The following is a 41,802-nucleotide window of genomic DNA, read 5'->3' on the forward strand; positions in this document are numbered from 1 at the left end:
GCTCTAGTGCAAATGGCACTAAAGGACCACCCACTTGACCCTGTTCATCAAGTAATTGAATACCACTGATGGCTTGCAGTGCTGCATCCACTATGCTCGGGTGTAAGTGATAGGTTGCCAAGCTGCTTTCACACTCAGCTGGTAAATGCAACTTAGCCAGCGCCTCTTTAGGGGCACTATAAATAACATCTGTTGCACGTAATGATGGTCCAAATTGAACACCACATAACTGATAAACTTCATAACACTGTTTATTATCAATTACTGCGTGCGAACACCTGGATTTAATAGCAGCAATATCCAACGTTTCTAGTTGGCTCGGTTGCACACGTCTTATATTTCCCTGACAGTATAAAGTCTGTTCATCATGGCTATGCACTGTCAAAGATAATTCTGATGCCGCCGATTCCGTAACCTTTATTTCAATAGCTAATCCATCTGCGCCCACAACCATTGGCATCAGCCAAACGAGATTGGTCATTGCTAATTGATGCATAGCATCAGCACGTTGCTCCCACACCAAACTGGCAGATGCTCTCAACATTTCTAGATATGCTGCTGCAGGTAAGATTAAGTGACCATTAACCTGATGATCTTTGATGAAAAATTCTGAACTTATAAATGTTGTTCCGAATTTTACCGATGCTGATAGATCTGAGATGTTATGCTGCACCATGGGGTGTAAGCCAAAAGCACCTTGTCTTGCATTGTCTTTTCGCGGCACCCAATGAGATTCAGGTGCAAATGGATAACCAGGTAGACTTATCCTATGCGGTCGCCTGTGGACGTCGTAAAGATTTAGCCAATCAACAGAAACCCCTTGCACCCATGCTTCAACGAGCTGGTGAAATTTGCCTTGCGTCATCCAATTACGTAGCACGCTATTCAACTCTGCTTCTTCAAACAACGAACTCAAAGACTGGGTAACTCCTCCATCGCTCATATATATATGCGCATGGTTGGCCCCGCTAGCTAAATTTGTCAGGCTTTGTAACAACTCATCCCTATTACTCACAAGTAAACCTGCTCTAACTGGCATAGGCTCTCTACCAACTTGCAATGTATAAGCGATACTGGAGAGCGAGATAGTCTTATTGCTAGGCAACTTGATCCACGCAAGTAGCTGTGAAGCGCGTTGCTGCAGGCGTGTTACATCACGAGCAGAGAGCAACACACAGTAGTTAGAAAATTCGACCTCATCACATGGAACAGGTAGACACTCTTCTATGATCAGATGAGCATTGGCTCCACCAGCACCAAAAGATGATAACCCAGCGCGTCTTGGTACTTCAACATGGCGACCGTTTTGGTACATAGTTGGCCGCGTCCAATCGCTTAATTGCTTTTGCACAACAAAAGGACTGTTAACAAAATCAATTTTCGGGTTTTCATGTTCAGCATGTAGTGTTGGCACCAGCTTTTTATGTTTAAGCTGCAACAGCACTTTAGTGATGCCTGCAATGCCGGCCGCACTTTCACTATGTCCAATATTTGATTTGATAGACCCTATCGCACAATAACCAGTATTTTTTGTATCATGTTTGAAAGCTTTAGTAAGTGCTTTTACTTCAATCGGATCGCCCAACAAGGTACCTGTACCATGTGCTTCAAGATAACTAACTGTTTCAGCATTAATTCCAGAGCGACGCAATGCATCATTGATGAGTCGCTGCTGGGCATTTGGATTGGGCACCGTATAGCCGTGAGTGTGCCCACCACTATTTATAGCACTGGCTTTTATCACGCCATAAACATGATCTCGATCTTCCAGCGCTTGCGCTAAGGGCTTTAATAACATAACCCCTACACCTTCAGCATCAACAAAACCGTCCGCCCCGGCTCCAAAAGCTTTACAATTGGGACCATCACTCAGCATCGTCATCGCCGATAACCCGATATAATGGATAGGATCTAGCACTAAATTAACGCCACCTACAATTGCACAATCGCAATCTCCATTACGGATACTAGATATTGCAAAATGTGTGGCCGTCAAAGAAGAGGAGCAAGCGGTATCAAACGCCACGCTAGGGCCAAAAAGATTCATGCAGTATGACACTCGGTTTGGGACTGAAGAATAATCTGCCCCCGTCGGGTACGTACTATTTGTTATCCCGACGAATACGCCGACATTTCTTTGCGGGCTAAGATTATTTGGGGTATATCCTGCGTCTTCTATACAATGATACGCCTCTTGTAAAAACAGCCTGCCTTGTGGATCCATTGCCTGTGCATCTCTAGGAGATATTTTGAAAAACAGACTATCAAACTGATCAACATCATCGACAAACCCACCCCATTTGCTATAAATGGAACCATGCTTGCCCCTTTCTTCACTATAGTATTCCTGCCAACTCCAGCGTGATGAAGGGATCTTATCAATACAGTTTTTACCTTCGCATAGGTTATCCCAAAGTTGTTGAATATTGCTCGCCTTAGGATAGCGTCCAGCCAAGCCTATAACCGCAATATCCTGACTGTCATTCGTCAAAATTGGCGCTTGTTGGATTGTGGTAACTGGATTATCAAGCGGTTTTTGTCTAGATTGCATATCTTCAGAGAAAGGCTGACTAACAATGGTATCTGCAAACTCAGATTGTAAATATTCTGCAAGTTGAGCTATCGTTTGATACTCAAAAAATAATGTACTACTTACCTCTTGACCCAACTTCTCAGTTAGAAGGTTCGTGAGTTTTACCACTAGAATTGAATCAATACCGTATTTATCGAAGGTTTCCTGACTATCGAGTTTACTGATTGGAATACGCAATGCCGTGCTAATCACTTGCTTAATTAATGTTTCCGCAGCCGGTTGATACGAAACGTCTTCCTTCTCTTGTATTTCATGAGTACGCATCACTTGTTCCTGATGAACAGTTATTTGCTGTACGTTGCTGGTTTTCGACAACGCCATCGCCCCCTGAGGTGCGTTTTGCTTTACAACACCGTTGCTATAAGCAACAAAAACTTCCTGCCCAAGCTCTTCCACACCAACATTAAGGTGTTCACAACGCTCAAAACCTTCACTTTTGAGCGTTGCTAGCCAAGTTGCTACGTCAAGCAATGGAGAACCAGGTTGCCTCAAATCACCATCTTTAAATGCCCACCAACCATCAAGTAAGCCGAATGTTAAGTGCGCAAAAAGTTTGTTACTTATTGATTCATTGAGAATAAATAAGCCTTGATTTTTCATTGTGCCTTTGATGTTTTGAAGCGATTCACGAACCCTCGAGGTTGCATGTATGACGTTGGTCGCGATCACAATATCATATTGACCTATATCAATATCTTGTTGCGTCAAAGTGCGTTCTATATCTAAGGGCTGACATTTTAAGAAAGGATATAAATCACTCAGCTGTGTGTTTGCTTGGTTAACCAGAGCTGGTGAGATATCCGTAAACAAATACTCAGCGATATTAAGTTGATAAGACTGTAACGCTTTTAAAACACGTCGACTTGTAGCGCCAGTACCTGCCCCGACCTCCAAAATTCGCAGTTGTAAATTTTCACACCCTTTAAGCTTTTGTTGGATTTGACGTTCTACTACTGAAGTGACGAGGTCATTAAAGTAATCACTGAGCAGATTATTTTGGTAAAGGCCTGCGACCAATACATCGCTTCCTCCAGGGAACAGCACTTCTGTGCCTAGTTTTCTACCTTTTAATACTGATACTAAGTCTGAAAACACAGCATTTAACGCATTCACTTGTGCTTTGAAATGCGGTATTTGTCGCCATTGTTCGCTTTGCAACTGCCAATCAATATGTTCAGGTGACGTATCTTGCTCTACTAAATAGTAAGTGTTGCCCCCCGGCTCAGTGCTTTGTACATAGCCATTTTGCTCAAGTAACGCAAGCATATGAGCCAACCACTGAGCATGTATACTAGCTATCTTCTGCGACTCTATAAGTGATTCGACCGAACACACATCAGCATCAGCAAATAACACTTGGCTTAACAACGAAAAAACCTGCTGATAGATGGCTGAGTCTATATCTTTTTGTATTTTAGTATCTTGCTCATCAACTGTTTGTTTCAGCATATTGAACCTATCATGGGCCAGTTGGCGAATATCGCTCAACCAAAGGCACATTTCAATAGGCCCATCACAGCTGTGGTAAAGGTACTTGTCAGTAACAGCACCATCACCAAATACTTGCGCAATACTGTCATTGAGTTTAATCGCTGCCAACTGTACCAATGGCATTGCCAAACACTGTTCTAATGCTTGCACACCTTGAGATGCAGAAATAACTCCAACACCTGACATAGCCAAGCGATTTCTTGACTCATTGGTGATTGCATTAGCCACGCCAATTCTATCCCATACTCCCCAGTTAAGTACTTTGACAGGAAAATCAACGACAGAATTAAGATATTTGGCAAACTCATCTTGGAAGATGCCACCAGCAGAGTAACTAGCAGTCCCGGATTCACAAGCAAACGACGCCAAAGAGGAAAAAAGCAGCATAAAATCCAGAGAAAGGTCTGAAAACGCCAATGCAGCATTTAAACTTACATCAAACTTCGGTGATAAAGCAGTTAAGAACTGAGCTTCATTCATAGTAGCAATACTACTATCTAACTCACCAATTGCAGATTGAATCACGCCATTGATACGCCCGAAACGACAGTGAATGTCTTTACTTACCCGTTTTAACTCTCCCAAATCAGTCGCATCGCATTGGTAATAAAAAAGTTTACTTCCTAAATTAGCAAACTCATCGCTATCTTTGCTCAGTACATCTTGCTGTTGTGAACGGCCTAACCAAATCACTTGCGCTTGATATGTTGCATGCAAATGTTTCGTTACCACCCTACCTATGCCACCGCTGCCACCGATTAAGAGATAAACCCCATTTTTTTTAAATTCTGTTGTTTGAGGTAACCCTTGGTATTTAACTGGCATATGTGTGGCTACCTGCACTAGCTGCTTCTGATACCAGTTGCCTTCTCTGTACGCGAATTCCCCCGCGGGTAATTCAGACTCGGATTGTAAAACTAAACTCAACTGCCCTTTATCTTCCAGATCCACTCCCGTGACATGCCAGTGGGGACATTCTTTTGCAACCACATTTACCAATCCATGCAACATAGCCTGTCCAGGCTCACTGGCAGACAAGTCATGTACTTGATAAGCATTTTGCGTCACTAAGGTAATGGTGAGTTTGTTTGAAGTATTCAGACTTTGCAGTGCTTTAGTCAGACTAAAAAGATAAACTAATGACTGTTTTGCCTTTGATTGGCTTTTCAAATCAAAAGCCTGTTGCGTTTTTTTAGATGCAAACACAACCAAAATATGTTCAATCTCTCCAGCCTTTAATAACGCTTCTTGTAGCTGCTGAATACCATGGTGCAAATGTATTGGCAAGATCGTCGCTTGAGGTAATAACTCTGAGATCGCCTGTTGTGGTTGTTCACTCAAAACAACCACTTTGCAATCCGCAGCAAGTAATGTCGTCTGTGGTGAAGAAGTCAATGTTTTCCAGCGACCAGTAAGGGTTGTGATACCACCACCCAAAGGTGTCTTGTGGTGGTTTGCGTGTTGGTGCGCTCTTGCACAGACGCCGATTAGTTTTGCGCAAATATTACCATGCTCATCAGATAACATCAGATCAAACTTCAAAACTCCCAAGTCGCTACTCTTGGCTTGCTTTGCCCACACTAACACCTTGTTTGGGCATTGGCTGAGTTGTTCAAAACAATCTATTGCGTATAACAATGCACCTTGGCTTTGCGTGGCCTCTTCATTTAGTAAAAGCTGACAAGTTTGTAAAGCACCATCTAATAAGGTTGGGTGTATTGCATATTCTGTCGCGTCACCCTCAAATCGACTATCGAGTTGCAATTGTGCTATAAGCTCTCCCTGACCCAAATCGATTCTCTGCACACATTGAAATGCTTTACCATACTCCACCCCAGATGCAGAAAAACTCTCATAAAACTGAGATATATTAACGGACTCCAGCTGACAACGTTCCAAAACTGCATTTCGATCTAAATACTCAGATTTATTGCTTAATAATTGTAAGGAACCACAGCAATATTCAACATCTTCGCCCGCTTGGTCTGAATGTGTTTTAAAAGACCAACTGTCATTTGATTTATGTGACAAACTAATACACACATTTTGGATACCATGCTTGATTTGCAAAGGACGTTGCCAATAGAGGTTGCTCAGCCGCACCCCACATACAGCGTTGGTTGCATATTTTAGTGACGCGATAGCCATTTCAATATGAACTGCACCGGGCAGAGTCGCAATACCACCAATGCGATGCTCCTCGAGAAGCACATCTTGTACACTCATTGGGGTAACGAATGCTTGCTCTGCCAGACGGGAAATATTATGAACTAATAACGGATGAGCCTGATGACTATTTCGATATTCATTATTTATACTCGTCGAAGGTAGGTCATCAAGCCAGTAACTATTGTGTTCAAACGGATAAACAGGCAGTCTTACTCTTATCTTTGCAGTGTTAGATACGTGTTCTGACACTGGAGTAGCACCTGCACAATAAAGTTGTGCCAACTCTATTAATAAACTGTTTCGTGCCACTTCATTCATTGTTTGAGATAATTTAGATAAAGTATCTAGATAGCGACTATCTGCCGTTTCTTGATGTTCACTCCCCCAATGCACTCCCTCTATTTGCTCACTTTGAGAGGTAATTGTATTAAACAGAGCAGACATATCTTGCTGCATATGTACAATGACTGCACAACGATACTTAAAGTGATGACGCCCTGCAATTAATGTATGAGCAATCGATGGTAAGTCGTTTTCGATATCCGATTTTTCATTAAAAAAGTTAGCCATATCTTGTAGCTTATGTCGCAATGCCATAGCTGACTTAGCACTAAAAAGAAGTAGCTGAGGTGTCGAGGTTCGCTCTTTTATACCCTGTTGAACAGGTGCCTCACCAAGTACCATATGCACGTTTGTACCTGTCATTCCAAACGCGCTAACTGCACCGAGTCGACGCCCTTTAAGACGCCATGGCTGTGCAGTCGTTGGCACAAAAAATGGGCTTGATTGCCAATCAACATAGTCGTTTAATTGCCTTAAATGGGTAGCTGGAGGGATAGTTCCCATCTTAATGGACTGTGCCAAAGCCACTAAACTGACCAAACCCGATGCCGCCAAGCTATGACCAAAATTAACCTTAGTTGAAGATAAACCACAGCCGCCAATATGACCTGCAACATTCTGGAAAGCCCCATGTAACGAATTTATTTCTATAGAATCGCCAAGTCGAGTTCCAGTCCCGTGTGTAACGATGTGACCAATTTGTTGTGCATCAATATTGAATTCTTTATAGACTTTCGTTAGCAATGCTGACTGCGCTTGCTCACTCGGTGCAGTAATACCATTGGTCTTACCATCGTTATTAACTTTACTCCCTTCTATCAACGCATAAATTGGTTGACCATCACTTAAAGCCTCGCTTAAACGCTTGAGCACCAAAACAACCACGGCTTCACCTAGTACTACACCATCAGCCGCACTATCAAAGGCTTTACATTTTCCGTCTATCGCCAATGCCCCGGCATTACTCATGATCATAAATGAACGTGGTGTAATATTGAGGTTTGCAGCACCTACCAATGCCACATCGCACTCATGTGCGCGTAAACTTTGGCAGGCCTGGTGGGCTGCCATTAAGCCCGATGAGCAAGTCGTGTTGAGGGTAAAAACAGGCCCTTGGAAATTCAGGAAATATGCAATCCGTGAAGCGAGCATGGCATCTGAGTTAAACACCTGTTTATACTGCTGTTTCGCCAATGCATCATAATCACCTGGCTCAGCACCAATAAAGACACCAACATTGGGTGTAATGCCAATAGCCGCATCTTCAAGTGCATGCCAAGCGCTCTCTAATAGCAATCTTGCACGAGGATCGAGCGTCGCGGCTTCCAAAGGTGATATCTCAAAAAATAAAGGGTCAAACTGTTCAATGTTGTCTAATTGTGCATGCCATTGACACAAACTTTTTGATGGGTCTAAATGGATGTCTCCATAGTGAACCTGCCAATCAAACCGAGATGAGGGTACTTCAGTGACCGTATCAGAGCCAGCACATAATAGCGCCCACATTTTATCTATATCATTTGCCTGGGGTAGACGGACACTCGCACCACAAATAGCAATCGACTCTTTTTCAACTTGTTTTTCTTTGTGCTCTGAATGTACTTCATCATTCACAGAGATGGTTACATTGTGTTCGCTTTGCAAGAACTTTTCTAGAGCCTTTAAACTACCAAATTGATAAAAGACAGTCGGGAGTATTTGCAGTGTGAACCGCTCGTTGAGCTGCTCACAAAGCAGCGTAAATTTGAGTGAATCAAAGCCTATTTCTGCTAAGTTACGATGTACATCAATACTGCCAGCATCTATAGAAATTAACTGGCTTACCATCTCCTTGAGTATTTGTAATAGGCTATTGCCTTTGTGAACAGATGGTGCGGTCGGTGCAAGTACATTTACTACCTGAGTATCTTGGCTTTGATAATCCCCAACCCAATAGTGTGTTTTGGTAAACGGGTAACTCGGTAAGTCAGTCAGAAACTCGAAACTATCGTTAGCCACTAATTTGACCCATGGCACATCGACACCATTCACCCAATAGCAGCCCAATAACTCTAGCGTCTTATCTTGACACAAAGTAAATAACTCATCTTCATCCGCTTCGCGAAGAGACGTTAAACTTTCCAAGGGTATGCTGCCTTTATCATGGCTAAGCAGAACTTCGCTCGCTAAGGACTCACCAAGTAGATAACTTTGTAATGTATTGAGCAGCACCTCACGACTATTGCATATAACAGCTATCCGGTAAGTCATTGCGTTCCTGCCAATGCGCAACGTATCTGATAATGCTTTTAAGTCTAATGTTTTGGTGGTGCTAATATAATTAGCCAAATTTGAGATGCTTTTTTGTAGCTCGTCATGAGTTCTAGCACTGATTGGGAAAACCTGAACCTCTTCATTGCGATGCAAACTGCCGGAGTGTACCTGATTCGCAAGGTATTCCTCTAAGATCAGATGAGCATTTGAACCACCATCACCAAAAGAACTAATTGCAGCCCTTCTAGGGTAAGTTACTTCTTGACCATTATGTTGCAATGTTACCCGATGCCAAGGCACGGTTTCAGTTTGTAAGTAAAATGGCGAGTTAGCCAAGTCTATTCGCGCATTAAGTTTTTCAGATAGAAGCGTTTTAACCAATGTACCGTGTTTTATCTGCAACAATATTTTAGCGAGTTGTGACATACCAGAGGCCGCTTCTGCATGTCCGATACTCGCCTTAACGGAACCAATAGCACAAAATTTATGGTCTTTCGTAAAAGTGCTGAATGCTTTTTTTAGTGCCGTTATTTCTATCGGATCTCCCAGTGCAGAGCCATTACTGGCACACTCTACATAATTGATAGTACGAGGGTCCACATCTGCACGCTGGATATTATCTGCTATAAGCTTTGCTTGTACATTCACATTTGGCACCGCAAAGCCGTTGCTGCGACCTCCATGGTTAGTACTGGTTGCTTTGATCACCGCTAAAATAGCATCTCTGTCACGCTCTGCATCACGTAATGGCTTTAATAATACAGCTCCAACCCCCTCTGCGGGTATATAACCGTCACCATCACTAAAACTTCTACTCCATTCGTGACTTGCAAGCGCTCCAGCCCGGCTCAAACCAATATATTTATTGCGTTCAAGAGATAAGTTAACCGCGCCTGCAATAGCTAAGCTACAATCCCCATTCCGTAACGCATTACAGGCAAAATCCACAGCCGACAATGCTGACGAACACATAGTATCTACCGCAACGCTTGGCCCTTGTAGATCAAAAAAGTAAGACACTCTATTTGCGATAACACTGTGTGTTGCAAGAGAAGTAACCGCCGACAACTCTGGTAACGTATTCACCTGTTGATATGGCAGGGTCATTGAGCCAACATAGGTGCCGATTTTATGATTGTATCTGTGTTTTAAAATACTTGCGGAATGTCCCGTTTGTTCCATAAGCAAGCAGACTGTTTCTAAAAACAGTCTTTCTTGAGGGTCCATGACCAATGCTTGGGCGGCGGTTACATCAAAAAATTCGGCATCAAATAAGGTAACATCACCAAGAAACCCACCCCACTTACAATAAGATTTAAGCGGATTGCTTTTAGTGTCATCAAACCATGCTTGAGCATCCCACCTTTGTGAGGGAATCATGCCAATGGCATCATGACCACGTTCTAGATTGTGCCAAAATTCCGAGATGGTTGGTGCATCAGGGAAACGCCCAGACAGGCCAATAATAGCGATATCAGAATCACGATAAGATGACAACACGGAGGCAGTTTGCTGCGTATCAAAAATGGGAGAATCAGGCTCATATTCACGGTCATCATCTACTGTTGTTATTACATTATGTTGCAGATGTTTAGCCAAGTCCTTTAGATTTTGATGTTCGAAAAACAAAGTTTTTGAGAGCGTACCAAAATGACCTTCCAGCTTATCGGTCATTGCCATGGCCATCACAGAATCAATGCCTTGCTTTTCAAACGGCTTATCGATATTGATGCTTTCAATGGGCTCTTTGGTTTCTTCAGCTAATACTCGTTTGAGTATCATTAAAACCTTAGAAAACTGTGCTTTATCCGTTTGATTTGAAGATACATGAGAGGTTTTAGTATTACTTCCAAAAGATGCTAAGAATTGTGTCGTGTCACCATACACAGGTAATGCTTGTTTAATATCATGCGTTAAGCAAAAATTAATTACATCCAGCGCCATATTAGTTGGCAGAGGCACTATCCCTGCCTTGAGGTTCATGGCCTTTAGTGCCGTCTGAGACACCTTCATACCGCCTTCTGCCCAAATTGGCCAGTTTATCGACAAAGACTTGCCTCTACGGTGCTGGTGTTCACATAAACTACTTCGGTACTGAATATATGAATCAACAAAGCCGTTTGCGCAGGCATAATCCAATTGGCCAGCATTACCAGAAACAGACGCTAAAGAAGAAAAGGCAATGAAAAAATCCAATGTTACGTCGCTGGTTGCTAGATCTAAATTGACAACTCCTGCCACCTTAGGCTTTAAGACCCGTTCTATATCCTGAATGCTTTTATTAATGAGCAAGCTATCTTGAACACACCCAGCCGCATGCATCACACCTTTTAATGGTCTAGAAAATTTACTGATATCACGTATCAAGTCTTCCACTTTAGTAAGGTTTGAAAGGTCGATTTGGTAATACTGAGTTCTACCTGTAGCGTCTAAATGCCCTAAGTCATCAAGTAGTGCTGGAGACATTTCCCGCTGGCCTAATAAAACAACTTGGCTGCTTTTCGTACTTTGCAAGATGCTTCTACACAGTATTTTACCTATTCCTCCAAGACCGCCAGAGATAATATAGGAGCTGTTTTCTTGCCATGTTATATTCGATAGTTGATCTTGTGAGGGGGTATGAATAGCATGTTCAATGCCATGCCATTTTTGAACCTGACATTGCTCTGCGTTATACTTAGTATAGTAATTTTCAATGCTATGTTTAGCGTTAGACAATATATCAGACATAAAAGCCAGACATGCCTGTTCACTAGATTGTAGATCATTAAATTCTATGACCTGCCCTTTAATATTCGGATGTTCTATTTGCAACGATTTAAATAAAGATGATAAACCAAATAACGTGTTCAAACCTGTAAATTCAATACCCAATACCTGTACCAAACATTGCTCGTCTTGTTGCACAGCTAACGCTATTTCTTTTAGTTCACTGGTCAAAAAGCTAACCACATCAATAAAATAGCTATCAACAGAAGACTTTTCTGATACATAAGCGCGAACTTGTGCCTGTGGGTGAGTTAAGTTTTTCCCCAGTTTTTCCAAATTTAATATTGGCGCATACTTCTCCAACTCGTGCTGCGCGCCAAATATAAAAATAAAGTGTTTGGAATAATTCTGTTCATTTGAATATCCAGTAACTGTATTAATAACTTCCCAGTTGGGCTTGGATAAAAATAGCTTATTATTATTATGCATCTACTTCCATATCCCCTTTGTACCACTGATGCTCTTTTTTATCTGGTTGTTTATATTCGGATTGCTTATTAGTTGGTATCTTTGATGTCAATCCCTTAATTGCAATACACACCTTACCAAATGAGTTACATAAATCTATATCTAACTGCTGTAAACCCATCCTAGTACCATTATTTTTATTATATCGAATATAAGCCCACATCTGTTTTTGACACTTCTCATACACGGTTATCCGCTCAGCTGAATATGGTAATGCTAATTTCATTTCTTCACTACGCATATTTCCTATTGTAGGTAAAACTAGTGCGACACTCGCCTGAATAGCTGCATCCAAAATACCTGGGTGTATAGAATACACTTTTAGTTGTTCGGAGACTTCCTCTGCTAAAGTCAGTTTTGCCAACACACTGTCAGAACTGTGTGGTAACGTATAATATTCAGAGATACAACGGTGAGATTGTCCGTAGTGAATATTACCTTGCTCAAAAATGTCATACAGTGTTTGGCCTTGATGTAGCTGTAATGTTTGCTGTGACAATAACTGTTCGAGATCAATAAATGGACGACTTAATACGTCAGTTGTTAGTAGACCCTTCACACAGGCAGATACATCCTTTTCACCATTTAAGTTATGTTGACCTATCTGGAACTCATAACTGTTTTTATTAGCCACAGGTGTAATGGTGATATTTACTTTAAGCGGTTCGTCAATTACAACTGGGATACGCCAAGTTACATTAGTAATGCTAATTACCAACGCATCTTCACTAATGGGCAAAGATTGTTTAAATGCAGCAAAAGCCATTTCTAAATGAGCTGTTGCAGGCAAAATTTTATGACCGCCAACTTGGTGATCTGCGATAAAGTGTTCACTGCCACTATAATCGCTACAAAACACTTGGCAACCAAATTTTGACTCGTTTCGTTGCAACATAGGGTGATCTAAGTGTTTGGTCACTTGGCTGCTTTTGTTGCTATTAGACGCTACCAATTTGGTCACAGCTAAACGCTTATCATTTGCAAAAGTGTAGCCTGGTAAATGAACTCGACCGGGTATGGCAGAAGAATACAAACGTAGCCAATTAATGCACTCTCCTCGTACCCAAGCATTTGCTATAGCCTGCGCATTCTCGTAATCAATACCCCTTTCAGATAATGCAGCACAGGTGTCATCACATACATCACAAATAATGCCAATAGCATCATCACTGCCAACATTTATAAAACGCTCTAATTTAGCCAACAGCACCTTGACATCACTTGCGATTAGCGCAAGTCTTGCAGGTAAATGCTCCCTACCTGTTTGCAACGTATAACAAACTCTTGCAAAAAGACTAGGCGTCTCAAACTTATTTTGGTTTTTCTGTAAAAACAGCTTTAGTTGCAGGGCTTGTAAACGCAATTCTGTCATCGTCTGTGCTGACAATACTATAGGCCCATTCGCTTGAGTTAAGTCAACCCCAATGTCTTTAGCTTGTTCAACAACTAGGTGTACATTGGTGCCACTAAAACCAAAAGAACTGATGGCGGCCAACCTACTTTGTTCATCATTGAGTGGCCATTTTTGCACCCTATCGTTAACATAAACAGGGCTGCTTTTGAAATCAATATGTTGATTTTCAACATTAAAGTTGGCACTTGCCGGGATCAACTTGTGTTGTAATGCCAAAGATACTTTAATCAAACTAAGTACCCCTGACGCGGCCGAAGTATGGCCTAGGTTAGCCTTTAAAGAACCGACAGCACAAAATTGTTTACGCTGAGTAAATTGCATATACGCATCAGTTAAAGCGTGTATTTCTACCGGGTCCCCAAGCTTAGTTCCTGTTCCATGTGCTTCTATATACTGAATATTGTCAGCCTTAATATGGGCTGACCTGTATACTTCTTGGATTAACGCGCTCTGAGCCAGAAAACTTGGGGTCGTAATAGCAGATGCCCTACCATCATGGTTTGTACCACTAGCTCTGATAACGCTATAAATGTCATCTTTGTCCTTTAATGCATCTTGTAAGCGCTTTAATATCACTATACCAGCACCATCGCCCACTAAAATACCATCAGCAGCGTTATCAAACGGTCTGCAAGCGCCACTTTTTGATAACATATTTGCTCTTTGCATCGATACGAATGCACTAGGGTGAGTATAGATGGTGATCCCGCCCGCCAATGCTAAGTCAATCTGACCTTGAATCAATTTGTTGTATGCCATATCCACAGCAACAAGAGATGACGAACAAGCTGTGTTTACCACTAATGCCGGCCCAGAAAAATCAAAGAAGTGCGCTACTCTACCAGCTAAAACACTGGTTTCTGTTCCTAACATTGAATGATGGGACATATCAGCTGCACTGGGTGTACTTCCCATCGAACCAATAAAAGTCCCTACTCTTTTACCCCTCAACTGTTCTGCAGCATAACCACTATCTTCAATGGCAAGATAGCACTGTTCAAGCATAATTCTTTGCGCCGCATCCATCGCCTCTGCTTCACGGATAGATATATTAAAAAAAGCAGCATCAAATTGTTCCAAATTTTGCATCGCACCATAGTTCAATGGCCCCAAATCTGGACAATATTGCTGAAAAAACTCCAGCCATTGAACATCTTTAACGACATCAGTTTTTACTGTTTGCGTCTGAACCGTTTGCCACAGTTCATCTAAATCTTTAACGCCACCAGCACAACACGCCATCCCGATAATGGCTACCCCTGATGTAGCCTCACCTGTTGCAAGCGAAGCAAAAGTAGGCCCCATATGCTCAACTTGTTCTGGAGTTTGCGCCGTTGCACTTGCGCTCTGTTGTGACTGCGTTTGGCTCTTTTGCGGCGCGATACCTTGAGATTGCATATAATTGGCTAATGACAAAATACAATCACATTCAAAGATAATACTTGTCGGTAAATGACTATCACAGCGTTGATTTATAGCTTCAATGAGTTCAATCGCATTAATTGAAGTGAGTCCAAATGATTGAAAAGAACTATTTCTGTCAAACTCACCATGAGATAAACCGAATACTTCCGCAAATAACGACTCTAGATACGTTATGATATCAGCCAAAGTTTTCTCTGCAGTGTTCAAAATATTGCTTGGTTGTGTCAGTACATGAGCTAGATCTTCGTCTATATCGGGGGTCGAGAATGCAATGCTCTGTGTTGTGTGTTCAGCTACGTACGCAGCAACTTTTGCAATACAGTCAAACTCAAACATAATGCTAGTTGGCAATGATAGAGAGAATTTTTGGTTGATACCCTCAGTGACTTGTACTGCATTGATAGAATCAATACCCATTTCAATAAATTGGCTATCAGCCGACAAATCTTCTTGATTCAGATACAGAACCTGCTGGAATACATCAACGACAGCTTGTATTACATTTTCATGCGTAGCATGATCAATGTCTGTTGGGGCAGAATCAGGTTCAATTTGTTGAGCATCAAAATAATGCCTTAAATATCCGCTGGTTAATTTTTTTAAATCGGCCTTAAACACTACATAGCAACCACCTTCGTTCGCCAATGCATGATAAAATGCCGCCAACCCTTCTTGAGAATGCAAGCTACTAAGTCCTAGTTGCTGAGCAACTGATGCAACAGAGGCCTCTAAATGCAAATTGCCAGACAACCAGTGTGGCCACGCTATTGCTATCGAATGACCAACATTCGTCTGAGTGCGCCTATGAGTAATATAATTGTCAGCAAATGCGTTGGCTAGCGCATAATCAGCCTGCCCTGCATTACCAAAATATCCAGAAATTGAAGTAAACACAGCGAAGAAAGCCAACTGGCTATGGCGAGTTGATAAATCCAAGTTGATTGTACCGTCAATCTTAGCTCGCAATACTTCATCTACTTGAGACCACTGTTTACCGATAAATGCACCGTCATTGGTCAACCCAGCACTATGGATAACACCAGATAGAACGCCAAATTTAGACTCAATTGATTGAATGAGTCGCTCAACTTGGTTCGCATCTGCAACATCACAAGATTCATATTGAATGCGGTCACCATAGTGTGCATAGGGCTTTAATTTTGCCAAGCGCTGAGTATCCAAAGGAGCACGACCGACCAAGATAACCACCGCTCGTTGGGTGGTTGTCAAAATCTCTTTGGCAAATGTTTGGCCAATCCCTCCCAAACCACCTGTAATAAGATAGACTCCTGCGTCTGCCCAGCTTTGCTGACGTCCTTTCTCTAGTGAAAAATACAAGTTATCTATCAACGTACTTTGTTTTAGTATGCGTGTTGCGAGAGGCTGCTCAGGAGCATAATGCAGTTCTTTACAATCCAAGTGGTTTTGGCCGCTCTCTAATGCATTCAGCAAATCTAGATGGCTATTTGCATTGCCAACATAAATTGTCTGGCAATCAATATTTGTACTTTCAATACTTATAGTCTTTAACATTGCTGCATAACAAGCATGTACAGCAAGTTCGTGTCTACGAGTTAAGATAAGTTTAATGTTTAAGCCACGACCATGTTGCTTGATTCTCTTTTGCAGAATTCGCAATGTTTTTTCAATTGCAGTCTTCGCCAGATGAGCACTTTCAAAGTCAAAATGATCTAGTATCAAATATTCTTCTACTAAATGTGAAGTAGCAGATAACTCACTTGCATACTGAGCCAACTCAGGTGCCAACAATACCAGTACTGGTTGTGTTAACGAGCGAGATGCTTGCACGCTTAGAGTCTCGAGTTGAGGCTGGTATAGTGCTAATTCACCCACATATGAGCGCTTGCTTTGCTTAGCAAATACTGGCTGTGATTTAGGGTAAGGAGGCTCCCCTAGTGTATGCATCTGTGCCACAGCATCTGCATATGACATGCTCTGTTTTAGTGCACGTATATTGCTTTCTTGTCTTTGAGCGAAAGACATGTGGGTATTTTTCTCAATTTTAATAAGGCAATATGAGATCCAACCTTGTTCCAATGAAATGCTCTGATTTGCATAGTTGCGCAGCGTACTTTGGGCAACCTCTTGCAAGTCTGCAATGTTGTCTTCTAACTGTGGATCATATAAAAAATTGGCTATCTCTTGCGACACATCTATGTTTTCAACTACAGCAAGCCCTGCTTCGGCCAACACATCAGCCCAAGTTTGTAACGTCGGAATGGTCACCTCAACATTTGGATCTCTAATTTCACCTCTCAAATGTGAAATATAATCCATTAGCACCAATCGCCCACCCTCGTGAAGTGCATTTGCAATGTTGTCAAACACGCCTTGTTTATTTCGAATATGAAACGTAACTTCAATACCAAATACTAAATCATATTTATTTGGAAAAGGGTCCGACGAGCTATCTCTGTGATAGATGTTCGCTTGTTCACTCAAACCTTGGCGGTTGATCCTTTCGTTTCCTAATTGTGCTTGCGATCCTGTGATCGTATAACCACTCACCTTCAGATTTGGATACAGTGCAGCAAGTTGGATCACATCAGTACCATGGCCACAGCCAATGTCCAGCACATGATTTAGCTGTGAAAAATTTTCTTTAAAGAACAATACTTGACGTAACTCACGCTGCTTCACCAGTACCATATCACGCTCAGCTTGCTCCATTGGTAAACCAAGGAAGAAACTGGTCATTGAAAACCCTTTACGGCGTTCAAAAAATGGCGCAAATGTGAGGTATTCTTCTCTAAACTCTGTGCTGGAAGGCTCCGCGCCTAGTGAATAAAATTCAGTCGCTTTATTAGTGTACTTCTTTGCTACTGTTTGCGTGGGTTTTACCTCTTCTACAACACTATTTTTCAACATATTTTGCTGCTCTGTTCGGATATCCAGATCCATATTTCGTTTTTCAAACACATAGGTAGGAAGTTGCATTTTTGCGGGCTTTATAGGGCCATAAATACTTTGCCAGTTAAATGCGTTACCCGCCAACCACTGATTGACTACATCGACTGGATGCGTCTCATAATAGTGCTGTAAATCTGCAAATATTTGTTCTTTTGTTAGCGATGCGTTGTTCGCCGAAGCAGTCTCGCCATGCCCCACGTTGATGTATAGCTCCAGTTGCTGCGCCAAATCATCTAGGCTGCGAACAATAAATGCTGCACGGTGCGCAAACTGAGCTCGGCCTGTTTGCAGGGTATAAGCTATGGACAATAGTGCGGTATCCACATGCTGAACACTCGTGTGTCTGAGTTCATTGACATGTGATAGCAACCTTTCAGCATAGAGCTTTAACTGAGGGACCTTTTTCGCTGAAATAGGAATGATGACTTTATTATTCATAGTATTGTCCGGCAAACTGACTCCCCGGTTTTGTTTCTTTGTATAGTCTTTAACAACTAGGTGTACATTTGTGCCGCTGTGACCAAAGGAGTTAATAGCTGCCATCCTTTGTCCATCATTTGCTTGCCAGTGTTGATGATGTTCACTAATGTAAAAAGCAGAACCCGCAAGCTCGATTGCTGGGTTAAGCTTCGAGAAGTGATTCAAACTAGGTAAACTCTGATGCTTTAAGGCCAACAGCACCTTGATAAGTCCCGTGACACCAGACGCCGAAGATGTATGACCAATGTCGGGTTTAATACTCCCCAACGCACAAAATGCAGACTTACCAGTAAACTCACTGAATGCACGTTTCAATGCTTTGATTTCTACAGGATCCCCTAATGGAGTCCCTGTACCGTGAGCTTCAACATAACTAATGTGCTCAGGGTTAATCGCAAACTTTTTATAAGTATCAGTAATTAAAGATTGCTGCGCTCTACCATTTGGGGCAGTAATACCATTGCTAGTCCCATCTTGGTTAATACCTGAAGCAGCCAGTACGGCATGAATAATATCTCCATCTCGTTCTGCATCCATCAACCTTTTTAACACAACAACCGCAACTGCTTCTGATAGCACAGTACCATCTGCATGATGATCGAAGGTTCTACATTTTCCCGAGGGACTGAGCATACCAATTTGCGCTAGCATGCTAAGCCCACTGCTTGATAACTGAGCAAACGCCCCCGCAGCCAACACCATATCGGAGTCTTTACTGCGCAAACTCTCAGCACCAAGATGAATTGCAACAGCAGAAGACGAACAACCTGTGTTTACCACCAATGCCGGACCGTTTGTGTCTAGGAAATAAGCCATTCTCGATGCAACTATTGCATCCGAAGAACCAGTGAAAGACTCGCTGGCAAACCCAGCTGGTTCCGCTCCTACGAAAATACCCAGCTTATGCTGCTTAAGTTGCGTCGGGTCATAACCTGCATCTTCAAGAGCTTTCCAGCTTTGCTGCATCAATAACCTTTGATTAGGGCTCATCGCCGCAGCTTCGCGGGGTGTAATATTAAAAAACAGTGGATCAAACTCTTGAATACTCTCTAAAAAACCAGCTGTAATATCACTTTGTTCAAAGGTCTCGTTTCCCGTCATTCGTTGCGCAAACGAAGAGAGCGAATTCAAACAATTGGCTTTAGTTTGTATGTTTCTCCACAGAGACTCTACATCTTCAGCACCAGGAAAGCATCCTGACATACCTATAATCGCGATCTCGTTCAATGCGTCTGGCAAGATAGAATGCTCAGTGGCAAAAGTAATGTCAGGTTGTACACCATCCGTACCCTTAATATGCTGTTGGATTAAACCAACACTGGGAGCAAACTGTCGTTCAATAAATTCGGTCAGTTGGCTGGCAGTCGCATAATCAAAAAGATCCGTAGGATTCAAGGCGATATCCAATGCTTGATTAATATTTTCCGTAACACTTACGCCTAAAATCGAATCTAGGCCAAACTCGCTAAATGGGCGATGCATATCAAATCTTTCTGGCTCGATATCTAAAGCCTGTGTTACTTGCTCGACCACAACCGCTAGTAGTGCCCGACCATCTTTTTGTTCACGGCTAACTTCGACAGGGTCACCATCAACTACAGCGTCATAAGCGATTGATGGCGAGTGCTTAATGTCTTCATTACTGGTCAAATATAGCCCATTACTATGAGCGCAGATTACTTGCTGGCCCATGCTATCTTGTTGTACACCGAGCAATTTAATATCTCTAAAATGGGTCTGACTTAACACATTTTGCCAATGCGAGAATGACAAGGCAGGGCTTCCCTCAAGCCGCATATCTACATCATCAAATCGCCACCAACCTTCTGTTAGACCGAATGTCATGTGAGATAAGATACTGGCATCATTGATTTCGTTGAGTAACAATATACCACCAGATTTCAACAGCGCCTGACTGTTAAACAGCGTATTACGTATGTCTTTCGTAGCATGTAACACATTGCTTGCTATGACAATATCATAGCTTCCTGTTTCAATTCCTTGTACGCTTGGGTCTCGTTCAATATCAAGTATGCGAGTCTTTACATAAGGATAATTCGCCACATATTTGCGCTTCGCATGATCAAGAAACACTTTTGAAATATCCGTAAAGTCGTAAAGTTCGACATTAAAACCATGCTTGGCCAGCTCATGTAGCACCGCAGATGTCGTGCCACCTGTACCAGCACCTATTTCCAAGATCCTGAAACCCGCTTGCTTACCCTCTGATACCGACTCTGATAATTTAAACTCAATTGCTTTTACTACGGCAGTACTCAATAACTGGTTGTAGAATCGAGCACTCGGACTATCTTGGTAAACACGCTCGAGCATAGCTATATCTGATTTAGGAAACAGCACTTGTTGCGCACTTATCTGGCCCTTAAGTATCCCAGCAAGATGATGCACTGCAGTATCTAGAAGGTCGACTTGCTCAGCTAATACTGGATGGTCTCGCCATTGTGCCGTTTTGCTTTGCCACAAAACAACAGACTCATCAATGGACATAACAACATTTTCTGTCTTAGTCGATTGCTGCAATATATTATTACTGGCTTTCCACCATTTAGAAAGCCCATTTGACAGTGCTTCAAACTCTGTTAACTCGTTAATATGCGAAGCTAAAATTTGTATCAACACTGCTTCTATGTCAGCTAATAAGATAGGTAATTCATCAGCACGTGCCATTTTTTCCATCTTTAAAGATGGTAATTGGGCATACCAAGAAGGTGAGGTTACAAATTGCTGCTGCGCACTATGAAGTGTGTGTGATATTTGTATCGGTAACCCAAAGTGGGCTTGTTCATCGTTTAAACCATAATATGCCATCTGATAGAGATGGCTGGATAGTAAATATTCAATGGCTTGTATTGCTTGCTCAGGCTGCACGGCTTGCATTCCCTCACGTGCTAGCCAGTTACGTAGCCCTAAGGATTGCTCTGATTTATAGAACAACTCATTATACCAGTAGCCAAGATGCATAACCTTTGTTGGCACTTGCCATTGCTGAGCCACATAATTTGCGAACTGATCAATAAAATTACACCCTGTCGCATACCCAGCTTGACCGTGAGCTCGAATAAACGCACTAATTGATGAGATAAACAATACAAAATCAAGCTGTGCATGCTTGAAAATATTCACAATATGGACGCTGGTATCTTGTTTCGCTTTAAGTGTATTTTCAAAGTCCTCGCGCGATAAACTTTGTATGCTTCTACTGTGTAACTGCATCGCACAGTGCACAATGCCGTTAACAGCACCACACTGCTGAGTTATCGCTTCATGTGCCTGCTGCAAAGCGACTGGATCTGCCGCATCCACAGATAAATAAAAAGGTTTTGGCCCAAAGTTGGCAATGCTATCTTGTTTTTGCTGTATGCTTTCATTTAATGCTCGACGTCCCAGCCAAATGGTTCGTGCGTTGTATTCGCGCGCAAGGTATAAGCTCAAATCATACCCAACAGTGCCAGCCCCCCCAACAAGCAAATAGACACCATTTCTTATAAATCGACTGCTACTTATCGGATCTGGCATTACATTGATATGTCGGCGCTCAAACCATTGGTTTGCACGACGTGACAAATAGCTTTCAGGGCGACTTTTAACCGTCGGTATTTCATCATCAAACTGCGTACCGTCATCCAAATCAATAAATTTCACGCACCAATTTGGGTTTTCTTTAACCGCTGTACCTAACAGGCCATAGAGACCTGCTATCTGAGGAACTGCGATTTCATTTTCCAAAACAGCTTGCGCTTGCACAGTTAAAACAATCCAATTAACGCTATTTCTATCCAAGTCACATCGCAACAAAGCTTGGACCAACTTGAGCAAACTTGTTGTTAACGGGTTTTGTGCGTATTCGTTGTATGAGTATGTTTCAGATGAGTCTGTGGATTTGGTAATATCCAATATAATATTTTCAACAACAACATGCTCTGCCAAAGTATTAGCTAACCAATCTACCTCTGAGTGTGGTGTAACATGTACGGGACTTGTCCCATTAATATGGCATAACAATCCATGTTCAATCGACCAACTTAAACGTAAAGATCGGCCAGATTGCTGGTGACTATCTAATGTCGATATAGGTATCCATACTGGTGCCGAAGTGACGATCTCTTTGGTTGTATTAATATCGCTTGCGGCTTTATTTAGAGCACGGAATGATAACCCAGCCAGACTAACCTGCAGACAGCCCTTATCATCAAACAATTCAATATTGACTTTCTGTGAACCACCCGACTCTCCAACAGGTACAATGGTAGCTATCATCCGTTCAGTGCATGCGCCGTAAACCGTCAAATCTTGTAATGAAAAAGCTAAATTCATTGCTGTAGGAGCAGTTGATTTGTGGTGTAACAAAAACGCACATGCTTGCGTCGCGGCATCTAAAATAAACGGATGTAAGGTATATAAATGATGAGAAGCTACAACTTCTTTAGGCACTTGCAACTTTGCCACAGCACCACACTCGCCCACAGCAATAGAATTTAAACATTGAAAACTGCTGCCATACTCGACACCTTGCACCTTCAATTGTTCGTAAAAGTCAGCTAAGTTTTCTACCAAAAAGTTTGTTGGAGCACTGACGTCCTCAAAGCTCTTTTGCTGAGGAACAGTCGCCGACACATGCAAAATTACTTCGCCTTTGCAATGCACTTGCTCATTTTGCTGATCATCGAGCGTACTAATCACAAATTGCACCACACCATTTTGTTTTGTGCTGATGTGAGTATGCGTGCAAACATCGTGTGAATTCACTTGCAATGGTGCTAACCACACAATATTGCGCAAAGTGATCGTGTGCTCTGAAATTGGTAATGATTGACACACAGCCTGATATGCCATTTCTAAATAAGCCATACCGGGTAAAATCCGCCGCCCTTGGATCAAATGGTCACGTAACTCAAGCTCATTTCCTGTAAACAAAGTTCTAAAGCACTGTTTGCCCAATGTAGACACATTTTGCTGCAGTAACGGGTGCAAAGAATTAAGCTTCGTCACTTGAGTATGCTCTTTAGCTTGATACTTAGTAGTGTGTGCAATAAAATAGGATTCTTTGGCAAAGCAATAAGTTGGTAACTTAAAGCGAGTAAAGATAGTGTTTAAGTAAAGTGTTTGCCAAGGTATATGTACACCTTCAATCCATGCCTTAGCTGACGCTAAAGCTAACTCACGTTCGATCACACCATTTACAACTGACTGTGGCCATAAATCGAAAGATTGCGCTTGGGCATTGCTATTTAATAGGCTATGACCATAAAACAGACCAGCAGATGACAAACCGTTATTGTTATGCGTATTTAGGTAATGCTCGAGTATTGTTTTAAGTTGCACGATAGACTCCACCACCACAGCCAATCGAAACTCTAACGCTTCCTTATCTAACTGGCTGCTAAGTGCAATTGAGCGCAACTGACCATCACAATACATGTCTTCTTTACTTGATATTTCATCCAACCAAACTCGTACTTGGCGCTTTAACGCTGCTTCATCCTTTGCTGATATCAAAATGACTACAGGAAAAGCTTTGCTGACCTTTTCCTTAATAGGCGGAAGTACCTCATTTATGTACTCTTCAACTACCACATGGGCATTTGCCCCCCCGGCACCAAATGAAGAAATACCTGAACGCCTTTGTGGCAAAGCCTCATCATTATGCCAAGGTTCAAGGTGTTGCTGCACGCTAAATGGTGAGCTCGCGAAATCAATATCTGGATTAAGTTGTGAGGAGTGCAAAGAGGGAACTAACTGCTTGTGTCGTAATTGCAATAACACTTTTGTCAAAGATGCGATTCCTGCTGCACTTTCTAAATGCCCAATATTGGACTTCACAGCACCGATTGCACAATGGCTATGTTCAGCGCTGCTAAACGCTTTTTGTAGCCCAGAAATCTCTATCGGGTCCCCCAAAGAAGTACCCGTACCATGAGCCTCAATGTAAGAAATAGTTTGTGGTTCAACCCCTGCGTTTGCAAGAGCATTACGTATTACATTCGCTTGAGCATTAGGGTTTGGTACCGTAAATCCATTGGCTCGGCCACCATGATTCAACGCCGTACCTTTAATAATACCATACACATGTCGACCTTCAGCTTGGGCCATGCTAAGTGGAACCAATACAACCGCTCCAACACCCTCACCCGGTATATATCCTTCGCCACCTTTTCCAAAGCTCTTACAATACCCTTGCTGCGAAATAAACTGCCCTTGGCTGAGCAATAAGTACTTGTTGGGGTGCAACAAGGTGTTTACCCCCCCAATAATAGCCATTTCAATTTCTTTATTTTTAATAGCGTTACATGCCAAATGCAGTGCACTAAGAGAAGACGAACACATGGTATCAATAGCCATGCTAGGGCCATCTAAGTTGAAAAAGTGTGACACCCTGTTGGCAATTGAAGCAGGGCTGCCAGGTAAGGCTACACTACCAACTTCTGCAAGCTCACCAAACATCTGGTACTCTAGGTACATGGTGCCAACATATACACCGGTATTATTACTAATGGTTTGTCGAGTATAACCAGCATCTTCTACAGCATGATATGCTGTCTGTAAAAATAGCCTTTCTTGTGGTTCAAGAAACTTGGCTTCACGCGGTGAAATATTAAAAAATAGCGGGTCAAACTCATAAACCCCTGACATAAATCCACCATGATTACTATGTATCTTGCCTATCGAAGCTTTTTTACTGTCAAAAAATAGAGAGTTGTCCCATCGCTCTTCCGGGATCTGCGATATACAGTCTCGCCCTTGCACTAAATTTTGCCAAAAATCGGCAAGTGAATCAGCCATTGGATAGCGTCCAGCTAGCCCAACTACAGCAACGCTATCTTGGCTTTCTATACAATTTTTAGGCTCCGTAACAAGTTTTGCTACCGATAAAGAAGAGGTAAAATCTTCTTTTGATTTTTCAATAAGTAGAGAGTCTTTCTTGTGGTCAAACTCAACACTATCCGATGCCATCTTTGAAGCCGCAACAGATGCTCTAGTACTCTCTATGTTTGTCACCCACGCGCGACTATTTTGTTGATGGTTAAGAGCAAAATATTCCGCCAGTTCAGATAAGGTTTGATATTCAAAAAACAGCGTTTTTGGCAAAGCACCAAATGTCTTCTCTAGCTGGCTTGTGATCTCCATCACTTTTACCGAGTCGATACCAAATTTTTCAAATAAAACATCGTCTTTGATACGATCTGTAGAAAGTTTGGTAACACTGCTGAGTATCTCTCTAAGGGCTTTTTTCAGTGCTGTTATATGTTCAGATACAGGCAACTCTTTATGTTCTGTCTCAGAAGAGACGTTCAGTGTTGACGACGTACTGAACGACCTACTTTGTGTAGGGTGCTGTGAATTTTCAAGAATAAACTGTTGTGTTACTTGCTCATCATAGGTATTAACGAAATAATTTACCAAATCATTTACTGTCTGATATTCAAAGAACAAAGTTCTAGGTAAAGCACCAAAATTAGTTTCTAACGCATGAGTGACCTCCATCACTTTTACCGAATCCAAACCATATTTTTCAAGTAACACATCGTTTTCGATTCTCTGCAATGGCAGTTTAGTAACATCTGCCAGCAGTTTACGTAAATAATTGCTCAATGACGTAGCAATATCATCGTTGTCTGAAGATACGGACAATATCGGTTGTGTATCTATTTGGTCAGAGATGCTTTCAGTCAATATGGCATCACTCTCAGCTGAAGCCAGAACCAGTTTAGAGACTTGCTCCTCATATCTTTTCAAAAGGTAGTTAGCCATCTCATCCACAGTTTGATACTCAAAAAACAATGTTTTTGATTGAGTTCCAAAAGTGTTCTCAAGTAATGCTGTTAACTCAACAATTTTTACCGAATCCAAACCATACTTTTCAAACAATACATCATCTTCTAGTCTAGCGCTCGACAGCTTTGTTACTTTGGCAATCAACGTCTTGAGATAATTTCTTATAAAATGGCCTTTATTCAAGTCAACTGATATACCATGTAAGGCGGCTGATGTAGCCTGTGGTAACTCAGGTGACGACGAATGTACTTGTTCACCCTCCTTCATATCCACATGAGGTACAACTAAAACCTGACTAGCCTCTAACAACATTGCATTATGGAAAACTTGAAGTGCAGTCTCTGTTTCTAATGGCTCTACACCCTGCTTTTTTAACACTGATAACATTTGCGCGGTAGCTTGCATGCCTCCATCTCGCCATAAAGGCCATGCTATAGAGAGGCTTTGACCATAACGCTTTTTGCGTGACACCAAGTCATTTCGTTCATGCATAAAGCCATCAACGAAGCCATTGGCAGCTGAATAGTCGCTTTGGCCCATATTCCCAGCTACACCACTAACTGACGTAAATGCCACAAAAAAATCCAGTGGTTCAGAGGCCGTTTGCGCATCAAGATTTAATATACCATTTACTTTGGGGGCAAACACTTCGCTAACTTCTTGTGAGGACTTATTGCTCAGCAGGCTATCTTGAATAACTCCAGCACAATGAATAACACCTTTGATCTCACCAAAATTGGCTCGAACCTTTTCTATAGCTGCGGCAAGCTCTGGTGCGCTGCCAATATCCAACGATTCATAGTGAACACGAGTACCCTTAAGGCTGAGCTCAGTAAAGAAGGGTAGCATCTCATCGTTAAATGGCCGAGTGCCAAGCAATATGAGATTTATATTATTGTTTAAAGAGACTAAATAACGCGAAATATGACGACCTATTCCGCCAAGGCCACCAACCACCAAATATGTACCACGTGCTTTGAGTAATTGCTCTGTATTATTCGCCTGATGCGCAATGCAATCTTGCCAATGTAATATATGCCGCTGTTCTCCTTGATACTGTACGTATCCCGTCTCTTTGTGATGTTGATTTTCTGCTAAATACTGATCAATTAAATTTGAGCTCGTTTTTTCTTCAATAACAATTACTTGGCCAAAAAATCCGGGGATTTCCTTTTTTGCACTTGCCAACAACCCACTGATACCCGAATGAATTGATCTTGCACAATTGTGCGTCAATAAAACTTGTAGTAACAATGGCGTCGTATCGCTGCATGCTATAGCCATGTCATTTATTTTCGCTTTTATGCTTTCAAAACAGTGATGGAATTGCTGTGCTCTTTGCTGCCAAGTAGTAGTTTGCTGTAACTCTATGTGCTGAACTTGATGGCCCAATTGTGTCAGGTGTACTTTATGTTCGTTCAAACCAAGCAATAATGCGTATGTCGTTGACAATGGCGGAGCTATCTCATCGCTTGGTGAAATTTGCCACTGAGGTACATAAATGTGAGGTGTAGTACTTTGCTTAATCGCTCTGATCATCAAACCTTTAAGCTTCAACGCCAGACGTCCACTCATATCACAAACCGCTAAATCGAATCTATCTTTACCTGTTGACTGAACCCATACCTGCATTTGACTTTCAAAAGGGAAGTACTGCTGGCAAAAGGAAAACGTGAATGGCACTTTTGGGATATTGTCTTGTTCACCATAAAAGCCCACACATGCTTGTAATGCTGCATCCATTAAGCTGGGGGTTAAACGCAATCTACCAGGGTAGAAGCCTTTTTGATCAGGGTCCTGCAAACGAGCAATCACGCCTTCATCACCACGCGCCAACTCAACTATGGCCTGTTGGGATGGACCATAAAAAATCCCTCTTTGAGAAAACTGCTGGTAACATTGCTCACCACTAAGCACTTTTTTACATTGGGTACGTTTTTGCGATAAATCTATGATTTCAGGCTCTACACCTGCACAGATACGAGCATCACCCTGACAATGAATTACACGTTGACTCTGAAGCTCGCTTGATAACTCAAAGCGCAAACGCTTTTCATCACTTAAATCTAGAGTGAGTGAAACTTTCAAGCCTCCTTGCTGGAAAACAACAGGCGCGAGCCATATAAAATCCAACAATTGAACCGGCAGTTCGTCATTTATTTGAAACGCATCTAATATTGCACTTTGTATGATTTCCAAAAATAACACACCAGGTAGAATGTGTTGCCCTTGTACTTGATGATCAGCAACATAAGGCTCATGTCCACTAAAATAGCCTTGATAATGTATTGTATTTTGCGCTTCATCCCAAAGTAACTGCAAAAACGGGTGTGGCTGCCTAATTGGCTCAAGCTGTGCTCTGCTTAGTAACTTTTTTGCTTCCGTAAGAGAAAGTTGTTGTTCCTTTAGCTGCCTTAAAATAAAACGCTTTATCTTATTATTCTTATCCATAATACAAATACACTACTCAAATTTTTTGTAACGCCTCATCAAGGCTCATACTGCCATTCGCAATCCCCTGCAACATACGATCTAATTCTTCGCTTGCAGGTGCAACTTCCAACGGCGTGTCATTTATCTCAATCTTGGGTACCCAGTATCGCTCTTTGGCAAAAGGGTACAAGGGTAAGCTTATCCGACGTGGACAATCTCCACTGTACGCCTGTTGCCAATCTAACTCTAGACCTTTTACCCATATAGGTAACAGCTTGCCAAGTTTTCCCGTTTTTAACCATTCTAGCAATACTTCTTTTAATGCATCATCTTGGCTAAATAGTGATACCAGCTCTTTGTTTTTATTAACATTACCACGATATCCAGCTGTTTCGCTATCGGAGAGGTAGGCACGTAACTCAGAATGAAGTTCAGCCATTGTATTGACCACAAAGGCAACACGCTCTTCCATCTGTTCCCTACCAACTTGCAAGGTATAGGCAATTGATGGCAAATCACTTTGCTGATAACGCCCACTAAGTAAGGCTTGATGCAACTGCTGCACACGCAGGTTAAGACTTTGTGAACACTTTGCCGACAGCACAATAGCAAACGCCTGTTGAAGCTCTACGCTGTCATTTATCCAGTTCGGCGCTTCTTCAATTACCAAATGGGCATTTGCCCCACCGGCACCAAAAGCTGAAATGCCAGCTCGTAGTGGGTACTCCCTCATCCCTTTACCTAAATCCAACTGAGGTCTAGACCAAGGCGAAACAACTTGCTGTACTTCAATGAAGCTATTATCGAAATCGATGTTTTTATTTAAGTGCTGAGAATGAATTGATGGTACCAATGTTTGATATTGCATTTGCAATAACACCTTACTCACACTGGCCACTCCTGCTGCACTTTCACAATGCCCTAGGTTGGATTTAACAGCACCAACAGCAAGTTTATTTTTTCTCCCTGCAAAAACCTTTTCCAAACCTTTAACTTCAATCGGGTCGCCCAATTCCGTGCCAGTACCATGAGCCTCAATGTAGGAAATCGTGCGAGGGTCAACATTTGCAGTACGTAATGCCTGCTCAATTACCTGTTGTTGCGCAATGGGGTCAGGTACAGTGTAACCAGCACTTTTACCGCTGTGGTTCACCGCACTGCCCTTTATGACACCATAGATGTGATCTTTATCAGTAATCGCTCTGTCAAGGCGTTTTAGCAATGTCACTCCTACACCTTCGCTAGGGACATATCCATTCCCTCCTTCACCAAAACTCTGGCAACGTCCATTTGAAGAAGCAAAATTATTTTGAGCCAATGATAAGTACTTACTTGGATGTAAGGATAAGTTAACACCTCCAGCTAATGCTGCTACAACTTCATCTCTTATAATGCTTTGACAAGCCAGATGAATGGTAGTCAAAGACGATGAACACATTGTATCAATCGCAATGCTAGGACCTCTCAAATCAAGGAAATATGACACCCTATTGGCAATGGAAGAAATACTACCGAGTAACGAATAGGGCAACTTACCATCCTGGATAGAATACATTTGATATTCGTTATACATCACACCAACATATACCCCAACCGCACCTCTTTTTGCCAAAGAAGAAGCAGTATATCCAGCATCTTCCAACACATGATAAGCACTTTGTAAAAATAACCTTTCCTGCGGGTCAATGCCTGCACTATCTCTTGGCGATAGATTGAAAAATAATGGGTCAAAATACTCAATATCTTCTAAAAATCCGCCCCATTTAGTATAAGTTTTACCTAATGTGTTTCTTTGCTTAGAATAATACTGTGTGTGATCCCAACGAGACTTAGGAACCTCAGTAATACAGTCTTTAGCTTCTTTGAGGTTTTCCCATAATTGCTGCAAATCATCCGCCATTGCATAACGACCAACCAACCCAATGACAGCTACATCATGATTAACTGTGTTCCCTTGGGCTAATGCATTCAATGCAAGTTGCGATTCTGAACATTCAACTACAGGTGTTGTCACCATAGGCTCAGTTGTAATTTTATGTGTAAGTGTCTGTACAGGTTTTTTATCAAGCAACTGCTCATTAAGTACACCTTCATGGTGATGGCAAATGTACTGTGCTAGATCAGATATAGTTTTGTATTCAAAGAATAGTGTCTTAGACAATGAGCCAAATAGCTCCTCCATACGAGTAATAATGCTAACCACTAAAATTGAATCAATACCAAGTTCAAAAAATGGCTTGTCAACGTCTATAACATGCTCCGGTAAGCGCAAAAACTCTTTCAATAACTTAGTTAAATAGGTTTCGGCGGCTAGTTTTTGTTGTTCAAAACTAGCTTCATACTCCGTTGATGATCGAGCGTTTGCATGCTCAGAGGTCATTTTAGGTAAAGTAAAACGTTTCTTTGCTAGTTGTTTTTCCAGAGTTTTATCTACTACAAGGGACTTAATTTTCTGCTGATCACCATAAATTACCATGACTTGTTCAGCATTATGATAATAGGCTTCAAGAAAAGCCTCTATACCAATATGATCTGGTAAGGCAACCATACCTGCTTGAATTTCTAGATTCTTCTTAGTTACCTCATCAACTTGCATACCACCTGCTTCCCATAGCGGCCAATTGACAGATAAGCTTCTACCAAAGCGGCGCTGCATGGTGACTTCATTCGCTCGTTGTGCAACAAATGTATCCAGATAACCGTTGGCAGCAGCATAGTCAACTTGACCAGAGTTACCCATCGCTGAAGCTGTGGAAGAAAATACCACAAACATATCCAGCGCGATGTCTGCAGTTGCATGATCTAACAACTGAACTCCATTCACTTTAGGAGACAAAACTCGTTCTATCTCGGCATTACTCTTGCCAAGGAAGAAACCATCATTATTCACCCCAGCAGCGTGCAACACACCATGTAAAGTGCCATATTGGTCAACGATTTTTGATAAAGCCGTAGTGACATCTGTGTTATTGGCTACATCCATTTTCCAATATACAACAGCTTGACATTGTTCATTCAGTTCGTTTATTTGAGCCTCGATTGCGGGCTGCAGCTCCGAACGGCCAGTCAGGATGATGGTCGCTTCAGGGGCATTATTCGCAATGTGTTTCGCAAATACTAAACCTAAACCACCGGCCCCACCAGTAATCATGTATACACCCTCATTACGCCAGGGTGTTTGCAACTCTTTGCGCTCAGAAGCAAGCATCTGCCATCTAGCAACATGTCGAATACCGTCAATGTAAGTTACTTCATGGTCCAAAACCTCATGGGCACAGAGCGCAATGTCTTTTACGACCTGCCTATTTAGCTCTCCTTGAATCACAACTAGTTGACAGATCAGATCATCATGCTCTCTGCGTATTGACTTAAGCGCGCCACCCAATGCGCGTGTCATACCCGCATCATGTTGAGCATTAATTATCAACTGCAAAGACAAAAAACCAGTGTCTACGCGTTTAAACTGCTGCACGCATCGCTGCAAAGCTATGAGGTTATCTTGATAGGTATACTCGTACTCAGCGTGTGATAAATGCAGAACCTGAACATCATCCGCAAATGCTTGAGTAAACAGATGTGCGGCTGACTCATCATAGCCACTGAGTATTACAAGTTGCTGTTGATAAGGGCAGTGTAACTGCTGCTCACATAACGTTGCCACTAAATGTTTATTAAATAATATAGCGTTATACTGGCTGGCACCTACAACTGCACTGTTAATTTTTCTTGATGTCCAACCCTCTATGTGAACGCATAATTCACCTTCATTGTTGTAAATGGCAGCATCAAAAGTGGGGGTATCACTATCAATCAAAGTTTCAACTGGTTTTATCTCACTCCACAATATGCCTTGTGGCTGTTGAATAAACCTCACCGACTTAACACCAAAAGGAATGGTTGCAGTTTTGCCAATACCTTGCTGTTGACTCATCAACCCCATGCTACCATGCATACATGCATCTAGGATTGCTGGAGTTTGGTATGAATAAGCAAGTGCTTCACTGAGTCTAATTTTACTCAAAGTACCTAGTGAGCCAATGAGCACTTCTTGGAGTAATTGGTAACCTGTTCCGTATTGTATACCCAAAGCGGAAAACTGTTCGTAACATGCTTGCTGCGACAAAACGCCTTTTTTATATGTTGCTTTTAGGCTGTTTAGCTCAATGCGTAAAGGCACGGCAATAGGCTGCAAACAAGCTTTTCCCTGACAATGTATCTGTTCACCTTCAACACTTTGACTAAAGATGCTAAAGCTAGCGATTGATTCAGATTGTGCTTCTAAACGAATGTCTACTTGGCATACATTTTCAATTATTAGTGGTCTTAACCAAACAATATCTTTGAGACAAATTTCTGTATTAGATACACCAAATGCCATAATTGCAGCCGCACGAGCCATCTCTAAATACCCAACACCAGGGAAAACTCGCTGCCCATTAATAACATGGTCCGCTAAAAACATTTCACTGCCATCGAATGTGGAACGATAAAGTACCTGTTTAAAACCAGAGACATTTTGTTGCACTAGAGGGTGAAGGTGAGCAGAAAACGTGTGTTCAAGCTCGGTAGACTCTTGCTTTCCATAGCCTGGAAAATCCTCATTATCAAAACAATAAGTTGGCAAGGCAAGCTTTATAGGTTTCTGATCTGAATAGAAGTGACACCACTCAATCATTGCTCCCCTTACCCATGCCAGTGCAAATTTTTCAAGGTTTTCAAATGAATCTAGGTCTTGATAAATGAGTTCAGATTGTTTTTTCTTCTGTGTGTTGTAAGCAATTGTTTCGCGCCAGCAATTAGCTGGCAAGTTCTGATCACCATGAAGTACTAGCATTAATACATCTTTGAACTGCGATACATCCGAAACGACACATATAAACCTTTCGCGCATCGCTTCTCTGCCAGTTTGCATTGTATACGCGAAGTTAGTTAAAAATGCATGACTAGAAACAATATCAGGATTGTCATTTAAATACTTGAGTGTATTGTTTATACTCGCCAATAATGCGGTTACCGTTTTTGCTGAAAAAGGCATTAAATACAATGAATTGACTTGCTCTTGCTGACGTTCAGGCTCGCTCGGGTTAAGGTATTCTCGTACTACGATATGGCTGTTTGTCCCTGAATGACCAAATGAGTTGATAGCTATCATTCGCGCGGTATCTGAAGGTAACCAAGGTTCATCTTCAGTAGCAATATAAAACGGTGAGTTTGACAGCTCAATTAGCGGATTCAATGTTTTAAAGCCAGCCAATTTCAATGACATTTGATGACGAATGCTCAATACCGACTTGAGCACCCCCATAACACCTGACGCCGCAGCTGCATGCCCTATTTGTGGCTTAGCACTACCAATAGCGCAGTAACTTTGCTGTTTGGTAAAATGACTAAATGCCTTGACCAATGCGTTCACTTCTATCGGATCACCAAGTGATGTTCCTGTACCATGAGCTTCAACATATTTTATGAGGTTCGGATCAATAGCGAACTTATGGTAAACATCACAAATTAGCTTTTCTTGTGCTTGTCCGCTCGGCGCAGTAATTCCATTACTCGCGCCATCTTGGTTAAGGCCCGAGGCGCTTATCACAGCATGAATGATGTCTTTATCCTGCTGTGCTTCTGATAAACGTTTTAACACGAGCACACCGATGCCTTCCGCCAAAATTGTGCCATCAGCAGCAGCATCAAAGGTTTTACAATATCCACTTTGCGACACCATACCTGCACCACCTACCACACTATCTAGGCTTGGCGCCCAATTGGCAAATACCCCCACAGCCAAAGCCAAGTCAGTGTCATTATGGCGTAAGCTCTCACAAGCAAGATGAATGGCAACCCCAGATGATGAACACCCAGTATTAACCACTAAAGCAGGGCCGGACAGGTTGAGAAAGTACGACAGTCGAGACGCTATTATAGCCTCAGAGCCACCAGTCACAGATGCACTAGAGCGGCCAACCGGCTCAGCACCAACATAAATGCCAGTACGAGAAAGCGCCAATGCTTTAGGGTTATAGCCCGCATATTCGATAGCCGACCATGATTCTTGTATCACCAAACGCTGATGTGGGTTCATATCACAAGCTTCAAGTGGTGCAATATTGAAAAATAGAGAATCGAATTTATCCCTGTTATCTAAAACGCCCCCAAAGAATGTTGACTTCCCACCGTAGCTTGCAACCAAATCAGTATTGATCTCCCCAGTTGCGATAGTGCCTGAACTGAGCAATGTCCAAAGTTCATCAAGATTTTTGGCACCACAGGCCTGCCCAGACATACCTATAATCGCTATTTCTTGGGTTGCGTCATATGGCTGATCATTGCTAATTTCTCGCAGCTGTTCACTTTGTTCATTTTCCTGTGCAAACTGAGGTTCACTCAGCCATTGGATCTGGTTTTTATAATCACTCAAAATATGAGCAGTTAGGCGCTCTACAGAACTAAAGTCAAAGATACAGGTTGGATTAAGTGTAATACCTAATTGTTCGTTGATTTTTTCAACAAAACTCAACCCTAAAATAGAGTCCAGACCATAATCGACAAAAGACTCTGTCACCTGAAGCTCTTGCTGACTGACTTTGAGAATTGTTTCTAAGCTTGTAACGATTATCGCTTCGATATGATCTTCAAGTGCTTCTGAGTTAGCTAAAGTCTGCTTTTCATTTTTGATAATGTTTGGCGTTGGTGCTTGCTGTAGTGTGACCTGACTTGTTATTTCTTGCTGTTGCTGTTCAACGTCTTGAGAGCTAGCTGTAAGCTTTGATATGTTGTGTGCCGCAATAACACTTTGCATAGCATTAGCATCAACGCCATCGGTAACCACATGAGCCACAAAAGACATGCGTTTGAAAACAGTTTGCCACTGCTCTACCGACAGTGCCGGACTACCTGATAAGCGCAATTGTGGATCGCGTTGTAACCACCAACCATCTAATAAGCCAAATGTTAAATGAGTAAAAATACTCCTTGAACACACCTCATTAATGAATAATGTACCATCCGCTTTCAGTGCGCTTTTTACATTGTTCATCGCCGCTAATATATCACTTGTGGCATGAATCACATTAGTCGCAATCACAATATCATAATGTGCAGGACGTAACCCTGACTCTATATATGGCTGCTCAAGGTTAACAATCGCATAATCCAGATAATCATGGCTTGGACCATAATGTGTTTGCGCATGAAGTAAAAAAGCTTTTGAAATATCCGTATAGCAGTATTGTGCAATATTTTGTTCAAATTCCTGCAGCCGAGTGAAGATCTCGGCACTCGTCGCCCCAGTTCCTGCGCCGACTTCTAAAATGTTTACTTTCGCATTTGGATTCTGTTTTATATGCTGCGCAACAAGATTGAACACAGCCTGAGCAACAACTTGATTATAATATTGACCCGCATTGCTGTGCTTATAAATTTCTTCAACTAAGTGCATGCTTGCACCTGGAAACAATAGCTCGCTTGCAGTTCGCTCATCCTGTAACACCAACTCAAGTTCACGACAAGTAAGCTCTACAAACTGTAACTGCGCTATTAAGTTCTGACGAGATTGCCACTGTATTTTGTGCTCATGCCACATTGTCCAAAAGCTATCTGTTGGAACAAGCTTGTGCTCGTCCAACTGATAGCCTTGCTCTGTTAAAATAATAAACTGATAATCCAGTAAAAACTCAATACTCGAAGACACCCACAAGTGATATTTAGAAGACACATTCGTGATATCGACTAAGTCAACTTTCGACACTGCCGATGTTTTTAGTATGTTAAGTTCATAAAGTTTTCCAGCTAGGTACGTTGCTAACAACTGGGCAATAGTGTGCGAACTGTCGAGCTCAAAGTGACGTTCTTCACTTTGATGTACATCATCTATACAAATTTTGCCATACAGATCAGCCATATGATGCTTTATAGCCTGAGTATCAGCACGTAATAAGGCAAATTTTTGCTCATTCAGATCGACATTCATCTCGCGTAAAGCGTGCTCTTTAGTCACTTTGAGTAGTGAGATCTGATTCACTGAGCTGGATAGAAACCGTTCAATGATTGGGAACGCTTCTTGTGGCATCACAGTTGCCATACCTTCTCTGGCCATCCAACTACGTAACCCTTTCGTCTCTTCTAAATTGATTACGTCGCTGTCCCAATAGCCAAAATTGACGGTATATGCATTACGTGAAGTCGCCAAAGCTTGGGTAAAGGCATCTTTGAATGTACAGCCAACCGCATAGCCGCTTTGTCCGAGCGATTTTGTATAGGCGTTAATTGAAGAAAAAAATAATAGAAAGTCTGTGGGATGATTTGCAAACACCTTAGCTATGTTAACGCAAACATCTACCTTAGCCTGTAGCAACTGCTCAAAGTCTTGTTCATCCAAAGTAGCAACGTTTTGACCTTTAACAACCATCGCTGAGTGAATAACACCATCAATAGGCCCATATTCTTGCAGGATGTGTTGATGAGCTTGAGAAAATGCATCTATATCGCTGGCATCAACAGACATATAAACTGGGCGAGTTGCACAGGGGAAATATTCTAACTTACGCGCAATACGCTCATCTATCTGCCTTCGACCAAACCAAATTACCTTAGCATCGTATTTATCCACGATCATTTTGGTCCAATCAAAACCAATACTCCCAGCTCCCCCAATCACTAAATAAACACCTTTTTGTTTATATGGCGTTTGTACTTTGCTCGGCAATGTCAACTTACTCAATTTAGGCTGGTACCAGTGGTTACCTCTAAACGCTAGATTATTTCCAGATTCATTACTATTTACCGATAAGATTTCAGAGAATTTTTCACTCAACGTATCGACCGCAATATCAATACATCTGACATGCCAATTGACATTCTCTTTGGCGACAACGCCAGCCAACCCGGTTATACCTGTATGTGTTGGGTTAATGACTTCGCCATCAAACACTGCCTGAGCATTGTTCGTTAGGAAATACAGATCGAGCGATTCGTTATCAAAACCACTTCTCATCAGGGCCTTTAATACCCTGAAAAAATATTTTACACCTGACGCTTGTGCCTTAATCGTATTTGCAGTGTCAGCTAAGTCAAAATGCACATCAGATGGTACAAATACAATGCTGTCAAAACGCACCATTTCGTCCATTTTATCGCATAAGTTGCTAATAGAATCATCTACTTCAAACTCAAGTAACTGTGCATAAACCTGCTGCAGCTCTAAGCTTGCCAAATCGACTTTATGGGCACCTGCACCAACTAATAACACTTCCAGCCCATTTACATCTAAATTTCGACAAGGCGCTTCATTTAGTAAACTCCATTGTGGTGTAAGTACTAGAGGCTTTGCAAACATTTGCATCGTCTCAACATCGTGAGATGTTTGTTGTGGTTGCAGAGCACTTTTGTTGCTGCGATGATTAACCTCAGCAAAGGCATGACTAGGTAGACGCATGCGCTTAACCTTCTGCCCCTGATATAAAAGCGGCCAACTGATAGGGTAACCAGCCAACCAATTGGTTTTTACCCATTCAAAATCAGCAACCGACATTTCATTAATAGCTTTAATTGGTGTTTCATGATGTTGGTTTTGATGTTTCTCAATCTCACTATTTCGCAATATTGCTATCGAACCATCCACATCATTACGCTCAAAAAGCTGTAAAAACCGTTCGAATTGTTGTTGTGCATCAATTAAACTCGTCACGATAAACGCCGTTCGGGTATTGAGTGCAGTGCGACCACTTTGTAATGTATGCGCAAACGCCTGTAATTGACTAACATCTTCTTTATTTTGACTCGGCATACGCTGCAAAAATTCATACAACTGTTGGACATTCATTCTCAAACTGTCCTTTGTACGCGCAGATACCGGTACTAACTGAGTGTGAGCGGTGTTATTTTTATTGTTCACTGACATCTGTTTTCCATTTTTAATGCGATTGAGAATATTCTTGCAACACAAAGTGTGCATTAGTTCCGCTATGTCCAAAAGAGCTAATTGCCGCCATTAAAGGAGTCTGTTCACTTTGCCATGACTTTGACTGTGCACTGAGGTAAAAAGGCGACCGCTCAAGGTGAATATTTGGATTGAGTGTTGAGAAGTTTTTGAGGCCAGGTAAACAGCCATTCTGCATTGATTTAACGACTTTAATCATACTCACTACTCCAGAGGCAGCTAATGTGTGTCCAACCATGGGCTTCAGACTACCAAGCAAACAATAATGTGACTTATCAGTAAAGTGACTAAACGCTCTGCTAAGGGCATTTACTTCAACCGGATCGCCAAGTGGCGTTCCTGTTCCATGTGCTTCTACGTAACTAATATGTTCAGGATTTACACCATATTTGCGATAAGTATTTACTATTAATTCTTCCTGAGCTTTACCACAGGGTGCTGTTATGCCATTACTCCCACCGTCCTGATTTACTCCCGATGCAGCTATGGTGGCGTAAATGTTGTCATTATCCCGTTGGGCATCAGAGAGCCTTTTAAGTACTATCAGCCCCACGGCTTCAGAAAACAGTGTGCCATCAGCAGCAGCATCAAATGTAGCGCAGTAGCCGGTTTTAGATAACATTCCAACATCAGCAAGATATTTAAGTGCGCTTTCATCAAGGTTGGCATACACACCACCTGCAAGCGCCATGTTTGACTCCCCAGTACGTAAGCTTTCACATGCATAATGAATTGCAACAGCAGAAGATGAGCAGCCTGTGTTAACGACCAACGCAGGTCCTTTTAGATCAAGGAAATGTGAAATACGAGATGCAATAATTGCTTCAGATGATCCCGTAAACGACTCATTGAAATAGCCTAATGGCTCAGCACCTACGAACACACTTACCTGCTGACCGGTGAAACTAAGCGGATCATAGCTAGCGTCTTCAATACACTTCCAGCTTTGTTCTAAAATCAACCTTTGATGCGGGTGCATGAGTTCAGCTTCATGGGGTGAAATACCAAAGAACAACGAGTCAAAATTATTCTTTCCTTGTATCTTTAAAGACTCTATATCCTGAGTCTTCTGGATGAATGCTTGGTCATCCTCTGCGACTAATAACTGCCAAAAATCATCAATATTGTCTGCGCCAGAAAACTGACCTGACATACCGATAATCGCAATACTATCCTGTTCATTATGTTTTATATTATGTGGCTTTTTTATATTTTTAATTTTTATTGGTCCACTCAGCCCATCTATATTATTAGTTTTTGTAAGGCTGCCCTGTGATTTTTTTACTTTTAGCAAATCATCTTTATACTCTTGCAAAATATAAGATTTTAACTTTTCAACTGAACTATATTCAAAAATACAAGTAGGAGCAAGCGTGATATTTAAGGTTTTATTAATTTGCTCAACAAAACTTAAGCCTAAAATCGAGTCTAAACCATATCTCTCAAAAGGTGTTTTTTGCGAAAGATCTTGAGGTGCTTGTTTTAATACCTTAGCCAATGTTTCACACAATAATACACTTAAATCTGCCTCATCAAAATCAGTACTCATATCCTGCTTGTCAACGCTCAGCACTTCCAATTGAACAGCCGTCCCTATCATGAAAGTAAGACTTGCACATGGCTTGCCCTGTTCATCACATAAAGTCACTGTCAATAACTTGTTCTGATTTAAAAGCGATACACATACGTATTTACCAAATTCAGAAGTATTATAAACTTGTGCTTTGTGTATATTAATATTATCTATATCATGCAGCTGAGGATCTAAACGCAAAAGTAACAAGTTTAATAATTCACTCGTTAACCAGTTAAATGACGATGCTTGAACGCAGTCATTCAACTGCAGCAATATGCTATCTTTATATAACCAATACTGTTTATAAGCCTTAGATTCTTCAATACCTGAAAACACATCGCTGCTATTCTTTATAATCTCCAAATCAAGAATATTAAATTCTAGATTGTTAATCTTAGAAAAATGACCTTGGCATATTATTTCTTTGCAATTACCTTTGATATGACCCAAATCAAAACTCAAGCAGTCTTGCTGACTGGTGCCCACTTCAATATATAAATCCAAACCTGATGAAGATATATAGCATGGTTGCATCCAATTAAATGATGATAACTGAAATTGATTTAGCGATGAATTTTCATCACTACAAGCATGTATGCACGCAAAAGTTACGGCTTCAAGGACCTGCAAGTGTGACAACCTTGCCTGTGTTGTATTCACTTCATCAGATAAAGCAACATCACTTGGGAATAAATGACTTCTGTATATTTGCTGTGTAAGAGTAGAACAATTCTTATGCACGAAAGGATGTAAGTAAGTAGCTTGTGCAACCCCGGCTGATGACTTATTCAGTGTTTCACACCAATGTTCTGTTCTAGCAAAAGGATAAGCAGGTAAATCTAGGTGCTGCACCGCTTCCCATTGCTGCATTCGCCACCAAGGTAAGCTATACCCTTCACAATAAAGCTGTGCCAACTCATACAATCCCGCAACACCCTGTACACCTTCCTCTGCCAGTAACGACTCTCCTCGACGTTGTAATGCACCCCGTTTAACACCATGCTCACTCTCTACCACACCCCTTACATAGCGACTATCTTCACCCGCCAATTGAATGCAACATAATAATGAAATCGCCTCCGATACCGTGCTTACTACCATCCCCACTCTGTCACTGTGATGCATCCTGCGCGCACACAAACTGTAACTCAAATCACTCATCCGTAAGTCCGACGGCGCCGACATCAAGTACTGCTCCAAAGCCGACAACTGTGCCAATAAATCCGCTTCTCCCTTACCCGATATCAGTAATAAATATCCAGCCCTACTTCGCGCTTCCTCCCTCCCCCGCTCTGCATATTCTCGCAGCACTACATGCGCATTCGTCCCACTCATTCCAAATGAGCTTACTCCTCCCATTCGTAATCCATCACTTTCCCACGCCTTCAACTGCTTGTTCACATACAATGGACTCTTCGCCCAATTTATGTAGTCATTCTCTTGCTCACAGTACAAACTACCCGGTATCTCCTTATGACGTAACGCCTCTACCAGCGCTACCACACTCACCAAGCCCGATGCCGCCAATGTATGACCCAAATTACCTTTCACCGACGTTAAAGCACATTGCCCTACATCCGCTCCTCGCTCTGCTAACACCGACTCCAGCGCCGTTAACTCCACCGAATCTCCCAGCTTCGTTCCCGTTCCATGAGCCACTATATAACCCAACTGCCCTATATCTAAATCATACTCATCATATATCTGCTGCAACAACGCACTTTGCGCCG

At 41.9% G+C, this 41,802-nt stretch carries 4 protein-coding genes; all 4 read right to left on the reverse strand.

What is annotated here, in order from left to right; all coding sequences use genetic code 11:
- Positions 1–12,046, reverse strand: a 12,046-nt coding sequence (locus OCI93_RS19920; RefSeq protein WP_261627135.1) for an SDR family NAD(P)-dependent oxidoreductase, incomplete at its 3' end; no start/stop codon positions are given.
- The gene (locus OCI93_RS19925; protein ID WP_261627137.1) at positions 12,039–28,580 is read right to left on the reverse strand and encodes an SDR family NAD(P)-dependent oxidoreductase; all 16,542 of its coding nucleotides are present in this window, start codon (positions 28,578–28,580) and stop codon (positions 12,039–12,041) included. The genes OCI93_RS19920 and OCI93_RS19925, both read right to left, overlap by 8 nt.
- Positions 28,581–28,596: 16 nt before the next feature.
- Positions 28,597–38,457, reverse strand: a complete 9,861-nt coding sequence (locus OCI93_RS19930; protein WP_261627139.1) for an SDR family NAD(P)-dependent oxidoreductase — start codon at positions 38,455–38,457, stop codon at positions 28,597–28,599.
- Positions 38,458–38,470: 13 nt separating this feature from the next.
- On the reverse strand, positions 38,471–41,802 hold a 3,332-nt coding region (locus OCI93_RS19935), incomplete at its 5' end, for a beta-ketoacyl synthase N-terminal-like domain-containing protein (RefSeq protein ID WP_261627141.1).

Origin of the sequence: Pseudoalteromonas holothuriae, from assembly GCF_945859825.1 — a bacterium.
GTDB lineage: Bacteria > Pseudomonadota > Gammaproteobacteria > Enterobacterales > Alteromonadaceae > Pseudoalteromonas > Pseudoalteromonas holothuriae.

Coding starts and splice junctions, on each gene's coding strand:
- OCI93_RS19930 (WP_261627139.1), bottom strand. CDS start 38,457: ATGTCAGTGAACAATAAAAATAACACCGCTCACACTCAGTTAGTACCG.
- OCI93_RS19925 (WP_261627137.1), bottom strand. CDS start 28,580: ATGGATAAGAATAATAAGATAAAGCGTTTTATTTTAAGGCAGCTAAAG.